Source organism: Aquiflexum lacus (assembly GCF_015476655.1).
Classification (GTDB): Bacteria; Bacteroidota; Bacteroidia; order Cytophagales; family Cyclobacteriaceae; genus Aquiflexum; species Aquiflexum lacus.
In genome coordinates this window covers 1-57,671 of the sequence record NZ_JABFHF010000034.1, presented here as the reverse complement: position 1 = coordinate 57,671, position 57,671 = coordinate 1, and the positions used below count along the sequence as shown (strand labels likewise).

The window sequence follows — 57,671 nt, the reverse complement described above, 5'->3', positions numbered from 1 at the left end:
GCGGACCATGTCTTTGACTCCCTGTTGGATGATTTTCATAGGTAATTGCATGTTTCCTACTTCAGGCATTCCGGGATAACCCCTCGGTCCTACATTTTTCATAACAAGCACCGAATCCGGAGTCACATCCAAATCAGGATCATCCAATCTTTTCTTGTAATCATCAATGTCCTCAAAGACTACCGCCTGACCTCTGTGTGTCAATAGGGAAGGGGTTGCGGCAGAAGGTTTGAGTACGGCGCCTTCCGGGCAAAGATTGCCTTTCAGTACTGCTATTCCGGATTCAGGTTTGAAAGGTTTTTCCAAGGTTCCGATCAGGTTTCTGTCCCAACATTCAGCGTTGAGGATATTTTCAGAAAGATTTTTACCGTTAGCGGTTTTGGTATCCAAATGCAAGAGAGAAGCAATCTCTTTCATCACCGCAGGAAGGCCACCGGCATAGAAAAGGTCCTCTACAAAGTTTTCTCCGGATGGCTGCACATTGGCAATCAAAGGGATATGGGTAGAATGTTTGTCAAAATCATCAATGGAAAGTTCTATGCCCATCCTTCCTGCTATGGCCAACAAATGAAGGATGAAATTGGTGGAACCACCCAAAGCGGCATTGACCATGATGGCATTTTCAAAGGATTTCCGGGTGAGGATATCGCTCATTTTCAGGTCTTCTTTGACCATTTCCACGATTCGGATTCCGGACATGTGGGCCAAAACTTTTCTTCTAGAATCAGCTGCAGGGATGGTGGCATTATCGGGAAGCGCCAGACCCAAAGATTCCACCATAGCAGCCATGGTAGAGGCAGTGCCCATGGGTGCGCAATGACCTTGTGACCTTGCCATGGCGGCTTCAGCAGCGGTAAAGTCTTCTTGGGACAATTCTCCCTTTTTGAATTCCTCAGCAAATCTCCACAAATCGGAAGTACCGATTTTTCTTCCTTTAAATCTTCCTGCGAGCATAGGACCTCCTGATACAACGATGGTGGGCAAGTTTACGCTTGCTGCACCCATCACCAAGGAAGGGGTGGTTTTGTCACAGCCGCACATGAGTACGACTCCGTCCATGGGGTTGGCACGGATACTTTCTTCCACGTCCATACTGGCCAAATTCCGGAATAGCATGGCGGTAGGTTTGATGGAACATTCTCCCAAAGACATTACCGGGAATTCCAAGGGAAAGCCTCCAGCTTCCCAAATTCCTCTTTTCAAGGCTTCTGCCAATTCCCTAAAATGGGCATTGCAGGGAGTGAGTTCTGAGTAGGTATTGCAGATGCCAATGACCGGTCTGCCTTCAAAAAGATGGTGGGGAAATCCCTGGTTTTTCATCCAGGCCCGGTAAATAAAGCCGTCTTTTCCTTTACGGCCAAACCATTCCTGGCTTCGTAGTTTCTTTTCTTCCATGGGTTAAATAGGGTTGATTGATCTTAAAATGCAGCTCATTTTATAAGAAATTGAATTTAGGAAATGTTTTGGAGGAAAGGGAAAAGATATTTGAAAATCTTACCTAAGGAGACAGATTTTTGCGCAGCATGCGGTTCTTATTCCCTATCATTTGCTTTCCTTTTATTATAATTCAGGGCATTTGAAGAGAGAAAAATTAAACCTGTGGAACAAAAAATACCTACTCTGAATTTTTGAGGATTGAAAATACCCGGTGTTGGTTATTTATATCCTTAGTAATAATCCTTAGTTTTGAGCGTTTGAAGATTAAACCCAAAACCAGGATCCGTATAATGAAAAGTTCAACCCGTTTTACGATTCTTTTGATCTTCATTGGCATTATATCTTTTTTTTCCTGTGTCCCATTTGAGACTCCACCAGAAGAAGTACCTGTATTTTGGAAACAGTCGCTAAGTTTTCAAGAAGGACTTACACATGCCAAAGAAATCAACGGAAAGCTATATGTGGCGTCGAAGACTGGATTATATCCTGACGCGACACTTTGGGGAATAAACAAATATTTTGATCTTCACCGTTTTTTACCCAACGATTTCCTCTATAGACTTCCAATCTCAGACCAACTCATGGCGACCATCAACTCCGAGGAACTTATTCTCATGCCCCTTGGAAGACCCTTCGAAGAAGATGCTCTTGTCATTAAGATGAAGGATCTTGATCCATTATTTAGTCAATTCAACCAAATCGTTTCTGGGTATGGTGACCAGATAGGTATTGATCAAAATGGCCATGTACTGGTACCTTACCAAGCACCTAAAATTTTTGGAGTATCAAAATACACCCCAAATTTCCTTTGGCTCAAGACGGCCATCAATAACGGCAAAGTGGAAATTTTGGAACAGAAACTGATCAAGGAGGAATTTTTCGATGATTGGGTAAGTATTTGGAATTTTAAGGTATTTGAGAACTTCATGAGGGTCACGATCGGAAATAAAACTTTTGATTTCGATCAAAGCGGAAATATGGAAGTCCGTTTTGACTATTATACCAAATCCGTACAGGTAGGCGATGAAATCATCACTTTTGCAAGTGAGGCAATGGAAACATTTCCCCTGATGGTTTACAAGTCAGACCTGTCGGGGAAAAACAATGAATTGATTGGTACCTACAACTCCCATCAGGTATCCAAAGATGATCGCAGGCTTCTTGGGAGAATTTATGATAACATTTCAGGTATAAATGACACCATTGTCCTAATCGAAGGGGAATCGATTTTCCGTTTGTCCTTGAATGACCAAGCTATCAAATTGTTCCCGCTTGATAATGTAGGTCTTATAGGTACTTTTATAACCTCCATCAATCTAATTGACAATTCTATAGTTTTCGTTACCACTAGCTGTGGGGGGGGTGGGAAAAACTGCGGAGGATTCTACAAACCTCTTGATAAGTTTTTTACTCAAAAATAATCCTTACTATTTTTTCAACACTGAAAATTTTCCCCATTAAGACAATTGCGGTGGATTCTACAAACCATTGCATAAATTTTTCACTCCAAAAAATCTTTAATACTGATTTAGTTTAAAGCAAGAACAGCCAATTTTTATTATAAAACAATTCCATTTTCCACCCCATATTTTGGTGGGAAATTGTCCTGATGTTCCTTCAATTGCTCCCTTAAATTGGTTTCAATGGTCACACTGAGTGAAGACATGGGTGTGTCTTCAAGCCTGTTTTCAAATGGGTCTTCAGTCCTTTCTCCTATAAGGTCCAAAGAAAGAAATACGAATGAAACTGCAAGCGCAATAGGAATGGTCTTCCATCCCAATTCACTGATAAATACCATCGGCAAAAGTGTACAATGGATAAGGACAAATACCCTTGAAAAGAAAGTATATTGACGGGGCAGAGGTGTGTTTTTGATCCTTTCACTTTTACCCTGAATGTCATTGAAGTCCACCAAAGTTTCTTCCATTTTGACAAAGCGGAAATCGCTTATCCAACCATTTCTAAATGCAAACTGAAGGTCTTCTCCTTGTCTTTGAAGTAGGTAATTGGGTGGGTTATCCTGTTTTCTAAATTCGTTGTATTCCTCTTCACATAGAAAAGGGACCGTATCAGAATAATTGTTATCTTCCTTAAAAAGCTCTTTTTGGCTTGTTTGGTTATAAAAATGCGGTCTCCTCAAAAAAACCCTTAGGGCATTAACAAAAGCAATGTGCCTATATACCAACTTCCTTTGAAATGCAAGTATTGTTTCAGTTTCTTCTTCTTTATTGGAAAAGATCAATGTAGTCACTTGCCTGGCCCAAGCCCTGCTATAGTTGACCATAAGGCCCCATATTTTCCGGGCTTCCCACCACCTGCCATACGCATGGTCATTTTTGAAACCAAGGAAAATGGCAAGGGCTGTTCCCAAAGCAGCGATGGTATAGCTTGGAATTTGGAATATAACTATTTCGAAAAAATCATGAAGGATAAAAACTGTAGTGGAAACAATGAGGTAATATAACAATGACTTCCACGTATAGTAAAATATTAATTTAAAAGTGAGGTTTCTTTTGACAATCATTATCTAAGGAAATAAAATTTAACTACTCCAACAAAGATACTGCCATTTACCCTATTGAGGGTTGTAGATATTTTGGATTAAAATAAGTATTGAATATGTGGACGGTAGGCTTGAAAATAAAAAATAGAGGGTTTTTTATGCTGATAACCCGTTGATTATTCGTAAATATCCTTTCTGTGACCTAGGGCTATCACGTCTATAATAAGGTCAGAATCAAAAATTTCATAAATTATTCTGTAGTCACCTGTTCGTATTCTGAAGCCCTCTCTTCCTTTTAATTTTTTATAACCAAAAGGCCTGGGATTTTCTTTTAAGTTAGTGATGGATAGAAGATTCTCTAACCTTAGTAACATCTTTAAAATCCACTACAATTTTCAACCTTGCCAATTTTCCAATTTTTTAATCCACCCTTACGATATCCGCCCCCAAAGCATTCAATCTCTGATCTATGTATTGATATCCCCGGTCGATCTGCTCAATATTGTCAATGACCGAAGTTCCCTCTGCCGAAAGCGCGGCGATCAACAAAGAAACCCCCGCCCTGATATCGGGAGAAGTCATGCGGATTCCCCTAAGGGAATATTTTCTGTCCAATCCAATCACTGTTGCACGATGGGGATCGCATAGAATAATCTGTGCACCCATATCTATCAACTTATCTACAAAGAACAGACGGCTTTCAAACATCTTCTGATGTACCAACACGGTACCCTTGGCCTGAGTAGCAGTCACCAATACAATACTCAAGAGGTCAGGCGTAAATCCTGGCCAAATGGCATCGGCAACGGTCAGGATCGAACCGTCTATAAAAGTTTCTATTTCATAATGCTTTTGGACAGGGATAAAGATATCATCTCCCCTGAATTCTAATTTGATGCCCATTCTTCTGAATGTATCCGGGATAATTCCAAGTCTATGAATTTGGGCATCCTTGATGGTGATTTCGGATTGAGTCATGGCGGCAAGACCAATAAACGACCCGATTTCTATCATATCAGGAAGGAGTGTATGTTCAGTACCTTTCAGGGATTTCACACCTTCAATGTTCAGAAGGTTGGAACCAATACCGGTGATTTTCGCTCCCATACGGTTAAGCATGTCACAAAGCTGCTGCAAGTAAGGTTCACAGGCAGCATTGTATATTGTGGTCTTTCCTTCTGCCATGACTGCTGCCATAACAATGTTGGCGGTGCCTGTTACAGAAGCCTCATCTAAGAGCATATAGGCTCCTTTCAGGTTTTTGCCATCTATATGGTAAATCTCTTTTTTCTTGTCGTAATGGAATTCTGCTCCCAATTTTTGAAATCCTGTAAAATGGGTATCCATTCTTCTTCGTCCGATTTTATCCCCTCCAGGTTTGGATAAACGTCCCGTCCCGAATCTTGCCAATAATGGCCCTAGGATCATCACAGACCCTCTCAAGGAAGAAGCTTTGGTCAAAAAATCATCTGTATCCAAATATTTTAGATTGACTTGATCGGCTTGAAAAGTGTAGGACTCAGGACCGATTTTATTCACTTTCACGCCCATGTCAGCCAAAAGCTCTATCAGCTTATTGACATCTCGGATATTTGGAATTTTGTGTATGGTAACTTTACCAGAGGTTAAAAGTACCGCGCATAGAATTTGTAAGGCCTCGTTTTTAGCTCCTTGAGGTGTGATTTCCCCTTTGAGCTTTAGGCCTCCTTTTACTCTGAATGAAGACATTTATCTACGTTTTTTGGAGTGGCCGCCGTTTCTTCTTCTGTCGTTTCCGCTGAATTTTCTTCTGTTGTTATTTGAAGAAGAGGACTCAGGTTCGGATGGCAATTTAAAATCTCTTCTGGTATTGGTTTCAAAAAGTCCCATTTCCCTCACCTTATCAAGGTCTATATGCAGTTTACCTTTGGAAAGTGTTTTGATGTCATCAAGGATAATCCCGTCATCAAAATTTTCTCTGTTCCAGGTGGAATGAAAACTCCTCATCAACTGACCAATATAAATGATGGCGCCTTCCTGCTCTTCATCATCTTCTATCTCTACAGCTTTTTCGATGAGTTTCTCAATATTCCTTCCATAGTGCTTGAATTTGATTTCTCCTTTAGGATAGCCTACTATTTTTGGTTTTTTGTGTAGCAGTTCTTCCTCAGGTTTTGGATAAGGTCCGTCCACGTCCAAAGCAAAGTTGGACATGATGTGCAGGTCATCCCATATTTTCTGATCATTTTCTGTTTTCATCGCTGGGTTGAGCTGTTTGACCATCTCTACCAAAAGGTAAGCACTTTGCGTGCGTTTTTCCCTGTCTTCCATTCCGGCTATGTGAATAGCTAGCCTTTGGATGTTTTTTCCGTATTCTTTCAAAATTACTGAGTGCTTATTGGTCTCTCCTGTATTCATTTGTCCTCCCATTTCTTAATTGTTAATTATAAAAAACTTTTTAATGGGGATTAATTATTCGATTATTCGAAGCTTTGCAAAGCTAAGTAATAAAGTTTTCTCTCCAAAATTATCGAATTGTATTGTTGCTTTTCTGTTAATTCCTTCTATCTCAATTTTTTGTACAGATCCGAACCCAAATTTTGGGTGCTCTACCTTCATGCCTGCTGCCAAGTTGTTGGTATTGGAAGGCTTGAAGTCCGGACTTGGGGTATGTACTTTTGCCGTAGTCATCGGTCTGACGTTGGGTTTTTTGAGTCCCACAAAACCCGACCTTCCCTCGCTTCCTTCATTCCGGAATGCTCCTGCCATAGAAGAGGATAATTTTTTATTGACCCGGATGCACATCGGATCTACTTCCTCCAAAAACCGACTTGGTTCGCAATTCAGCAATCTACCAAATCTATAACGGGTAGTGGCATAAGTTAGGTATAATTTTTCCATGGCACGGGTAGAGGCAACATAAAATAGCCTCCGTTCCTCTTCAAGGTCTTCCCTACTTTGCATCATCATCTGTGAAGGAAAAAGGTCTTCTTCCATGCCCACAACAAATACTTGTTTGAATTCCAAACCCTTAGAAGAATGTATGGTCATCAAGATAACTGCATCAGAAGTGTCTTTATCCCTGTCATTATCTGTCAATAGGGCAATTTCCTGCAAGAAAGCACCCAAGCTTTTATCCTCATTTTCAGGATTGTCCACATACTCTTTGATGGCGTTGAGGAGTTCCTGCACGTTTTCATAACGGTTTAATCCTTCAATAGTCTTGTCTTCATAGAGTTCACGGAGGAGTCCTGATTGTTTGGCAATGGAACTTGCTGCATCAAAAGCATCTTTTCTCTCCATTTCTATGGAGAAGCTTTTGATCATGGTGGTAAAATCATCCACCGAATTAGCAGCCCTACCACTTAAGAAATTGTTGGCATTGGTCAAGACTTCCCAAATCGGAATATCATGATCATAGGCCGCCACTAATATTTTTTCTACTGAAGTATCTCCGATACCCCGTTTTGGATAATTGATGATCCTTTTAAATGCTTCCTCATCGTCTCTGTTGACCGTAAAACGCATATAAGCCATCAGGTCTTTGATTTCCTTTCTTTGGTAAAATGACAGTCCGCCTACGATTTTGTAAGTGATGTTCATTTTCCTCAAAGCTTCCTCCATCGCCCTGGATTGGGAGTTGGTGCGGTACAAAACCGCAAAATCACTGTTGTTGAGCTTTTTGTTGTTTTTTTCTTCAAAAATAGTGGTGGCCACCATCCTGCCTTCCTCATTGTCCGAACTTGCCTTGATCAGTTCAATCTGATCTCCCTCATGGTTTTGGGTCCAGATGTCTTTTTTGAGTTGGGCTTTGTTTTTGGCAATGATGCTGTTGGCAGCCTGTACAATATTTTTGGTAGAACGGTAATTCTGCTCCAATTTGACCACAAATAGGTCGGGATAATCTTTTTCGAAGTTGAGGATGTTCTGTATGTCGGCTCCGCGGAAAGCGTAGATACTTTGGGCATCGTCTCCCACCACACAGATATTTTGGTGGACGGCGGCCAGTTTTTTGGTGATCAGGTATTGGGAGACATTGGTGTCCTGAAACTCATCCACCATGACGTATTTGAATCGTTGTTGGTATTTGTTCAATACATCTAAATGGTCCCTGAAAAGTACATTGGTATTGAAGAGCAGGTCATCAAAGTCCATAGCTCCTGATTTGAAAAGCCTTTTCTGGTAGATCTTATAAATTTCCCCCATCCTTGGTTTCATGGCGGCTTCATCGTCGGCTTTGATGAATGGGTCATTTAGGTAAGTTTCCCAAGAGATCAACCTGTTTTTTGCTCCGGAAATTCTGGAAAGGACCGTGTTGGGTTTATAGACTTTGTCGTCAATCTTCATTTCCTTGACAATACTCCGGATCAGGGATTTGCTGTCATCAGAATCGTAAATGGAGAAATTGGACGGATACCCGATCTTTTCCGATTCTACCCGAAGGATTTTGGCAAAAGTGGAGTGGAAAGTTCCCATCCAGGTATTTCTGGCTTCCAAACCGATCAATTTCTCGATCCGGTTTTTCATTTCGGCTGCAGCCTTGTTGGTAAAAGTAAGGGAAAGTATATTGAAGGGATCCACACCTTTGGCATGGATGAGATGGGCGATTCTGAAAGTCAAAACTCTCGTTTTGCCCGAACCTGCACCTGCGATGATCATCAGGGGTCCATCAGTATGTTCTACAGCTTCTCTTTGTGGGGGGTTAAGTCCTTTGAGGTAATCCATTGTTAATCTATCCATTCAATAATCTTCAAAGTTAATGGATTTTTTGGCTTTAATAGAACGCTGATGACACGGATTTGGCAGATAGTCACAGATAAAAAAACAGTGACAATCTGCACTTTCAGCATCATCAGCGTTCTATCATCGACTGTCCTTCCACCTCTTGTGGCTCCAAAGATAAAGTGAAGGATGCTCCCTGATGTTCTTCTCTGTAAGTGAAATATAAGCATCAGTAATACTGTGTTCTCTTTCATTTGTATAGGGGGGAGCACTTACCATTTCATAAGTAAAGGTATAATGACCTCTTTTTGGTTTGTGAACATGGGAATACATAACAGGGTGATTAAACCGCTTGGCCAATTTTTCTGCTCCTTCAAAAAAAGCTGTCTCTCTGTTCATAAAAGGGGCCCAATACCGGATTTCACCATGGGAAGGTCTTTGGTCGGCTGCTAATACAATCAGTCTCGGCTGATCTCTTTTTCTCAGATAATCCCTTTGAAAACTAGACCTCTCAATCAACCCACCTCCAAATCTTGTCCTAATGGTGAGCATCAGTTTTTCGAAAAAGGGATTGTTAACCTTTAGATATACCACATCACATTTGTTTGACACATTGGCCATCATTTGAAGAAGATGCATCTCCCAATTGAAAAAATGTCCAGTAAGTCCGATGATGACCTGATTATTTTTTATGGCATCCAATACAATTTCTTTATTTTCAATTTTGACTCTTTTGTCCAAATCTTCTTTTGAGATACTGTACATTTTGATGATTTCAGCAAATGAGTCGGTCAGGTTTCTGAAAAATTGGCGGGCGATTTTCCTACGTTCAATTTCCGTTTTTTCAGGAAATGCATGTTGCAGGTTTTCCAAAATTACCTTTTTCCTGTAGCCTAACACATAATACCCAATGAAAAACAAGAGGTCCGAAAAAATGTAGAGCACCCATTGCGGTAAGGATGATATCAATTTGAAAATAATCATTTTTTAAAATCAGGGGATTATGGAGCAAGTTAAAGCTTCCGGCTAGCTGAATTGCCAAAATAAGCCAAAAGCCTTGACTTTATTCAAAAAAATTAGCGATAAATTCACCCATTGATTACTTTTGAGACTTATGTCTGAAGTACAGCGAAAAAAATATTCCGATAAGGAAAAGAACACCATTTTCGATCAGGAGTTTATGCCCCACATAGATTCCATGTACAATTTTGGTTTTAGATTGACTTTTGATGAGGACGATGCCAAGGATCTTGTGCAGGATACCTATCTCAAAGCATACCGCTTTATCAATTCTTTTGAGCAGGGGACCAATGCGAAGGCTTGGTTGTTCAGGATTCTTAAAAACTCCTTTATCAACGATTACAGGAAGAAGAGTAAACAGCCTGCCAAAATTGATTATCAAGAGGTTGAAACTTATTACAACTCTGATGATGTTGACTTCGGTATCACCACAGACCTGAGGGTCGATGCAGTAAAGGATATGCTCGGGGACGAAATATCCAATGCGCTGAACAGTTTGGCTGTTGATTTTAGGACAGTAATCATTTTGTGTGACCTTGAAGGTTTCACCTATGAAGAAATGGCCAAGATTCTTGATATCCCAATTGGTACAGTAAGGTCAAGATTGCATAGGGCAAGGAACTTATTGAAAGAGAAGCTACGTTCCTATGCCCAGAATATGGGATATAATACCGACGAAGAGGAATAGTCATCTCTTTTTTGAATGAAAGGAACTAAATCATATAAAAAAAACATTGAAAAGTATAACAAGGAGATTAGCAATTAGATTATCATGGACAAAAATTTAGAATCAGAAGGAGAAAGGAAATTGTCTTGTTCCGACGTCAGCAAATGCTTCAAACTTTTGGAGAGTATATTGGATGGAGATAATATTCCTGATTCCCAGGAAATACTGAATCAAAAATTGGCCAAGTGCCAGCCTTGTTTTGAACACTATCATTTAGAAAAAGCCATCAAAGAGGTACTGCGTACCAAATGTACAAAGCATGTTGTCCCCAGTGATGTGGTGGACAGAATCCGTGAAAAAATTCAGGATATCAAGTAAGGTTCAATGACATCAGGCAAAGCAATCATTTTTTCAGCACCCTCAGGCTCGGGCAAAACCACCATCGTCAGACATCTTCTCGAAAAATTTCCAAATCTTGGCTTTTCCATATCCGCTTCTACGAGGGATAAAAGAGGAAGAACCGAGCAAAATGGCAAGGATTATTATTTTTTGACGCCGGAAGAATTCAAGTCCAAACTAGATCAGAATGAATTTATTGAATGGGAAGAGGTATATGAAGGTAACTTCTATGGTACGCTCAAAGAGGAAATCCAGAGACTTTGGGAAAATGGTAAGCATGTGATTTTTGATGTTGATGTCAAAGGCGGGATCAACCTTAAAAAATATTTTGGGGATCAAGCTTTGGCTATTTATGTGAAAGTCCCTTCCCTTGAAGTATTGCATGAAAGGTTGAGAGATAGAGGTACAGAATCAGAGGAAAGCCTATCGAGGAGGTTGTATAAAGCCAAATTTGAAGCCACCTTTGAAGATCAATTTGATGTGACCATTTTGAATGATGATATCAAAAATTCATTTGAGGAAGCAGAAAAACTTGTAGGTGAATTTATCTCCAAATAATCAACACTAAGTTTTGAAAATAGGATTGTTTTTCGGATCTTTTAATCCAGTTCATATTGGCCATTTGATCATAGCCAATGTGATGCAGGATAGAACAGACCTAGATGAAGTATGGTTTGTAATTAGTCCTCAAAATCCTTTAAAGAAACAAAAATCTTTGATACATGAATTTGATCGGCTTAAGATGGTAGAGCTCGCCATTGCCGATCATTTTTATTTTAGGGCCTCTGATGTTGAGTTCCACATGCCCCGACCAAGCTATACCATAGACACCCTTACTTACCTATCGGACAAATTTCCACTGCATGAATTTAAACTGATCATAGGAGGAGATAACCTGACCCATTTTCACAAATGGAAAAACCATGAGGTGATTTTGGAACAATACGGGTTGTATGTCTATCCGAGACCCGGAGAGCTCAATAAAATTGATCATCCCCATGTTCAATTTGTAGAAGCCCCGTTGATGGATATCTCGGCCACTTTTATCAGAAAGACAATCAAAAGTGGACATTCTGTGAAATATCTCTTGCCCCAAGAAGTAGAAGACTACATCAAGGATAAAAAGCTATTTTTATAAATAGCAGAGATTTTTTCAAGTCTTTTTTAAATTTGAAATAAATCTGATAGCCTTATAAGGTTACTTGGAGGATATGATACTTTGGATTTTGTTTTGGAAAACAATATCCTAAAACTTACTAACTCAAGGACAAAATTGAAAGCAATGTTTGTAGCAAATTAATGTTTGTTTTTTTCAAATATGCCTTTCCTTCCCTTGTGCTATCTCATACAATAATTCCCTGGACCGGTGCAGCTGCGCCTTGACCGTTCCGAGAGGCTTTTCCAGTTCTTGAGCGATTTCTTCATAAGACAATTCATCAAAATACCTGAGCTGTACCAGTTTGCGATATTTGGCAGGTAGCTTGTCCACAAAAATCCTGACCATTTCAATCCTTTGCGTTCTGATATATTCATCTTGGGGATTGTTGTCATCATCTTCCACATCTATGGTGACGGCATTTCCGCCATCATCACTCATGGTGGTGTTAAGACTCATGGTCTTTAACTTTTTCTTTCGGATAAAATCTATGGTATTATTGGTCGCAATTCTAAAAAGCCATGTACTGAAAGTATAATCCTTTTTGAATTTATGAAGATTTTTGAATGCTTTGGCAAAAGCCTCCATGGTCAGGTCTTCAGCATCGTCTGCGTCTCTGATCATTTTGAGAATCATAAAATAAACAGCCTTTTTATAGCGCTTCATCAACATGGCATAGGCCTGTTGATCTTTGTCAATGACTGCTTTGTCAATGAGATCAAAATCCTCTAATGCCTTACTTGAAAATCCTCTTTCGTTTATTTCCATCTAACTTTCTTTGACTGGTAACCTAATGCGCCTAAAATCCAATAGTACCCAATATATATCACATCGAAAAACCCGGACCAGATTACTTGGATCTTGCCTTCAAGTTTTTTTCTTGACGACCGGAACACCGAGGTGATCAATACAGATCTCACAACAATTATACCTATTATGAGTAAGAATTGTTCCCAAGTTTGATTTAATCCCGATAAAATCAATAAACTAATACCCGAAACCCAAAATAACAGATGTGAGAATGCATACCATCCTATCTTAAGTTTATTTCCTGCTTTATAATATTTCCCTGCATGAAAATGTCTTTTCTTCTGGGCAAAGTAAGTTTTCCATGTAGTCTTTGGTTCGGAATAGGTGATACTGTCAGGGTTTACTACTACAGCAGCGTTTTTGCCGTTGGCATATAGGTTTACAAATAGATCATCATCACCGCACTCAATCTGCCAAAGACCTTTGAATGCTTTTTTGTCCATGAAAAAACTCCTTCTGTAACAAAGGTTTCTCCCTACTCCCATAAAAGGAGATTTCCAAACTGCAAACGAAAAGTATTGGATACCAGTCCAAAGGGTTTCGAACTGTATCCACTTATTGAGAAATCCTTCACGGATATCATATTGTGAAAATCCAAGAGAGAATGTCTTGCCATCAAGCCTTACAGGTGAGGTCATTAAATCTATCCATTTTGCTGAGCTTGGCCAACAATCGGCATCTGTCAATAACAGGACGTCATTCTTGGCCACTTTGATACCAAGTGTCAAAGCATATTTTTTGGAAGTTACGTGCGAAGGCGTGTAATCCACTGTCACAGTCCTGAGTCTTGGATAAATGGCCATCAATTTTTCCAAGATTTTTTTGGTTCCATCGTATGACCTGTCATTGATGACCATCACATCAAAATTGGGGTAATCCTGTTCAAAAATCAGTGGGATGAGTTTTTTTAGGTTAGTTCTTTCATTGTGCGCCGCAATGATTACAGTTACACCTTCTTTTTCAGAAGATTCTTTATTGGGCTTTTGTTTGTAAAAAAAAGCAAACCTTCCAAATAAAATCAGGATATAAAACAACTGAACTGCCAAACCTATAAAAAAAACGATCCACAAAATTTCTATTATCATCACCTTAGTATTGCTGGGCAAATATAAAATCAATTTGAGCATTCATTTAAGAATAAGCTTATATTTTTGTGAATGAAAAATGGAGGTGACCTCCAAGCGAATTTCAGTAGTAGTGGAGAAAATAACCGGAATGAATTTTACACTTGAATCAACCGACCCGGGGAGCAAGGCAAGAGCAGGTGTTTTAAAAACTGCTCATGGGGATATCCAAACCCCTATTTTTATGCCTGTGGGTACAGCAGGATCTGTCAAAGCGGTGCATCAGCGCGAATTGGCTGAGGATATCAAAGCCCAGATTATTTTGGGAAACACCTATCATTTATACCTAAGACCAGGTTTGGATGTACTGGAAAAGGTTGGAGGATTACATAAATTCAATGGTTGGGACAAACCGATATTGACGGACTCCGGCGGTTATCAGGTGTTTTCTCTTGCCAACAACAGAAAGCTAACTGAGGAAGGAGCAATCTTCAAATCGCATATAGACGGTTCCAAACATGTCTTCAGTCCTGAAAGGGTCATGGATATTCAAAGGATCATCGGTGCTGATATCATTATGGCTTTCGACGAATGCCCTCCCTATCCTTGTGATTATGCCTATGCAAGAAAATCCATGGAACTGACCCATCGTTGGCTACAGAGATGTATAGATAGGTTTGATACTACCGAAGGCAAATATGGTTTTGATCAGACTTTGTTCCCCATTGTACAGGGCAGTGTTTTCAAAGACCTGAGAAAACAATCTGCGGAGTTTGTGGCTTCCTGTGAAAGAGATGGAAATGCTATCGGAGGGCTTTCCGTGGGCGAACCAGCTGAAATGATGTATGAAATGACCGAAATGGTCACTGACATTCTGCCCAAAGACAAACCTAGGTACCTGATGGGTGTGGGAACACCTGCCAATATCCTTGAAGCGATTGCGTTGGGTGTTGATATGTTTGATTGTGTGATGCCCACAAGAAATGCCCGAAATGGGATGTTGTTTACTTCTGAGGGAATCATCAATATCCGGAATGAAAAATGGAAAGAAGACTTCAGCCCCATAGACCCTCATATCAATTCTTACGTAAGTAAATTTTATTCCAAGGCTTATCTCAGACACTTGACCATCAGCAAAGAAATATTATCATCCCAAATTGCCAGTATCCATAACCTGAGCTTTTATCTTTGGCTTGTAGGACAGGCAAGGGAAAAAATCAAAGAAGGGGTATATGCCTCATGGAAAAACCAAATGGTGGAAAAAGTAAGCAGGAGACTGTAATTATGAAAATTCTCGACAAACTCATTATCAAAGATTTTCTCAAGACCTACTTTTTTGTAGTGTTGATGCTGATCCTGATTGTGTTGGTCTTGGATTTCACCGAAAAAAATGATGCCTTTATAAGGAACAATGTGCCAGCCAAGTATATTCTGGTGTACCTTGGTAATTATGGTCTTTATCTGAATAATTTGCTGACCCCCATCACTGTATTTATCTCAGTGATTTTCATTACTTCCAAAATGGCAGGCCGTACTGAAATCGTTGCGATTTTGAGCAGTGGGACGAGTTTTGTCAGGATGCTGTTCCCGTTTTTCATTGCAGCTTCCATGATCGGTGCTGCCAGTTTTTTGCTCAATGGTTGGGTGCTTCCAGGTGCCACAGCAGGGGTCACGGAATTTAAATCCAGGTGGTTGGAAGATAACAAGTTTTATACCCAACAGAATATCCACGTAAAAGTAGCCCCTGACCTTTATGCCTACATTTCGCGGTATTACACTTCTGGTAATACGGGGTATAACTTTACTTTGGAGCAGATCAGGGATGGGGAGTTAGTGGCAAAACTTTCCGCTGACAGGATTGTCTGGGATACTGCAATCAACTCTTGGTCTGCCAAGAACTGGAGAATGCGGGTCCTTCGTGATGATGGGGAAGAATATACTGTCGGGGAATCTTTGGATACCTTATTATCCATTACACCGAATGACTTTGATTTGCCTACCAATCACCATGAGACCTTAAAATTGCCCGATCTTTCCCGGCAAATTGAAGTTTTGGAAGATAGGGGTGCGGATAATGTCAATTATTATAAGATTGAGAAATATGTGAGGTATATGTCACCTTTTGCGGCTGTAATTCTCACTTTTATAGGTGTGATCGTTTCTTCCAAAAAGACAAGAGGTGGTTCAGGATTTCAGATTGCTTTGGGCTTTTTATTGGCCTTTGTCTATATCATCATGTTTTTGTTGTCCAGGACTTTTGCTGAGGCAGGGGCTGCATATCCCATCCTTGCGGTATGGACACCAAATATAGTTTTTGCGATTACTGGATTGTTTTTGTATAAAACTGTTCCCAGATAAATGGAAAATCAGCCTATCATCAAGGATTATCTGATGCTCCATTTTACTGTATTGATTTGGGGGTTCACTGCTATTTTGGGGCTGTTGATCAGTATTGGATCTTTGGAGTTGGTTTTTTTCAGGACGATGATAGCCACCTTGATTTTGGGACTACTATTTATTTACAAAAAAACTCCCATTCGTATTCCTCAAAAAGAGTTGATTAAAATTGTAGTAACCGGGTTTATTATTTCCCTGCACTGGATTCTCTTTTTTTGGGCGGCCAGGATCTCTACGGCATCTGTATGTCTCGCAGGGATGGCAACCACTTCTTTGTGGACGGCATTGATAGAACCTTTTGCCAATAAGAATAAGGTCAAGCCATTTGAAATATTTTTGGGTTTGATGGTTATAGGAGGGTTGTATGTGATTTTCAGATTTGAATTGGACTATTGGTTGGGTTTGGTGATGGCGATTGGTTCTGCATTCTTAAGTGCCGTCTTCACGGTTATCAATGGCAGGTTGACCAAAAGGCACAGTCCCTATATTTTGACTTTTTATGAAATGTTCGGGGCATTTGTTTTTGCGGCTTTGCTGTTACCGTTTTATGGCTATTTCTTTGCTTCGGACGGGCTTCAATTGATTCCCACTGCTATGGATTGGTTATGGCTATTGATATTAAGTGGGATTTGTACGGTCTATGCTTTTTCGGTTTCCGTAGAATTGATGCGGCGGGTCACGGCCTTTGCGGTTAACCTGACCATCAACTTGGAGCCGGTATATGGGATCATTTTGGCTGTATTGATTTTTGGCGAAAAGGAGCAAATGACAGGAGGGTTTTATTTGGGGACTTTGATTATTTTGATTTCGGTGTTGATGTATCCAGTGTATAATTATTGGAATAGGAGAAGGGTTTTGAAAAAAAATCCTTTGGGGGTTTAAAGGTTTTTTTTTGCAACTTTTTCTGGATGGACTTTTTCAAGACTACCCCTGTATCCACCTCTCAATTAGAACATCATAAACTTCATAATAGGGAGTCCCGTCTGTGGTGTACTCCTTGTAAATCATATCTTTTTCCAATAAAGCACCGATGGATTTGAAAACCGTCGCCGAACTCCCAAGTTGATATTGGGCTATAAAATCTTTTGAGGTAGGGGTGTACACCGTTCTGGATTTGGCTGTGGCAACAGGTAAATTACCTTTAGTAAATCGTAGCAGGTAAATTACTTAAAGTAAATTATTTCAATCTCAAAGTTCTAAAAACATAACTTTACGGGAATGTAATCCCTTAAAGTTATGACTTTATGGGAATTGAATTTTTTACCGAGAGTTACAAAAGCAATAACCTTTTGGTCGACAAAGGGAATTTCAGGGAGTTTGTTGGAGATTGAAATTGGAAAAAAGCCAAAAATATAATTCAATTTAGAACCTCATCAAATCATCCAAAGTCTCTAGTGCTTTTTCCAATTCATTGGTGGATATTTCACCGATTTTCCTGACCAATCGCTCTTTGGAGATTGATCGGATATGGAACATCATCAACTCTGAACTTTTGGTCAATCCGTTTAAATCATTTGGTTCTATTACTGGATTGCCTTGATAGTTTTTGATTTTGGAGGTAAGCGGAGCCGAAATTACTACAGGTAAATATTTGTTGAGCAAATTACCACTCAAAATCACGATGGGTCTGAATCCTGCCTGTTCACTTCCTTTGGTTGGATTGTGGTCTGCAAACCATATTTCACCCTGCTTCACCCTCTATTTGTTTCAAATAGTCCGCCATTCCTTCATCAGCCATCATTAAAATATCCTCATCTTGCTCTGCTGTTTTATAGGATTTGACATAGGCAGACCTCTTCAAATGTTCCAAATAAAGATTTAGCGCATTTTCGATCAATTTGTTTTTTGGCATCGCCAATTTCTTTGCTTGCTCTGCAAGTTTTGCGAGCAATTCATCGGGAAGTGAAGTTGTGAAAGTTGCCATGTGTTATTTTTAATATGTAAATATAAAACATATTTATAATTTACAATAATCCCCCAAAAGTAAAATAAGTCTCCGGCCAGGAAATTTTTTTAGGCTTTTCCCCAAACAACCCAAACACAGTCGAACCCGAGCCTGACATGGCTGCATAATAAGCCCCCATTTCATACAATTGCTTTTTGATGGCCGCCAATTCCGGGTATTTTGGAAATATACAGGCTTCAAAATCGTTGACCAATAGCGTTTTCCATAAGGATTTGTCTGCCAATATCTCCTTTAAGGATTCATTTGGTTTTTTGGGGTTGACACCTGCATAAGCTTCTTTGGTGCCTATATGTATCGGAGGTTTGACCAAAATGATGTGGTCTCCTTTCAGGTCGATGTCAACAAGTTCCAGTATTTCCCCTCTTCCTGTAGCAATCTTGGGCGTATTTTGAATGAAAAAAGCGCAATCACTTCCCAGCTGTGCCGCATAGTCCTCCAAAAACCAATCCTCCAGATGAAGTTCAAATAATTTGTTCATCAGTGTCAAACCAAATGCAGCATCAGCAGACCCACCTCCGAGGCCAGCACCCATCGGGATGTTTTTCAGTAAATTGATATGCACATTGGGAAGGTCATTAAAATCTTTTCTCAATAATTTTAAAGCCTTGAGAATTAAATTATCCTTTTCATCACCAGGAATAGCAAGACCTGAAACATCAAAAACTGTCTTTTTGTCAACAATCATTTCCAATGCATCATAGAGAGGAATAGGGACCATGCATGTTTCAATATCATGGTATCCATCCTTTCTTTTTGCTGTAATGTGCAAACCTAGATTGATTTTGGCATTTGGGAAGCAGATCATTGGGGAAATATTATTTTGTTGAATGTAAATATGGGTATAATTATGAAATCCTTGAAGTGAGTAGGCTATCCAAATTGAAAAATAACAATACATGAAGATTATGAGGAAGAAATATGATACACCTCTTTCTATAATTAATTATGATTTCCTCGAACAATGGTATTCTTTATCATATGCGCAAAACATCGGTCATCGGTCAACTGACATCCAACCTTTAAGTAATCGTTCATCGGACATTCAACAATCAATACTTTTTAGATTTGATCAAGTTTAAAACAAAGAGTTATTGAATCTTCATCTTAATAAAATTTTAATTAAAAAAAACTCAACAAAATTCATTTTAGATTGAAAAAATGAAAATTGATAGATTATTTTGAAATAAGCAATAACTTTCTAAAAATTTAAATTTATATTCTTTAAATTGATTTATATTCAATAGTTAATTTTTATAAAAATATAAATAACAGTTTTAAAAATCATTTTTCTGTTTAAAAAAAGAAACTAAATATTGTAAGTGTGGGAATTGGGGTTTAATATTGTATCAACAAATTCGAAAAGGAATCATAACCACATGTTTAACATAGTCACTCCTCTCAGCTTTATTATTCTCATTTGTAATAAATGACGGGGCACTAGACTATATTTGACAAACAATCATACAAATGTAAGTGCCTCAGATGATGAGGCATTTTTTTTTGTAGCTCTTAAACCGACCTAAAGTAACCATGAGTTTGAAAAAACACAGTTGGGAAATCAGTCAGAATGAAGAACATCCCGCAGGAAAAGCCATGCTATATGCCACGGGCATGTCTGACAAACAAATGAATCAGCCTTTTGTAGGGGTAGCTAGTTGTGGCTACGAAAGTAACCCCTGCAATATGCACCTCAATGACTTCGCCGGTCTGATCAAGGAAGCCTCTGCTACTTATGGTCTGACCGGTTTGGTTTTTAATACCATCGGTATTTCGGATGGGATTTCTATGGGTACCTCAGGAATGAGATATTCTCTGGTCTCCAGAGAAATCATAGCAGACTCCATAGAATCCTTTATCCTCGGACACTCTTTCGATGGTTGTGTAGCTGTTGCCGGTTGTGACAAGAATATGCCCGGAGCCATCATGGGAATGTTGAGGATCAACAGGCCCTCAATCATGGTGTATGGTGGTACCATTCGTTCCGGTATTTATAAAGGCGAAAAGTTGAACATTGTTTCTGCTTTTGAAGCTTATGGAAAAAGGGTAAAAGGTGAATTGGGAGATGAAGATTATGACGGCGTAATCCGAAATGCCTGTCCAGGTGCAGGTGCCTGTGGGGGCATGTACACTGCCAATACCATGTCTTCAGCGATTGAAGCCATGGGAATGTCTTTGCCTTATAGCTCATCCACGCCGGCCACAGCAGACGAAAAATTACAGGAATGCAAAGAGGTGTCCGAGTATTTGAAAATACTTTTGGAAAAGGACATCAAACCAAAAGATATCGTTACCAAGAAAAGCCTTGAAAATGCAGTTACAGTTGCTGTCGCCTTAGGTGGCAGTACCAATGCAGTTTTACATATTTTAGCCATAGCCAAGACTGCAGGAGTTGATTTTACATTGGCGGATTTTGAAAGGGTAAATCATGCGACACCTTTGTTGGGAGATTTCAAGCCATCCGGTAAGTTTTTGATGGAAGACCTCTTTGAACAAGGGGGTCTTCCTGCATTTATGAAATACCTGTTGAACAATGGGATGCTTCATGGAGATTGTATGACCGTTACCGGCAAAACCCTAGCTGAGAATCTTGCTGATATCGATCCCGTAGTACCTTCCATGGTCAATGTCATCCACCCGATAGAGCAGCCTATAAAAGAAACAGGACATTTGTGCATTCTTAAAGGTAACTTAGCTCCTGAGGGTTCTGTTGCGAAAATTTCAGGAAAAGAAGGGAAATCTTTCACCGGTCCAGCCAAAGTGTATGATTCGGAATTGGAAGCCAATGAAGCAATAAAAAACAAGCAAATAAACAAAGGTGAGGTAATTGTGATCCGATACATCGGTCCCAAAGGTGGACCCGGTATGCCGGAAATGCTTAAGCCAACCTCAATGATTATTGGTGCTGGCCTAGGATCGGACGTTGCCTTGATCACCGATGGCAGGTTCTCCGGAGGTACGCATGGATTTGTAGTAGGACACGTGACCCCTGAAGCCTATTCAGGAGGTCCAATTGGGCTGCTTAAGGATGGTGATATCATCACTATCGATGCAGATTCCCTCAGTTTAAGCTGTGAGGTAAGTGCTGCTGAAATGGAAGCAAGGAAAAAAGTTTGGAAAAATAAAGACCTGAGTGACCTGCAAGGTACCTTGAAAAAATACAATAAATTGGTGTCATCTGCCTCTGAAGGCTGTGTTACCGATCAATTTTAATAAATTCACCAACCATGATAAGAGGAGCAGATATCGTAGTAAGATCTCTGATAGCTGAAAATGCAGAATACATTTTCGGATATCCCGGAGGGGCCATCATGCCCGTTTATGATGCCCTTTATGATTATGCAGACCAAGTGAAACATGTATTGACCCGACACGAACAGGGGGCAATCCATGCTGCCCAAGGATATGCACGGGTTTCAGGAAAAGTAGGGGTGGCGCTAGCTACTTCAGGACCTGGAGCTACCAATCTGATTACCGGTTTGGCAGATGCGCTTATTGACAGCACGCCATTGGTATGTATAACCGGGCAAGTAGCTGCTCATCTTTTGGGGACAGATGCTTTTCAGGAAACTGATATGATGGGTCTGTCAATGCCGGGAACCAAATGGAACATTCAGGTAAGGTCAGTGGAGGAAATAGCCCCTGCCATTGCCAAAGGATTTCACATTGCCAGATCCGGTAGACCTGGTCCGGTATTGATTGATATTACAAAAAATGCACAGGTTGAATTTGGTGAGTTCAATTACGTCCCTTGTTTGGGAATCCGCTCTTACAGACCCTATGTTACCGTTGAACTGCCTAAAATACAGGAAGCGGCATTATTAATCAATGAAGCAGAACGACCTTTTGTCCTTTTTGGTCAGGGAGTGGTGATTGGAAAGGCTGAAGAAGAGCTGAAGGCATTTTTGGATAAAACGGGAATCCCTGCTGCCTCTACGCTATTGGGATCCGGATCTTTGCCAGAAAGTCACCCCTCTTATGTAGGTAAATTGGGGATGCATGGCAATTATTCACCCAATATGCTGACCAATAAATGTGACGTACTGATTGCTGTAGGAATGCGCTTTGATGATAGGGTGACCGGAGACTTGAAAAGATATGCCAAACAGGCCAAAGTAATTCACCTTGAACTAGATCCTGCTGAAATCAATAAAAATGTGAAGTGCACCGTACCGATTCTAGGCGATTGCAAACAAAGTTTATCCATGCTGATTGACGCAGTCAAGCCGAATAGCCATCCAGAGTGGATGCAAAGGTTCAGGGAGTTTGAAAACGAAGAAAGAGAAGCAGTAATGGGTAAGGACCTTTATGCCACACAAGGGGGATTGCATATGGGAGAAGTGATCAGGTTGATCAATCAATATAAAGAGGATGACGCTGTATTGGTTACTGATGTAGGTCAGCATCAAATGATAGCTTGGCGTTATTTTGACTACAAAAAAACAAGGACACAGGTGACTTCAGGTGGTCTGGGTACAATGGGTTTTGCACTTCCTGCAGCACTTGGTGCACAGTTGCACAATTATAACAGACAGGTAATTTGTGTAGTAGGAGATGGAGGAATTCAGATGACCATTCAGGAGTTTGGAACCATTATGCAGACCAAAGCGCCTGTAAAGGTGGTTTTGCTTAACAACAATTACTTGGGAATGGTCCGTCAGTGGCAGCAGATGTTTTTTGACAAACGATATTCCTTTACTGAACTGGAGAACCCGGATTTTATCAAAATTGCAGAGGCTTATAGAATCAAGGCGGTGAAAGTTACCGAAAGAGAAGAACTCAGTGAAGCAGTCGCTCAGATGTTTATTCATGATGGACCTTTCTTCCTTGAAGTAGTCGTAGAAAAAGAAGATAATGTATTTCCAATGATTGCCACAGGTTGTTCTGTGGAAGAAGTTAGATTAAGCTAAACCTAAAAAGTATATATGAATCGTTATACCATTTTAGTTTACACCGAAAATTTCATTGGAATCCTCAACAGGATCACCATCATTTTCACAAGAAGAGGAATCAATATCAGTGCGCTGACAGCTTCTGAAAGCCGATTGGATGGCATACATAAAATCACCATCGAAGCCACTGTCACTGAAGAACAGATTATTCAACTTGTAAATCAAATTGAAAAAATTATAGATGTCATCAAGGCCTACTACTTTAAGGACGATGAAGTGGTCTATCAGGAGATAGCACTCTACAAAATCCCATTCGACAGTCTGGATCCCCAACTCGAAAAAGTAATCAGACAATTTAATGCGCATATCATTGCGGCGGAGAAGGAGTTTGTGGTTCTGGAATTTACAGGCCATAAAGAAGATACCCAGGCATTATTGGAAATCCTTAAACCCTTTAATCTGCTAGAGTTCTCCCGTTCGGGAAGGGTGGCCATTGCCAAACCAAAGTTTTCTGTCCAAGAATATTTAAATAATCAAACCTAATATAATAACACTATGAAACTGAAATTCGGATCAGTAGAAGAAAATGTAGTAACCAGAGAGGAATTCCCTTTGGAGAAAGCTAGAGAAGTATTAAAAGATGAGGTCATCGCGGTATTGGGATATGGAGTCCAAGGACCCGGTCAGGCACTCAATCTGAAAGACAACGGCTTCAATGTCATCGTTGGCCAAAGGAAAGGTTCTAAAACTTGGGACAAAGCCGTTGCTGACGGTTGGGTCCCTGGTGAAACATTGTTTGAATTGGAGGAGGCCTGTGAAAAAGGTACGATTCTTCAGTTCCTACTTTCTGATGCAGGTCAGATCGCAGCATGGCCAATGGTCAAAAAGCACCTAACTCCAGGTAAAGCCCTTTATTTCTCCCATGGATTTGGAGTGACCTATAAAGAAAAAACCGGTATCATTCCCCCTGCAGACATAGATGTCATCTTAGTGGCACCTAAAGGATCTGGAACTTCTTTGCGAAGAATGTTTGTAGAAGGCAGAGGATTGAATTCTTCTTATGCCATCTTCCAAGATGGAACAGGTAGGGCTAAGGACAGGGTAATAGCGCTTGGAATCGGCGTTGGATCAGGCTATTTGTTTGAAACTGATTTTTACAGAGAAGTTACCTCAGATCTGACAGGTGAAAGAGGAACTTTGATGGGTGCCATTCAGGGAATTTTTGCCGCACAATACGAAGTGTTAAGAGCAAACGGTCATACGCCTTCTGAAGCTTTCAATGAAACAGTGGAAGAATTGACCCAAAGTTTAATGCCATTGGTTGCAGAGAATGGAATGGACTGGATGTATGCCAACTGTTCTACGACTGCTCAAAGAGGAGCTTTGGATTGGTGGAAACCTTTCAGAGATGCTACCAAGCCAGTTTTTGAAGAATTATACAACAGTGTCAAAACCGGAAAAGAAGCTCAAAAATCAATTGATTCTAACAGCAAGGATGATTATAGGGTAAAACTGGAAGCTGAGTTGAAAGAATTGAGAGAATCAGAGATGTGGCAGGCAGGTGCAACTGTCAGAAAGTTGAGACCAGAAAACAATTAAAAGATGAGTGAAAAGCTTTGGATATTTGATACTACTCTCCGCGACGGGGAGCAGGTTCCGGGTTGTCAGTTGAACTCCCAGGAAAAGATAGTAGTGGCTAAAGCATTGGAAGAACTCGGAGTGGATATCATTGAGGCTGGATTTCCAATATCCAGCCCCGGTGATTTCAATTCGGTGGTTGAAATCTCCAAAGCAGTTTCTAATCCTATCATCTGCGCCCTTTCAAGAGCTGTGGAGAAGGATATACAAGTAGCTGCTGAGGCACTGAAACATGCCAAGAAAGGCAGGATTCATACAGGCATAGGAGTTTCTCCATACCATATTCAATATAAATTAAGATCAACTCCTGAAAACATTATTGAAAGAGGAGTAAAGGCCGTCAAGTATGCCAAAAGTTTTGTGGAGGATGTGGAGTTTTATGCGGAGGATGCAGGAAGGGCAGAATTGCCTTTTTTGGCCAAAATCATAGAAGCAGCCATCAAAGCCGGCGCCACTGTTGTCAATATTCCCGATACTACGGGATACTGTCTTCCTGAGCAATACGGAGCTATCATCCGCTATTTAAAGGAAAATGTTTCCAATATTGACAAAGCCATCATTTCCACCCACTGCCATAATGATCTTGGTATGGCCACCGCGAATACCATAGCCGGTGTCCAACAAGGTGCAAGGCAAGCAGAGATGACCATCAATGGAATCGGAGAAAGAGCAGGCAATACTTCTTTGGAAGAAGTTGTAATGGCCATTAAGTGCCATCAAGCTATCCCGGTTTATACTAATATTCAAACAGAAAGAATTTATGGAACGAGCAGGCTGATTTCCAAGTTGATGAATATGCCTGTCCAACCAAACAAAGCCATTGTGGGGAGAAATGCTTTTGCGCACTCTTCAGGCATCCATCAGGATGGCGTGTTGAAACATCGGGAGAATTATGAAATCATTGATCCCAAAGAGGTTGGTGTCCACGAATCATCAATTGTATTAACTGCAAGAAGTGGAAGAGCGGCGCTGAAACATCATTTAGATGGTTTGGGCGTGGAGTTGGAAGGTGAAGCCTTACGGGAAGTCTATGAGGATTTTCTGATTTTGGCTGATTCCAAGAGGGATATTGGTCCAAAAGATTTATTGGCCTTGGTCGGTAAATACTTAGATGAGTCCTCCTTTATCGAATTGGGCAAAGTGAGTTATCAGTCCAACGGAGAAATCAGTGCCACTGTAGAATTGAAAGTGGGTGATAAAGCTTTTGTATCCAAGGGCTACGGAAATGGTCCGGTGGATGCGGTATTGAAAGCTATAGAAAAAATAGTAAAACCGGATATCGTATTGGAAGAATTTCTAATTCAAGCGATTACTGCCGGAAGTGATGATGTGGCTAAAGTACATATGCGCTTGATGAAAGATGATAAGCCCTACTATGGGTTTGCATCCAATTCCGATATCGTATTGGCTTCAGCCCAGGCATATGTAGATGCCTTAAATAAAATACCTGTCAAAGACAAAGTGATCCTAGCATAAAATGGAAAAGAAAACATTATTTGATAAAATATGGGATGCCCATGTGGTACGTTCTGTACCCGGTGGACCTGATGTATTCTTCATTGATAAGCATTTTATCCATGAAGTGACCAGTCCTGTGGCATTCCTCAATCTTGAAAAACGTGGAGTTGGTGTTTTATATCCGGAAAGGACTATCGCTACCCCTGACCACAATGTACCCACTGTCGATCAGGACAAAACCATTAAGGACAAACTTTCCCGTATGCAGGTTGAAAGACTTAGGGAAAATTGTGAGAAGCACAATATTGAACTGCATGACCTTGGGTCAGCGCATCATGGCATTGTCCATGTGATCGGACCCGAATTAGGAGTGACCCAACCGGGAATGACCATTGTCTGTGGGGATAGCCATACCTCGACGCACGGGGCATTTGGTGCGATTGCTTTTGGTATCGGTACTTCTGAGGTTGAAATGGTTTTTGCCACTCAGTGTATTATGCAGACCAAAGCCAAGAAAATGAGAATCACGGTGGATGGTGAATTAGGAAACGGAGTAACTTCAAAAGACATCATTCTTTACATCATAGCTAAGATTTCTGCCGCGGGCGCAACAGGGTATTTTGTGGAATATGCAGGATCGGCAATTACAAGCCTCAGCATGGAAGCCCGAATGACCATTTGTAACATGAGTATTGAAATGGGTGCAAGGGGTGGATTAATTGCTCCTGATGAAACCACTTTCAACTACTTGAAGGGCAAACAATATGCGCCGAAAGGTGAGGATTGGGATAAGGCAGTAGCACATTGGAAAACCCTCAAAACTGATGATGGGGCTGTTTTTGACAAAGAATATCATTTTGATGGTAATGATATCGAGCCAATGATCACCTATGGAACCAATCCTGGAATGGGAATCAAAGTCAGAGGTTTTATTCCCACCACAGAAGGTATGGAAGGCAGCAATAAGTCGTCTTACTTGAAGTCATTGGATTATATGGGCTTTGCCCCTGGAGAGGCAATCAAAGGAAAAAAAGTGGATTTTGTATTTGTGGGAAGCTGTACCAACGGGAGGATCGAAGATATCCGGTCTGTGGCAGCTTTTGTCAAAGGAAAGCATAAAGCCGATAACATCACAGCTTGGATCGTTCCCGGATCAAGAGAGGTAGAAAAAATGGCACATGAAGAAGGTTTGGTAAAGATACTCGAGGATGCAGGTTTTGAGTTGCGTCAGCCGGGCTGTTCTGCCTGTTTGGCTATGAATGACGATAAAATCCCTTCAGGAAAATATGCCGTCTCCACATCCAATAGGAACTTTGAAGGAAGACAGGGGCCGGGTGCGAGGACTTTATTGGCCAGCCCGCTTACGGTCGCGGCAGTGGCGGTGACAGGAGAAATAAGTGATCCTAGAGATGTATTTTAATCCAAATTAAAAAAAGAAAATGGCTTACGATAAATTTAATATACTCAAGAGTACAGTAGTGCCTTTGTCATCTGAAAATGTGGATACCGATCAGATCATTCCTGCACGTTTCTTAAAGGCAACGGAAAGAGAAGGCTTTGGAGACAACCTTTTCCGTGATTGGCGATACGATGTAGAAGGTAATCCCAAAAAGGACTTTGTACTCAATGACCCCACTTATTCAGGTAAGATCCTGTTGGCAGGTAAGAACTTTGGTTCGGGATCCAGCAGAGAACATGCGGTTTGGGCGCTTTATGATTATGGATTCAGGTGTGTGGTTTCCAGCTTCTTTGCAGATATCTTCAAAAATAACTGCCTGAATATTGGTGTACTTCCGGTTACCATCAGTCCCGAGTTTGCAGAGGTCTTGTTCAAAGCAGTTGAAGAAAACCCAAAGACCGAAGTAGAAATTGATATTGACCAACAGACCATTACCTTACTCAGTACAGGTCAACAGGAGTCTTTTGATATCAATTCCTACAAAAAAGAAAACATGAAAAACGGCTTCGATGACATCGATTATCTCCTAAACATCAAGGATGAAATCATCACTTTCACCGAGCAAAAAGTCTAATCGCTAATTCCAATATTTATCAGGACTAATTCAAACTTCTGAATTCTAATTCCGATAGCTAATGGGATTTAAATCTGAATTCTAAATTCTAAAATCTGAATTTATTTCAAATGGGTAACAATAGGAAAATAGAAATCATGGATACCACGCTGAGGGATGGAGAACAGACCTCAGGAGTTTCTTTCCTGCCTTCCGAAAAACTCCAAATAGCCAAATTGCTATTGGAGGAACTGAAGGTTGATAGGATTGAGGTGGCATCAGCCAGGGTTTCGGAAGGTGAAATGGAAGGGGTGAAAAAAATTACCCAATGGGCTTCTGCAAAAGGATATTTAGACCGAGTGGAGGTTTTGGGATTTGTTGATACTCCAGCATCCGTAGACTGGATTTTGAAATCTGGTGCAAAAGTGATGAACCTATTAACAAAAGGTTCTGAAAATCATCTTACCCATCAATTAAAAAAAACACCTGAGGTGCATTTTGAAGATATCAGGAGAAGTGTGGAATACGCACAGTCCAAAAAGGTAAGTGTCAATGTCTATTTGGAAGATTGGAGTAATGGAATGCGCAATTCCATGAATTACACCATGGACCTCATTGGACATTTGACTCAACTTCCGGTGAGAAGAATTATGTTGCCTGATACCTTGGGCCTGCTACATCCAAGGGAAGTATCCCACTTTATCAAATTGATCACTTCCGAATATGCAGACACCCATTTTGATTTTCATGCCCATAATGATTATGACCTTTCGGTAGCCAATGTGCTAGAGGCCATCTATAATGGGATATCTGGAATCCACACTACTGTAAATGGTTTGGGAGAAAGGGCCGGAAATGCACCTTTAGAATCAGTGATTGCTGTCTTGAAGGACTTCACAGATTTCAGATTGAATGTTAAAGAAAACAAGATTTTCAGGGTAAGTAAGCTGGTGGAACAATTTTCCGGACAACACATTCCTCCCAACAAACCTGTGGTTGGTGAAAATGTATTTACACAGACAGCCGGAATACATGCCGACGGGGACAATAAAAAGAACCTCTATTTTAATGACCTTCTTCCCGAACGTTTTGGGAGACAGCGGAAATATGCTTTGGGAAAAACCTCAGGGAAAGCCAATATTGTCAAGAATATCCAGGAATTGGGGATTTCCCTCGAACCCGATGAACTAACCAAAGTAACGCAGAGAATTATAGAATTGGGGGATAAAAAGGAGCGGGTTACGACGGAGGATTTACCTTACATTATTTCCGATGTGCTTCAAAACAATTCCATTTCCCATAATATCTTTATCGAAGGCTATAACCTCAGCCATTCCAAAGGACTAAAGCCAACTGTCCAACTCAAGATCAACATCAATGGCGAAAGCTATGAAGAAGGATCATCAGGTGATGGTCAATATGATGCTTTTATGAAAGCATTGAAAAAAATCTACAAATCCATCAACAAGGAATTACCAAAACTGATCAATTACCATGTGACCATTCCTCCGGGAGGTAAGACTGATGCCTTTGTGGAGACGGTCATCACTTGGGAATATGGGAAAATATTTAAAACCAAAGGCCTGGACAGTGACCAAACTGTAGCTGCATTAAAGGCCACCGAGAAAATGCTCAACATCATTGAGCAAATCAAAATCAATATACCGGGAGATAAAAACAATCCCAAGGAAACCCCAGAACAAGAAAAAACTAGCTTTTATGGAAATGAATATCGCGCTGTTGCCGGGTGATGGCATTGGACCTGAAGTAATTGCACAGGCAGTAAAAGTAGTCAATGCTGTTGCCAAAAAATTCGATCATAAAATCACCTTTGAGGAAGCACCTGTGGGTGCGACTGCCATTGACTTAAAAGGAGACCCATATCCGGATTCCACCCATCAGGTTTGCCTGAGAGCGGATGCCGTACTTTTTGGAGCCATCGGTGATCCAAAATATGACAATGACCCAAAGGCTAAAGTTAGACCCGAACAAGGCCTGTTATCCATGAGAAAGCAACTGGGTTTGTTTGCCAATGTGAGGCCGACTTTCACTTTTCCTTCATTGATCCACAAATCTCCATTGAGATTGGAAAGGGTAGAAGGAGTGGACTTTGTTTTCTTCAGGGAATTGACAGGTGGAATTTACTTTGGAGAACCCAGAGGAAGAAATGAACAAGGTACCAAAGCCTTTGATACCAATATTTATTCCAAGGAAGAAATCACCCGTCTTGCAAGGATGGGTTTTGAGGCCGCACAAAAAAGAAGAAAATTACTGACTTGTGTGGATAAGGCCAATGTGTTGGCGACTTCCAGGTTATGGAGAGAAACCGTACAGGAATTAGCCTCCGAATATCCTGAAGTCAAGGTCGAATATGAATTTGTGGATGCCGTGGCCATGCGATTGATTCAATGGCCTAAGGCATATGATGTGTTGATTACAGAAAATCTTTTTGGAGATATCCTGACAGATGAAGCTTCTGTGATTTCCGGTTCTATGGGGTTGATGCCATCAGCCTCCTTGGGAACAGAGAACAAGCTTTTTGAACCCATCCATGGTTCCTATCCACAAGCAGCAGGAAAAGACATCGCCAATCCATTGGCAACAGTGTTATCCGCGGCTATGATGTTCGATTACGCTTTCGATCTCAAAGCAGAAGCCCAAGCGATCTCGGATGTGGTAAATAAATCTTTGGCAGAAGGAATCGTGACTGAGGATATTGCTGAGGGAGGAAAAGCCTATAAGACCTCGGAAGTGGGGGATTGGTTGGCGGAGAATGTTTAGAGAAGTGAGATTTGAGACGCTAGACACAAGATGCGAGACATTTCCGTGGATTGATGGTTTGCTATTGCAATAGACTTATCCTTGTCTTTTCGATCCCGATGGCTATATCGGGAGGAGAAATCTAATCACCAAATACCCCGAATACGCACTTCAAGACGATTGAGAACTTAAATTCGTTTACCGAACAAACAAAAAAAGACGGTTGGATTCAAACCGCTTTTTGTTGAATTTATTCATTTTGGTTATATCGTTTTACTTTTAATTCTTTGTTGAACTAAACTATTTTCATTTCCAATCATGCAGTCCCGACCTTTTACTTACCTGTTTTATATTCAATACCTCGGGACAGGATATCACGGGTGGCAAAAACAGACCGGAGTCAAAACCATTCAGGGAACCTTGGAAAAAGCCTTCAGGTTTATCCTCGGGCATGGAGATTTTACCATCCTTGGCGCAAGCAGGACTGATGCTGGAGTTTCTTGTAATAGGGGGGCTTTTGAATTGTTTCTGAAACATGTAATAGCAGCTGATCTTCTTGACTCCGTCAATGCAGTATTGCCATCGGATATCAGATTATTGGAAGTTCAGTCCGTTCCTTTACATTTCAATATCATTCAGGATGTAGCTTACAAGGAATATCATTACCACTTTGCTTTCGGGGAGAAGTTCCATCCTTTTGCCGCGGCAAACTTGGCCTATTTTGCAGGATATCCGGATATTGGATTAATGAAGGCAGGGGCTAAGTTGTTTGAAGGGAAGCACAACTTTCAAAGCTATTGTTCAATTGATAAAGTGAGTGATGACTATTTCAGGGAAATTATGGTGGCGGATATTATCCAAGATATCAATGCAGGATTGGGATTGATCCCCAAGGAGGCATTTACCTTCAAAGTAAAAGGAAAGGGATTCTTGCGTTATCAAATCCGAAAGATGATTACGGCACTGATAGAATTGGGATTGGGAAATTTAAGTTTGAAAGAAATTGAGCAATCATTGAAAAAACCCGAACTCCGAAACATACCCATTCATGCCCCTGCGAATGGATTGGTGTTGAACAATATCCAGTTTTTGAGTTTAGATAAGGAATAGAATTTATGGAATCCAAATATTTGCCAAAATTTGACTTTGATGATATCTATTTTAATTTCATTTTAAAAAATATTTAATAAAAATGAAAGCCAAACCAAAAGACCCGATGTATTTAATCGGGTCTTGATTTGTTGAATTTAATCATTTTTATTCTTTGGTTTCGATTGGCAAGCTCACTTTGATTTGATCCCAAGATAAATTGAGATTTCCAGATCGGTTAGATGTTTCGTCTATGCTATAAGTGAGACGGTGAACGGTTTCATCAAGGGCTTTGGGCGTGACAGTTACCCGTGCTACATCATCCCTTTCATCATATTCATCAGCCAAATGTTGGTCATAGTTTTTATTCAGGATCAATATCCACTCTTCCCTGCCCGGAATGGTGAAAAATCCATACATACCGGCAGAAACATCCTTACCGTCAATCATAACATCATCGAAAAATGTCACCGCAGTAGCCCAATGCGAACCGCTGACCCAAACTTGATCATAAGAAACGAGCCCGTTCCAAATCACCCTTCCCCTTTTTCCCGGAGAGCCATAATTTACTGTAATTTGGGCACTTCCGACTTTGCCTTTGGTTTCCCGCCTCGCACTGCCTTTGAAAGTGTCCTCCATCAAACCCATATTGACACTGTCCGCATAGGCTTCTTTTTCCAAGAGGTGTTCTTTTTCGAGGTTGGACATCTCTGAAAGCTCTGATTTGCCATCTTCATTTTTATTTGATTCACCGCATGACCAAGTGAATAGTGTAAGTGCAATTAGGATTAGGGTGTTTCTGTATTTCATATAAGTATTAGTTGCGAAGTGTTTACGATTCTGTAGGAAGTTCTAGAAAGGTTGGAGTTATCAAGAAGGATAATTTTTTTGACCCTTAGCGTTACTTCTGACACTGATGATTATGATTTTATCTTGATCGACCTTGTAAAAAAGGCTGGATTGCTTATTAATCACTGCCTTTCTCAACCCTTTGGTTTTCGAAACGGGGAAAAGATATGGATATACTTTTATCAGCTCAATTAATTTTTCAATTCTGTCTAAAAAGTTGAAGATTTGCTTTTGATACCACTCTTTTTCTAAATGTAGGATTATTTCACCAAGAGTAGTGTCTGCTTCTTTAGTCCAAATGACTTCAAAATTCATTTAGTAAATCTGGATTTATATTTTTCCATAATTGATTCATGGCTTTCTGTTTTCCCCAACTCAAAGTCCTTCAAACCTCTTTCGATTGATTTCTTCGAATCAGCATCAAGGTTATCCCAAAAATCACCATTTTCTCCGGTTAAAAGAGACTTGATCTGATCGAGAATAACGATGTCGTTTGTGGCGATTATTTCTTCAATTAATCGATATTTTAAAATCTCTTCCATAATTTAAATTTAGGGATTTTTTCCCACAAAAAAAGAGGGTTAAACCCTCTCTAATTCCAATTTTCAATTTTGCAATCTTCCAATCCGCCCCGGCGGACAAGTTCTTTTAATTCAATACTTTTCCAACCTGCCATAGAGGTCAAACTCCTCCCTACAAATCCCTAAACTGCTCCATCAATTCCTCCGAAATACCGGTAGTGGAGTATCCACCATCATGGAAAAGGTTCTGCATGGTGACATATCGGGTCAGGTCTGAAAACATGGTGATGATATAATCTGCACAGGCTTCTGCTGAAGCATTCCCAAGCGGGGACATGGATTCTGCAAAATTATAGAAGGCATCGAAACCACCTATTCCTGTTCCTGCGGTGGTTTTGGTAGGTGATTGGGAAATGGTATTTACCCTTACCTTTTTTAGTTTACCATACCTGTAGCCATATCCTCTTGCGATACTTTCCAATAATGCTTTGGCGTCAGCCATATCTGTATAGAAAGGATAAACCCTTTGGGCAGCAATGTATGACAAGCCGAGAATAGACCCCCATTCATTCATGATGTCCATTTTTTCAGCGATGTGCATCATTTTGTGAAAAGAAACAGCAGATACATCATAGGATTTATTTACCCAATCGTAATTGAGGTCCCCATAAGAACGGCCTTTCCGGATGTTGGGTGACATACCGATGGAATGCAGCAAAAAGTCAAAGTTACCCCCCAAATATTCTTTTGATTCGGCATATAATTTTTCGATATCTTCCAGGGAAGTAGCATCGGCAGGAATGATGATGGTATTGCAATGTTCGGCCAATTCTTTGATTGCCCCCATTCTCATGGCAATCGGCGCATTGGTCAATACAAATTTGGCACCTTGTTCGTGTGCTTTCAAAGCAGCTTTCCATGCGATGGAGTTTTCATCCAATGCTCCTGTGATGATTCCTAGCTTTCCTTTCAACAAATTCTCAGACATAATATATCTTTTTGGTTGGTTTTAAATCAATGGGTAAAAATAAGGAAAAAATTAAGACTTAGGAGGGGGGAGGGGAGATTTGAGAGATATGAACCAAGTACAAAGTATCATGTACCAAGTATGGGGGCAACCTAGTTAACTAATAGCAGATGTTGTGGGTATTAGATTTCTCTCTTCGTTCGAAATGACAAAGAGAAGTCTTTGACATATTTGAACTAAAAAAGTGTTCAAGAGAATCAAATAGCGTATCCTTGTCACCTCGACGACAGGAGAGGTCCGGATACCTAAAGGCAGAATAGATTTCTCCTGCCGTCGAAACAAGGAGAGGTTGGAATGTCAGTAACGATCCATCAAAATAAGGACAGCTATTATAAAAAGATTTTGCCTTGTCACCTCGATCCCGATAACAGTACGGAAGAGAGGTCTAATATACCTAAGGGCAGAATAGATTTCTCTCTTCGTTCGATATGAACAAGGAGAAGCCTTTGACACATTTGATCAGAAAAAAGTATTCAGCCATTTCAAATAAGGTGGTTTGGATAATTTGTCACCTCCCTACCTCTCCAACAACTCTCTGGCGTTTTCAAATGCAGTATTGGATGGATTTTCTCCGGCTATCATTTTGGCTATTTCCAGGATTCTTTCTTCTCCTTGGAGCAATTTGATCTTGCTGATGGTTTTTTCGGAACTATTGTCCTTGTAGACAAAATAATGCTGATTGCCTTTGGCGGCTACTTGAGGGAGGTGACTGATACAGATTACTTGATGTTTTTTGGCAATATCCTGCATCATGCGTACCATTTGCAGTGCCACTTCACCTGAGACTCCTGTATCTATTTCATCAAAAATGAGCGTAGGGAGCGCCATTTTATCGGCCATGATGTATTTGATGGCAAAAATCAACCGGGAAAATTCACCGCCTGAAGCCACCTGTTTGAGGACCTGAGGTTTGACGCCTTTGTTGGCGGAAAAAAGGATATCAATTTTGTCAAGCCCGTTTTTGGTAGGCTGGATTTTTTCTTGGGAAAACTCAATTTGGGCGTTCTCCATACCCAATTGTTGCAACAGTGAAGAAAGTTCCTTCGCAAAGGGCTGAAATGCAGAGACCCGCCTTTTTGACAGAACCTCACCTTTTTCCAGTAAATCCTTTTCCGCCAGATCTTTTTCTACTTGAAGCTTTTCCAATGCCTCATCCAGATTTTCTACCTGAAAGACCTTGTCGGCCAATTCTCTTTCCAACTTCATCAATTCTTCTACAGAATCAACACCATGTTTTTGTTGAAGGTGATAGATTTTACTTAACCTTTCTCTGACAGTTTCCAGTTTTTCAAAATCCACTTCAATAAGCGCGTCTTCTTCCTCCAAACTTGCAGCAACGTCTTTCAGCTCGATCAACACACTTTTGAATCTTTCGCCATAAGGTTCAAATTTATGGGCAAATCTCATCAATTGCTGAACACCTTGATTTGCCAATGCCAAAGTCTTTAATCCTCCAAATTCTTCATTTTCCAGCTGAGAGAGTATTTCTTGGATTTTAGATTTGATATCCTCTGCATTTTCAAGAATCTCCTGTTCATTTTCCAATTCTTCCTGTTCACCTTCCGTCAATCTCAAAGCAGAAAGTTCTTCTAATTGGAATTTATTGAAATCAGCTTCTTTTTTGAGTTCAAAAGCTTCATTGGATAATTTTTCTAAGTCTTTCTTTTTTTCTTGGTAAATTTTGAAAGACAGGCCATAGGATGATTTTTCTTTTTTGCTTGCAGAAAATGCATCTACAAGGCCAAGCTGATATTCTCCTTCACCTATCTGTAGATTATCATGTTGGGAATGAATATCCATTAAAAATTTACCCAATTCTTTAAGGGTTTCTAGCCTTACCGGTGTATCATTGATAAATGCCCGGGATTTTCCTGAAGGGCTAATTTCCCTACGGATGATTGATTCACGCTCAAAGTCCAGGTCTTCATTTTTAAAAAAATCTTCCAACCCATAATCTTGAATCGAAAAATTACCCTCTACCACACACTTTTTGTCAATGTCAAGCAAGGCTTTGGTATCTGCCCTGTTTCCCAATAAAAGGCCTACTGCTCCCAACATGATAGACTTGCCTGCACCCGTTTCTCCGGTGATCATATTCAATGATTTATTCGGTTCCATTTCCAGACTTTGGATCAAAGCATAATTGGTAATGGAGAGGGATTTGAGCATGGTTTTGTTAGAATGATAGGTGTTACAAATCTAATAAAAATTGATCTCAACCTTTAAGGAGATCATTGTATCTTCTTGCATTGTTTGGGTCTACTTTTAAAAGCAGTTCAACAGCCTCAGTACGGATTTCTTTTGGTGCATTTCTTAGAATCTTGCTGATTTCATCTCCTTTGGCATCAATAAAAGCAATGGTGAAGATACTGTTGGGTTGTGCTTCGTTGGCCTGTACCACCAAGCGTATCGCTTCTACTATATTGGTGTAGGCTTCTTGGGGGTTGGAAATGATGACATCAAGACCCTTTCTGTGGTATAGATATACAGCTTCCCTAATTGGTGCAAAAACAGAGGAAGTATAAATGTCATTGATCAGCCAATATCGGTTTCTCCTATCACTGGGATTGGAACCCCATCCTGGTCTTTGGGTTTGTTGGGCATTATTGACAATGGTATTGGCGATTTCAAAAAATTGATCTCCACCTCTCAAAGCAAAACTGTCGTAGTCAAATCCTAATGAGATATAAGCATAGTAGGCAAGTAAAGAACTGATATTATTGAGAAAAGAAAATCTGTTGAATTCCAATGGCTGTGAAAGAATAAATTCAAAGGACCAGTTTCGGTCAATAAAATTCATAACCAATGATTCATAGTTGGTTCCAAAAACAGGTCGGACAGTTTGGACCTGAACTGTGGCATTGTAAAATCCTACTTGTGGCATGTCGCTGATGGTGATCAGCATGTTTCCTTTGATTCTTTCTGCGGGTTGGAATTGGTCTCCAGTCCAAGACCTGCCATTGAGAAATTGTTCAAAATTAACTTTCATATCTTCAAAAATACCAGATTCCTGAGTCCTTGCCCTGTCACTGTTGATGATGACTGTGAAATTCAATTCTTGACTGTAACCTTGGACAAGGATGAGATAGAAAAAAAAGGGTAATAAGTATTTCCTCATAATGAATTTTATCTTTAAAGATAACGATAATTCAGTACTCAGATTTTAATTGGAAGATTTTTTATCCCATCCAAAATCATTTCAGCAATTTGTTTTTTTGGAAGTACTTCTGAAACCACAGACCTTCCGTCGGCAAAAAATAGACTTACTTTATTGGTATCCAACTGAAAGCCCGCACCGGTATCTTTCATGGAATTCAGAACAATCAGGTCAAAATTCTTTTTTTCAAGTTTTGATTTGGCATGGAATTCCTCATTTTCAGTTTCAAGAGCAAAACCGACGTGGATTTGATGCGGAAGTTTTTCTTTACCTAAAGAAAGTGCGATATCAACATTTTTGACTAAATCCAACGTCATTCCTTCACCTTCTTTTTTGATTTTTTCAACAGCAGCATTTCTAGGAGCATAATCTGCAACAGCGGCAGCAAATACACTAATATCCATTTTGGGATGAATTTCAGCAGCCGCTTGATGCATGTCCTTTGCACTTCGGACTGGATATATCCTAATATTTGGATTTTTTGGTTTTTTTGCGCCCAGTCCGAGGACTAAATATACTTCAGCACCTTCTTCTGCAAACGCATCTGCCAAAGCAGCTCCCATTTTTCCTGAGGAATGATTACTGATAAACCTGACAGGGTCTAATGCTTCTTGTGTAGGTCCAGAAGTCAACAAAACTTTTTTTCCTTTGAATGCTTGGCTTTTTGAGAAGTGAGAAATAACATGTTCCAGAATATTTTCCGGTTCCATCATTCTACCTTGACCCGAAAGTCCGCTTGCAAGCTCTCCTTCTTCAGCATCGAGAATAAGGTTGCCGAATGAAAGGATGGTTTCAAGATTTTTTCTGACAGATGGATGTTGGTACATGTCCAAGTCCATGGCCGGAGCGACCATCACAGGACACCGTGCTGAGAGGTAAGTGGCCGCCATGAGATTATCGCAGATGCCATTTGCCAATTTGGCCAAAGTATTTGCTGAAATAGGGGCAATTAAAAACAAATCAGCCCAAAGACCCAAATCGACATGATTGGTCCACACTCCTGATTTGGGATCATAAAACTCATGATGTACCGGATGCTTGGAAAGGGTAGCCATAGTCAGGGGCGTTATAAAATCAAGAGCGGAAGTACTCATGATTACCTGTACTTCCGCACCTTCTTTGAATAATAACCGCGTAAGGCTTGCAGATTTATAGGCTGCAATACTGCCCGTTATTCCCAATAAAATCCGTTTGCCCCTAAGTTGCATTACTCTCCTTCTGAAGATGTATCAGGATGTCTATAATATAATTTCCCATCCATAAACTCCTCCATGGCCAAGTTTGTAGGTTTAGGCATTCTTTCATAGAATTTGGAGATTTCAATCTGCTCTTTATTTTCAAAAACTTCTTCAAGGTTATCTACCGTGGAAGCAAATTCCGAAAGTTTGTTATTCAACTCTTCCTTCATGGTTGAAGATATCTGTTTTGCTCTTTGAGAGACAATATGGATTGATTCGTAAAGGTTGCCAGTTGGTTCGGAAACTTTATCCAAATCTCTAGTGATAATTGATGGATTAACGGCCATATGATTAGTTATTTTTAATTTCTGTTGATAATTCTTTAGTAGCTTCAGGCTGATTCATTTTGGCTGCTTCAGCTTCTAATTTTGCTTTTGCCAATTGCTCTTCATACTCCTTTTTTACTTTGAGATGGGCGACAAGCTCAGTTTGAGATTCTTTAATCAAAGTCTCAATACTTCCTAAGTATTTGCTTTCCGGATACCTTCTTTTAAATTGATCTCCATATTTGGATACATCCTTAAGTCTTTCTTCTTTTTTGTCAAATACACTTCGTTCACCATATGCTAAGGATACTTCTACCAATTTAAATCCCAATTCTTCATTATGTTTGCTATCAGGATATGCCTTTGCAAAGTTTTGGAAATTAATGATACAAGCCCTATAAAATTCGCCGGGATATAAACCTTCGGTCAACCTCAAATAGAGCATGGATTCCTGATAAGCCTTTTCCTCAAATCTCACCTGAAGATCATCAATCATAGCGGTGGCCCTTTCATAGGAATCTGATTCGGGAAACCTACTAATAAATAGCTGTATCGCGTTTACCGCATCATGACTGCTTTTTTGATCAAGATTATAATCAGGCGCATCAAGATATAAAGAATAAGCATTCATAAACAATGCTTCTTCTGCAAGAGGGCTTCTGTTGTAAGTTTGATAAAATGTATTGAAGTATCCTGCAGACTCAATATATCTTTTCATTCTAAAATGACTGTAAGCATAATTGAAATCAGCAAGTTCTGCTTTTTCGCTCCCTCTGATGACAGGTAGAACTTTGTCGTACAAAATAATTGCTTTGCTATATTCTCCTGCATTGTAATAGGTATTGGCGGACTCGTACAGTTCTTCCCAATTGGTGCTTTTTTCTAATTTATAGAAATCGCCACAAGAAGAAGTTGCCAATAAGAACAAAAGAAGGATGAATGGACTAAGGTTTTTCATTATTTTTTGGAGGCGCAAATATAAGGGAATAATCATACTAATCCAATTGTTCAAAATCCTTGGAATTTGCTTACTTCTTAACAACGAGTTTTTTGGTCACTATATTTTTGTTGTCAACAAATAAGGTATAAAAATAAACTCCTGGATTGAGGTCAGCCACATTGATGACTAGACTTTTTTGGGCCGGTTCTAGCAGGTATTCGGCTACAGGATTCCCTATGAAGCTATTGATTGTAATTTTTGCTGTCGTATTTGGATTTTTGAATTCATAATCTATTTGGGCAATCCTATTACTCGGATTGGGATAGACACTACCTATTGAAATATCTTTGTGATTGGTTTCTTCAATACTTGGATTGAAAACATCATATATAGCTTCAATGACGAAAACATCCCTTATATTTTCCGTATTGGTGAAATGAAGGTCGAAATTACCTTTTGTTTCCGTGATACCTAAATCAAACTCTAAGTATAAATCAGTAAATATTTCCCCTGGTGCAAGTATTAAATGGATTTTAGCCATATCCCTTTTTGGATCGAAGCATTTATCGGCAATACAAAGTTTAATGTTTTGAGAAGAGCCGATATTACCACGTAAAAACTTAAGGCTATATTCTACAGGTTGATTACTTTGGTTCTGAATGATTAAGGATTTGCGCTGTGCTGTGCCTATTTTTCCATTGAATTCAATATTTTCGGACAACACACGCACCTGTGCGTCCGAGTAAGTCGGAAGCAGCATAAGTATGAGCGCAAAAAGTACGAAAATCTTTTTCATGTAAATTTTTTATCAATAGGCTGGCAACTGTTTTGAAGCAATTCATTTTTAACTACGTATAAAAATACCAAATAGGTTTGAACTATTAACCATTTCGGGGTTAAAATTTGTTAACCTTAATGAAATTTTTTTTTAATGTCTCCGTTAATGAAAATTTAAATTTTACAGTTTCAGCAAAAGCCCAAAGCTTACTCCCCTGATTTAAGTTTTTCCTTAATTAATTTTTGTATTTCCTCCTCTTCAGGATAAGGTATAACAGCATCTGGCTCGTTGAAAAAATTAAATTGATTTTCTTCTCTTTTTCTTGGGGTTCTCCATGAGAAAATGTCCTCCATACTCGGTTTTTCATTTTCTCTCCATTTAAAACCCTCCAATTCACGCTCGTCATCTTCCAACAAATGAGGCGGTTTGAAGGATCCTTCAGGCTTGACCAGCCAGTTTGTTTTGACCAATCTACCGTCATCAAAAAACATAATGATATTGGCGCAGAGCATTTTATTCATACCTCGAAGTGTTGAGTCACCTATGAGGTCGTAGTAAATCGATTCACCGTTACCTTGGATATGAAGCTTACTCATTTTTTGTTCTTTGAAATAGCCTGTCATCTTTCGGCCTTTCATTTGATTGAAATTACCAATGGTGTCCCTTGTTATGGTAAAGGCTTTTTGATTGAGATAAACCATATCTATTTCCTCATTTGCTATCAAAAACCTAATGCTATCTGCCGATATTTGACTTTTATTGTCCCATAAGATCGGGTCTTGATAGAGATGTATGGTGGAATCAGCGTAGATATATGCCAGAGAATCTGATCTTCCATATAAGCTGGATTTAATTAAACGTATATTGTTGAAGGCCAGTAAATGCCGTTCTTCTGCATTTTCACTGTCTTGAGAAATCAAAGTGTCAGCAATCATATACATGGTGTCTGCTTCAAAATATTTCTGGACCAATGCATTGCCATAAACCAAACTGTATTTATTTTCTTCCCAGTATTTGCCTTCTTCACCGAAAATCTCTATTTCACGTTCTTTGTTCAGGACACTGACGTTGACTTTTCCTTCATAATACTTCTGGTTTTCATCATAGAAGAGTGTTTCAGCATATACTTTACTGGTTTCTGTTTCGGCATCTCCGTCATAAAATCTAAAAATCTTATTCTCAGTATCGTAAAAACTACCCTTTTGAGCATTTAACTTATTTCCTTCTTTTGAAATAATATTGGTAACTCCTATCGTTTCTGAAGTTTTGGGGACTGTCCGATAGATCAAAAAGTTTGTTCTCAAAGTATAATCAGGGTTGACAAGAATCACATCTTCGGTAAAAGTGATTTTCTCAATTGCTGTCTCGTAAACACCATTTTCACTGGTAAGTACGTTGGTACTATCAACTACTTTCCCGTCATTGAAATATTTGGCTATCCCCGTAGTTCTGTCATAATCCAGGAATTCGGTGTACAAAGTTGTCGATTCATTTTGGAATACCACATTATTTCTGAGTTTGGCGATTTTGGTGTTGCCGTCATATTCTGCATATCTACTATTGGTGGTAATCGGATCTACTTGATCAACAATCCTCACATTTCCATAGAGTATAGCTTTATTTTCACTTCTGTAAAAATGAGCAGAATCACAATAAATCAGGGAGTTTTGGTGCTTCATCCTTACATTTTGAAGGAGCCTCTCAAAGCCTCCCGCACCTTGGAGTAGGTCAGCTTGTTGGATCTCCAGCATGTTCTGAGCTGTGGAGGCCTGTACAATTATCAGAAAAATAAGGGTGATTAGAAAATATGTGTTTTTGATCATTTGATTTGAAATCGATCCCAAAATTAACCAAAAATGGTATTTTTGATTTATGAAAGACCTTTTTAAAATTCATATACGTTCGAAAAATCTTTTAGATTTAGAGAAATCATACCTTTTGGCAATAAGCGGTGGGATTGACAGTGTTTGCTTAGGGCACTTATTGCATGGTTTAGGTGTCAAATTTTCGCTAGGACATGTCAATTTTCAATTGCGGGGAAAGGAAAGTGAAGAAGATGAGGCATTCGTAAAAGCGTTAGCTGCAAAATGGGAAGTGCCTTTATTTCTTACCAAGACCAAAAAAGAAATGTTTAAGACTATTGGAAAATCCACTCAGATGGCAGCAAGGGATTTCAGGTATGATTGGTTTGAGGGATTGGTCAAAGATAATGGTTTCGATGGTGTTTTAGTAGCACACCAATTTGAGGATCAAATTGAAACCATTTTTCTTAACCTATTGAGGGGAACAGGGATAGAGGGACTTTATGGGATGGCAGAAAAAAGAGGAAACATCCTAAGACCTTTGCTACCGTTTTCAAGGTCGCTTATAAGATCTTATATGGAGGAAAATGGACTTACATGGAGAAATGACAGCAGCAACGACACAAATGATTACAAAAGAAATCTATTGCGAAACAGGGTTTTACCCACCTTAAGCGAGGATTTTCCGGATGGCCTTCAGGTATTGGATATGAGTTTCAAAAGATTGAAGGATACTGGAAAGGCTTTTTTTGACCTATTTGGATTATGGCGTGACCAATATGTCCGGTGGGAAAATGGGTATCAGTATCTTGAAATTGCCAGCATAAAGAAATTGTCAGGAAAGCAATCCATGTTGTATTATTGGTTGCGGGATTTTGGTTTTTCATATTTTGATGTACAGGATGTTATTAAGTCAATAGACATTGGTGAACCAGGCAAAACATTCTATGCAGGGGAATATATGTTGAATTTGGATAGAGACATATTGATCCTAGGCAAAAATGATTTTGAATGGGAGGACGTAGAGTTGGATTCCTACGACATTGAATTGAATCTTAGGTCGCACAAGTATGATATCCTTCGATTTGATCACGATTTTGAAATTGAACGTTCCTCTGAAAATGCCATGTTAGACTTGAAAAAACTTAAATTTCCCCTTCGGGTCAGAAGATGGGAACAAGGAGATAGGATTATACCCTTGGGAATGAACAAAGAAAAAAAAATCAGTGATTTATTAGTAGATTTGAAAGTGCCCTTGATCAAAAAGAAGCAAGTATTGGTGCTTCTTTCAGGGGATGAGATTGCTTGGTTGGTAGGATATCGTATCAGTGATCACTTCAAATGCACGGAATCCACAAAACAGGTTTTGTATTTTAAAAAAGTAATATGATGATCAATCCTTTTTCAAAAACTTTTAGTGCCTCAGAATTAGAAACTTTCCAGTTTCTGGCTCAAATCAGATTTTTTGAAAAATTGAAGAACTCTGAAATGGCCCGTTTTCTTTCAGCTATTCATTACAGAAAATATGCTAAGGATGAGGTGATATTTTTCAGGGGCGATCCTAGTCATGCTTTCTATGTGGTTAAATCAGGGCTTGTCAATCTTACTCTTGATATCAAAGATGATTTTGAGGTAATTAAAGAAGTCAGAAAAATGGAAGGCTTTGGGGAAAATTGCTTGCTGGAAAATACAAAAAGGATTTATACTGCTGTGGTATTTTCAGAGCAGGCAGAGCTGCTGGTGATACCTCATTTTTCTATTCATGAGATTTTTGATAATAATCCGAAAATCAAAGCCAAAATGATGACTTCATTAGCTGAATTTTATAATGAGAATAATCATCGTCTGTTTAAATCCTACAAAAGCTCTTTTGGCTTCTTCAATTTGGGTGAGATGTTTGATACTTCTTCTAGGTAACCTTTTTGACAAAATTATTTTTTTATCTATATCGATTAGCAAAACACTAAGAGTATACAGTGAAGTTATCACAGTATTACTTTATTAAATAGGCTTTGTTTAATAACTTAGCGCCACTTTTAAACCAAAGTTAAAAACTTAAAATAATCATATAATCATGACAAAAGTAACAGTAGTAGGTGCCGGAAATGTAGGTGCTACATGCGCAGACGTATTGGCTTACAGAGAGATTGCCGAGGAAATAGTATTGATTGATATCAAAGAAGGAATTGCAGAAGGCAAAGCTCTGGATATCTGGCAAAAAGCCCCGATCAATCAGTATGACAGCAGAACTGTTGGAAGTACGAATGATTACAGTAAAACTGCCAATTCAGATGTAGTAGTGATTACTTCGGGTTTGCCAAGGAAGCCGGGCATGACCCGTGACGACCTGATCGAGACCAATGCAGGTATCGTGAAGTCAGTCACCGAAAGTGTGGTGAAATATTCACCAAATGCTATCATCATAGTTGTCTCAAACCCACTTGATGTGATGACTTATCAGGCACATATCACCTCCAATCTGCCGCGAACGAAAGTGATCGGTATGGCAGGTATCCTTGATACAGCTAGATACAGGGCGTTTATTGCAGAAGAACTTAATATATCTCCAAAGGAAATCCAAGCTATTCTTATGGGCGGCCATGGTGATACAATGGTTCCCTTACCAAGATATACGACTGTGGCCGGGATTCCTGTAACAGAAATGATAGATGCTGATAAACTCGATGCAATCATCGAAAGAACGAAGTTCGGTGGTGGGGAATTGGTGAAGTTAATGGGTACTTCTGCGTGGTATGCACCGGGCTCGGCTGCCGCGCAAATGGTAGAATCGATTTTGAAAAACCAAAGGAGAGTATTCCCAGTGTGTATCAAATTGGACGGTGAATATGGTATTGATGATTGTTACCTTGGAGTGCCTGTGATTTTGGGTAAAAACGGAGTTGAAAAGGTAATCGAATTGGATCTCAATGAAGAGGAAAAAACGCTATTGGAAGTTTCAAGAGGCCATGTCAAAGAAGTCATGAGTGTATTGGATAAAATCTCCAGTAAATAAGCTCTTGAACGATTTAATTCAAAATCCCGGTTTTATATCGGGATTTTTTGTTTTTTTGTCTTTTGAGTTTTGAAGCCACCCAGCCAATATCCCACCTGAAAGTGAAAAAAATAATATTTGCCCTTTTGATTTTGCTTGTCTTCGGTATTGGGGGTTTTTTTGCCTACAAAAATATTTTTAGGGAAAAACCCAGAAATGCCTTAGAGTTGGTTTCTACAGATGCGGTCTTGGTTTTTGAAACCTATCAAGCCGTTATGGCCTGGAATCAATTGGTCACTCAGCCTGTTTGGGGAAGATTGTCAGGTATTCCGGCACTCCAACAGGCAGAACAAAGTTTGCTGTTTTTGGACAGTCTCGTCGGAAGATCCGGGAATCTTGAAAGGTATCTCAAGGGAAATCAGCTTTCAATATCTTTGCACCCTGTTGGTAAAGAGGAATTTGATTTTTTGTTTATTCTCGCGATGCCACAGAATTCAGATTTTGGATTGGTCACTCAACTGGAAAATAAATTGGGGAATTCGGTGTCTATTTCCTCCAGAAACTACAGCAATGTCAAAGTAAAAGAATTTAGAAGCAAAGAAAATGATAAGGAATTGACCTACGCAAGGGTTGGAAATCTTCAAATTTTAAGTTTCACATCATTTTTGGTAGAGGATGCAATCAGACATTCGCAAAATAATGCTTTGGGAGGATTCAAAGAGAAACATGAAGATTTACTGGAAGCTCTTCCCATTCCTACTGGCCTTGGTGTCATCAGACTTGGGAGTGATGGTCTGAGCAATTTTGTAAAAGTGGTCACCATGGAACCCAACCATTTAGGATTGGATGATTTTTTCAAAAATAAGATCTCAGCTAATCTTGAACTGAAATTTGGTGAAAGTCGGATTTTGCTTGAGGGATTGGCCTTAATTGGAGAGCAGACCAATATGGGATTCTCAGCCAATTCGCAAGATGCAATTACCTTTTTCGAGGATTTTATTTCCAATAGAACGGCAGCATATTATCAATATCAGTTGGGAAGAATTCAGCAAATATTTGATTTACTGGATACGGAATTCACGCTAAAAAGCACCGTGTTGGGTGAAATTGATAATGGACTTATCCAACAGGGTTTTTTCAATGACTTTACTGGACATATTGGCTTGGTTTATTTAGAGAAATTGAACCAGGAAGCACAAGATAAATTGCTTTTTCTAGGCACAAAAGATGCCCAAAGGCAATTGGATTTACTAGAGAAATTCACTATTGGTTATGAAATAGAAGTTGACAGTTCGCGATTTAAGGATAGTTACCGGGGGAAGGAGATTCTGATCATCGCTACCGAGGAATTTCCGGCCCATTTGTTCAATGGTAATTTTTTAGGTTTTGACAACACCTACGTGACCATGTTTGGTAATGTACTTGTTTTTGGCAACAGCATCAAAGCTTTGAAAATATTCATCGATGATGTTGCCAATGACAATGTCTGGAGTAAAACGCTGAAACATAAAAAAATCTTAGAAGATCTTTCATCTGATTCCGTATATGATTTTGTGCTTGATATTTCCCGTTTTTGGCCAAATATCCTTGATGCAAGTTCTCCCAACTGGAAATCATTTTTTCAAAAATATGCCCCACAATTTCAAGCAATTGATAAGACATTTGTGAAGCTGTACAAGGATGGTAATCAACTCAACGTCAGATTGGAATTGTCCTACAATCCTTCAGAACCAAAGTTGGGGCAACAAGTAGTCTTGGTGGAAAGCTCCTCGGTCACATTTAATGATAAACTGATTTTTGGGCCAAAAAGTATTCAGAACTTCAATGACAAAAGTGTTGACTTCATAATTCAGGATGAGAAAAACAATATTCATCTCATCACAAATGAAGGAGAGTTTGTGTTTTCTTATGAGCTTGATGGTCCTGTGATATCCGAAATATTTCAGTTTGATTATTATAAAAACAACAAACTTCAGCTGCTTTTTGCCACGAAGAATTTTATATATGCCATAGATAGGTTTGGGAATTTACTTCCTGATTTCCCAATCAGATTTTCTCAGGGAATTATTTCCCATATCAATTTATTGGATTATGATAATAACCGTGATTATAGATTTTTTGTAAGTACTATGGAAGGAGATTTGTATTTGACAGATCAGTCGGGAAAAATCTTAGAGGGTTGGAATCCTAAAAAAATCAACTCGCCAATTTCAATTAAACCTGCCCACCACAGAATTGCTGGTATAGGAGACAGAATGTTGGCCTTGGCAAATTCTGGTGAATTGTATTTGTACAATAGAAGAGGAGATGCCGAATTGGGAAGTCCTATAAGATTAGGGGAAAGTCTAGGAACTGATTACATTTTGTTGGAAAGAGGTAGTGCAAAAGAAACCCGATTGGTGACTGTTACACAAACCGGTGAAATTGTAATGGTAAATTTCTTAGGAGAAATTACCTATAGAAATCAGCTGATGAGACCCGATAGAGAATCCGAGTTCCATTTGATCAAGGACCAAAAAGATGACAGGTATCTTTTTGCCGTCCATCAATACAACAAAGTTTCAATCCTTGATTCGGATAGTCAGGTACTTTTCTCAAAGGATATTTTTTCTGATGACCTGCAATTCCAATATTTTTCTTTTGCAGCAGATAAAAATATTTTTGTGGTGCTTGACAGGAATCAGGGATTCATATTTCTATATGACCTTAAAGGGAATTTATTGACAACAAGGCCGATAGATGGTAGTCAGAAACTGGAAATGAAATTTTCAGCTGCACAAAATGAATATATCATTTATGTGGTCAGCAACAATAAATTCTCTGAATACCGACTTCCTGTGTAACATCAACTTTCTGGAATTTACTCGTTTCCGGTTTAGAAAACCAGCAATTTCCATTTTGGTTTTCCATTGGAAAGGATATTATTAACTTTGCGGCCAAATTGAATCAAAGACATGTATAAAAAGAAATATTTAATTCCACTGATTTTTTCATTGTTGATTTATTCAGGTCAGGGTTTTGGACAGATTGTTCTTGATGAAAATCAAATTCCGATTCCTCTGGAAGATTTTCAAAGTCTGAATACCCCATATACTGCTACACTTAGTTTTTTTTATAATCTCAGGGAAGATAATTATGATCCTAAAATCGCTGCTGAGGCCTTGAAGCTTTCTCCCGATAATAAATCAGAGGCTGAAAAGCTGGCAATTAAGTTAAAGCAGATTTTTGATGGAAATGGGGTTTATGTAAGAATATCAGAAATCCCAAATGATCCTGATTACATCGATAGTCTCTATAGCAATCAGGCAAAATTCTTCTTTGATGCCAAAAAACTTCCCTTGGTATATTTAGAAAAGACAGGAAGAGAGTGGAAATTCAGTGCTTTTACGGTTTCTCAAATTGAAGAAATGCATAGGGAAACCTATCCTTATGGTACTGACCGGCTACTTAATTTCCTGCCCAAATTGGGAAATCAGGTTTATCTTGGATTACACTTTTGGCAATTAGCTGGCTTGTTTATTCTGATTTTGCTGCTATTTCTTTCTCATAAGATTATTACAGTATTGTTGGATAAAGTATTCCTGTATGTCGTGGTCAAGCTAGGATATGCTTATGTTGGGAAGAAATATCTGCTTCCTGTAGCAAGAGTGACCAGTATTTACCTGATTGTAGTGATTTCATCACTTTTCATCAGACTTTTGCAGCTTCCGATAGAGGTAGTGGCCTTTGTGTTAAAGATTTTGAATGCGGCAAAACCATTGATCATTACCATTGTTTTTTACAAAATCGTGGATATCGTAGCCATGTATTTTGCCAAATTGGCTGATAAGACCGAATCTACCCTCGATGACCAATTGGTCCCCTTGTTGCGAAAGACCCTCAAAGCATTTGTGGTCATTGTGGGTACCTTGTTTGTGCTTAAAGAGGGTTTGGAGGTAGATATTGTGCCTTTCCTTACAGGACTTTCTATTGGTGGTCTTGCTTTTGCTTTGGCAGCGCAGGATACGATCAAGAATTTTTTTGGATCAATCATGATTTTTATAGACAAACCTTTTCAGGTGGGTGATTGGATTACCTCAGGAGATGTAGATGGTACTGTAGAAGAGGTCGGGTTTAGGTCAACGAGAGTACGGACTTTCCGAAATTCAGTGATGTATATTCCGAATGGAAAAATAGCAGATTCTACCATTGATAATCATGGGTTAAGGCATTTCAGGAGATTTTATACCACATTGACAATTACCTATGACACACCGCCTCAGTTGATTGAGGTTTTTGTAGAAGGTTTGAGGAAAATTGTTGATAACCACCCCAATACGAGAAAAAATGTTTATCATATTTATTTCAATAACCTGTCAGCCTACTCTCAGGATATCATGTTTTACATCTTTTTCGAAGTGCCTAATTGGGCCGAAGAATTGAAATGTAGACATGAAATTTTGGTGTCAATTGTCAGTTTGGCAAACGGTTTGGGTGTTCGGTTTGCCTTTCCAACTCAGACTTTACACATGGAAAGTTTTCCTGAAAAAAACACACTTGTGCCTAGTTACAATTCAGAAGCAGCAATTTACCAAGGAAAATTGCAGGAATTTTTGACAAATGAATTGACCAAGAAAGACTCTCCAAAGTAAATATTTGAGCAAATTGTCTAATAGGGACTGGTCTAATCTTCAACTTGGAGGATGTTTGTGAAGTATTTCATATTCCCGTTTGCTTCCACTATACTGATGAGGATTTCATAATCTCCTTTGATTTCTGAGGAGTATATTTTCAAATTTTCAGTTGGATAGGAGTTGTATCTCCAAAGCAAAGAAGTTCTGAAATCAGGGAAGTTGGGATCCTTAAGATCAATATTCAAATGTTGGGATTGAAGTGTTTTTGGCTTTTGGATTTCAGGATAGTTGAGATAGAGTGCTTTTTCAGGCAATTCAAATCCCCCAAAATCATTGTCAAAAGAAGTTAGGCTGATAACGCCCGAAAACTTATCCTTATTGAATGAAAACTCTCTGGTAATTACTTCAAGTTTCTGGATCTTGGTAGGGTTAAATTTTGCCAAGGCATCTGCATCAAAAATGGGCATTGCGTCTAATAAGATCAGAGGATTTTCTCTAAAGACATCATTTAACGGTGCATTGGAAACTTTGAATAGCGTTTTTTTGGATTGCTTCCTTACCCAAACCTCCGGTATATATTCCCTTAAGGTAGTTTCCACATCATCAAATCTTGTATAGTCATCGAGCATATAAGTATTGTCGGGCAGAAAACCCGTGACAACTGGCAAGTCTTCGGCATTTTCCAAAGGGTAAAAGTATGTAGCTACTTGAGATGAAAGAATCAGGTCCATCAAAAATTCCTTGTCATGAGACTTCAAATTTAAATTAGGAAAAACAAAGTCCTCTTTGAATTTGAATGGTAAAAAAGGTGAAACTGGGCTGAAATTGAGTTGATTTTCTATGTCTGAAGATTGAGCGATCAAGAATGCATAATCGCTGAAAGCACCCAATTCAAAATAAAGGTCTCCGGTCAAATTTGGTTTGGAGGAAACGACTATGGACTGAATACCATGTGCAGATACAAAGAATGTTTCGGTTGTGTCAATTTTTGGATTCAGGTTTTTTGCTGCAATGATATGTCCATAGGGTTCGGGGACAAGAGATTGGTCTATGGGAAATTCCATGTAAATCCTGCCATCAATATGACCATGGAGCAATTCAGGTAAAAAAGGATTAAGGATAGAAACTGAAACAGTGGTAGATTTAGTTTTGAAATTTTCAGGGATTTCAAAAATAAGTTCTTGTTTTGTTTTAGTGATTATTTTTTCATCAAGGTGGGCTTTTAAATTTGTAAAAACATACTTTATGGATTGGTCTGAAGTAGGAAAAGTTCTTGGAGATTTCTTTGGATTGATAATGGTTATAAATTGGTTAAAAACCCCTTCTTCGCTTAGTAAAGGACTGACTCTAGTATAGAATCTTAATAAATAGTGGTCAGATTCGAGTTCATTTGGTATAATAAGATATCCTTCGCTACTATGGGATTCTAAAGCATGCATGGATTGAAGGACAGGTAGGCCATCTCTATTAATTAGTTCCGCATATAAGATTTTCGAATTTCGATTCTGGTTTTCAGTTATCTTTATATTTACAGAAAACCAGATAGTTTCTCCTGCAACAGCTATATTCTTTGAAACATGTGCACTGATAGTCTCGGCAAAATCATTTTGACTTTGAACCAAAATTGGATGAAGCATCAAAAGAAATGACAACCAAATTAAAGGACCTATTTTTTTCATTTTAATGCTCATCAATCTTCCCAGAATTCAGGTCTTACATTGCTTCCTCTCAAGGTACAGTCTGCGCATCTTGCTTCAGCCCCCCTGTAGCCTAATACTGCCCCCATAGAATTTACTACTTGAACAACAGGGATAAAATTGGGTCCCGAAAACTCTATATAAGAGGAAGTTGGAGGAATAGTGTCCAACTCTAATTGGCACTCTAGGTAATCAGGGATAAATACAGGCCATGGCCTGACTTCCTGAACATTAATATACAGCCTTTCGCTTCTTGATTTTCCCATACTCACATATCCTATTGCAACTTTGTTTGTGGAATTTACAGGATTGATATTCCCCCTTATCAATGAAGGAAGTGGGCTGAAAATTCCACCTATATCCTCTGTATTTTTTCTCATAATTTCCCAAAAATCAAAAGCGTCTTTATCTAAAGCCCTTTGCCTCAAAGAAAAACTGTAGCGAGTCATCAGTTTTTCGGAAAGATTGGGAATAAAGACCATATCTTTTTGAATACTGTAATTGGCAAACCTTCCTGCATTTTCCAATAAAACACGGTTGACTTTGTTGTCCAACCAACACAATGCTATCTGCTGTTCAGGTTTCCTTAGGTCGATCCCATTTGTTGTAGGATTAAAAATAAAAGGTGATGGAAACGGAGGTCTAAAGAGCCATGTTTCTTCATAATCCCAAAGGAAATACACTGCATCTTCATTTCCTTGGGTACTGACATGGATGCTAACACCATCTTCATTTCTTGTAAAACCAACATTTTGAATTGGCGGACTGATCTTAGGGATCATCGGATCGGATTCATATTCTTGATTGTTGCTGAGTAATATATTGATTTTGTAGGTTAGATTGGGATCAAAGGTTCCGGTAAGCCTGTAAGTTCCCGGTTCTTTTTCCACAAATTCCCAAGATTCATTATTTTCAGAAATCAGTGTGATACTGGCTCCTGATTCTTCCCGAAGTCGGGTTTCGGCCCTCAATGGGATAGACCTGCTGAGTTTCAATATGGACTCTTGAGCATCTATCTCAATAAAACCTTCCACCACAAGGTAATTCAAATCTGTAGTGGTCACATCGGGTTCAAAAGGGTCCCGGCATCCAATTATTGCCATGAAAGGAAGAAGGAATAAAGTAAATATATAAAGAAGTCTTTTCCCCATTAGATTCTGAAATTATAGGTAATAAATGGAATTGGCTGAGCAAATATTGAAAGCTGATATCCCTGTAAAATCCCGTTGACAGGCGTGAAATAAACAGAGTATGGGTTTCTTCTCCCTAGAAGATTGTAGACACCTATCGACCAAGAAGAATGTGCCAGTTTTCGAATTTTGTGATTGCCTTCAATATTGACTGAGAAATCAAGTCTGAAGTAATCGGGTATCCGGAATTCATTCCGATCTGAAAAAAAGACTCTTTCAGAACCGCCATAGTTGAATTTGGCAATGGGAAGGGTGATAGGCCTTCCGGTACTGTAATTGGCATTGATAGACGTGCTTAAGCGTTTACTCCATTCATAATTACCAACCAAGACTGCATTATGTGGCTGATCAAAATTATTAGGGTACCAATTACCGTCATTGATTTTTTCGGCGGTTTCTTCCTCAGCAGTCCTGAGGAGAGACCTTGAATAGGTGTAACTGACCCATCCGTTCAATTTCCCAATATTTTTTCTTAATAATACCTCTACGCCATAAGCCCTGCCGTCAGTTCTTAGGATATCCTGCTCAATGGTATTGTTTAACAACAAGGTAGAACCTGATCTGAAATCAATCAGGTTTCTCATATTCCGATGATAGGTTTCGAGGGAAAACTCATATGCGTCAATCTTGAGGTTTCGGTAATATCCTATAGAAATCTGATCACCCCATTGAGGTCTTATATTTGGGTCGCTGAGTTTCCAAACATCTGTTGGAGCAATGGCCGCATTGTTGGTCAAAAGATGGATAAACTGTCTGTTTGTATTGTAACCGGCCTTTACTGAAGAAACATTATTCAAAATATACCTACCAGAAACTCTGAACTCAGGTCCATGATAAACATTGATGGTCTCACCTGATCCAAAACTTCGTTCACCTATCAATGTTGATGAAGATATGGGTTGGCCTTGTTCATATATTCTTTCAGTATTCGGACCCAAATATTGATACACCACATACCTGCCCCCATAATTCACAGATAACCTGTCATTGATTTCAAAATCATCCCCCAGATAAAATGCTGTTTCCATTGCCCTTTCGTGATTGACTTCCTCCGAGACTACTATGGATTCCTCACCCAATGGGGTAATAAAACCAGGTTGCAACCTGTAACTAATAGTACTTGCGCCAAAATTAAGCTTGTGTCTTTCATTGAGGGCATAAGTGAAGTTGGCCTTAAGGAAATATTGTTTGATATCAAAACCTAAATCAAATGAACTGGCGGGGTTATCTCTGCCCTCAATACCAAAATTGTAATGATCTCTTCCTACTACAGTTTCCAATTCCAATCTTTCATTGAAATAGTGCACCCAGGATAAATTGAAGTTTTGGTTTTGGTATTGGAATAAGGTGTCTTTGTCAAATCTGAAATTGTCACTGCTGAGATATGAATTGAGCCTGATAATGTTTTTGGGATTGATCTTGTGAGAAACATTGAAATTGAAATCATAGAAAGAAGCTCTGGCATTATTTAGGTCTGTATTTTCCTCGAGGACATTCAACAGCCAATCAGAATAGGTGGACCTGCCTCCTACGATAAATGTTGTATTTTCCCCAATGGGCCCTTCTACAGTCAGTCGGCCTGTAAGTAAGCCTATTCCTCCTTTAACCCTGATTTTTTCAGAGTCACCGTATTTGGCATTGACGTCAAGTACTGAAGAAAGCCGTCCGCCATATTTGGTAGGAATCCCTGCTTTATACAAGTCCACTGATTCGACCATGTCAGGATTAAATGCAGAAAACAATCCAAAAAGATGGGATGGATTATAGATGGTCGCATGGTTGAAAAGGATAAGATTCTGATCAGCAGCGCCTCCTCTGACATTGAATCCTACACTTGCCTCACCGACAGTCTGCACACCCGGCAACGTCAGAATACTTCTGATCACATCCACTTCCCCCAAAATTGCCGGGATTCTCTTCATGGCTTGTATGTTCAGTTTTTGAACCCCCATCTCCGGTCTTGAAATGTTTGTCATTTTTTCTGAACTGACCACCACTTCGGAGAGACTGATGACATTTTCTTCAATGGCGATGTCTAAAATCCCATCCCCTTGCAGGCTGATCTGCCTTTGTTCTACAAAACCACCTAGATTTTGGATAAACAAAGTGTGTCTTCCAAGAGGTAGTCTGATTTGGAATTCACCATTCTCATTGGCTATGGCTCTTATGAAATTTATTTTCTCAAAAACTATCGCTCCAAAAACAGGATTTCCGGTTTCTATACCGGTGACCCTACTTTGAAGAACAGCCTCCTGACCTGTGGAGCGAGTGCCGATTACATAAAGCTTGTTTCTGGAAAAGGTCCTTTCGATATCTGAAAGCCTTGCGAGGCTGTCCTGTTTAGTGATATCAGTCTTTGGTAAAAAAAATCCTCCGTTAATCCGAGATCCAATTTTTTTCCTTTGGTGATAAAGACCCTGTTTTTTTCATCAATAGTGAAGACAAAATCTGTATTATCAAAAATCCCGGAGAGAACCTGATCGAGTGTGTTGTCTATGGCACTGATATTAACAGTTAGATCTTGTAATTCCTCCTCAGAAAAGTAGAATTTGAAATTCTTTGAAGCTTCGATCTGCTGTATAAACCTTTTAAAAGGAATTCCGGCAAAAAGACCATTGATAGTCTCATCCCCTGTTTTGGGATTTACCTGGCCTTCTGAAATACCAACACCTAAAATAAAGCCTATTAATAGGAATATAAGGCTTTTTTTCATGGTACTTGTTGGTTATGGTATGCTGTCAAAAATCCAAGAAAAGCCCTTGGATTCCCACGAAAGTAGATCCCATTTTTTTTCAGTTCTTTCAAAAGTTCTTTTTTCTCCAATCCCAAAAATTCAAAAGCCTGTTTCCTTTTTTTAACCACTATGACCTGTTTATTTTTTTTCAATAAATAATCCGAGTCCTCAGTAAAATAGCCACTGTATTTGCCAACCTCTTTTTTGGCACTTGTTGTTTTGTAATGTTTACACAATAATTGGGCATCTCCATCTTTTACCAATTCATAAAATCCGCTATTATGATGAGGATAGGTATCATTGTTTTCAATCTGGACAAAAACGGATTTCTCGGGAGTAAACAATATAAAAGCATTGATTTTTTCACTGTTGAGAAGAATTTTTTGACTGTGTACTGGATGGAATGTGATTATTTGATCTTTTTGGATATTGTACAAAAGTGGAACAGATTCATAAGTCAGTCCATTGATGGTAATCGTACCGTTTTCAAAACTTTTTGATTTGAAATATGGATTGCCCTCTATATTTGGTGGAGGATCTACATAATATCCTCCACTGATTACTTCCTGATGGAAGGGAATGTTGGTTAGATAGGTTCTTTCCAGTTCAGATTGAGCCTGTGCAATGGTAATAACATTTAGAAATAGGCTTCCCAAAATGGAAAAAAATATGCTTTTCATAGGTTTATGAGGGTACTGTAAATTAGTGGTTTGAATATATCAAAAAATATTAGGTCAATTTTATTCTATCCTTTCGATTTACATGGATGGTAGAAAAAAAGCTTCTGGATTTATTAATATTAAATTTCAACAATCTTATTATATTCAAATGATCACAAGACGCAATGCCATCAAATCAATAAGCCTAGGTGCCGGACTTTTTTTGACAAGCAGTGCTGCGAAAGGCCAAGTATCAAAAAAAGAGAGTCAATTTAGTTTTTGCCTCAACACAAGTACCATTATGGGGCAAAATCCCGGGCTGCTTGGTTATTTGGAAATTGCCGCAAAAGCAGGTTATGATGGTGTTGAACTTTGGATAAGGGATATTCAGGCATTTTTAGAAGCGGGTAATTCGATGGCTTCTCTAAGAAAACATCTGAATGATTCCGGATTGAAATTTGAAAATGCCATTGGATTTGCCCCTTGGATGGTGGATGATGATCAAAAAAGGAAGGCCGGTTTTGAGCAAATGGAGAAGGAAATGGACATGCTGGCAGAATTGGGCTGTAAGAGAGTTGCCGCCCCCGCTGCGGGGGTTACAGGTCACTTGGATTTGTTCAAAGCGGGGGAGAGATACAGGGAACTTTTGAATCTTGGAAGGAAAACCGGGGTCATGCCACAGTTGGAATTCTGGGGAGCATTTCCATATTTTAATCATTTAGGTCAAGTTCTGATGGTGGCAGCAGTAGCCAATGATCCGGAGGCAAGGGTTTTACCTGATGTGTACCACCTTTATAGAGGTGGTTCAGGCTATGATGGGCTGAAGATGCTCAATGGAAATCTGATAGAGGTTTTTCATATGAATGATTTTATCGATACCATACCAAGAGAAAAGCAAGAGGACAAAGACAGGGTGTATCCGGGCGATGGTGCAGCACCTATAAAACAAATCCTGACAGATCTCAAGGATATGGGAGGGGAAAAGGTGCTGTCCTTGGAACTATTCAACCAAGATTATTGGAAACAGGATGCCCTTCAAGTTGCCCGCTTGGGATTGACTAAAATGAAAAAATTGGTAGCGGAGATTTGAACGAAAGTTAATATTTGAGTTTCATTTGCTAAATGAAATAATAAGGCCTTCTTGGAAAATTCCTTCGGAATTGAGAAGTAGGGTTAAAACTAAACTCTACTTTCTTTTTCTCTTTGGTTTCCGGATGATTTTGAAGTCAATTTTGGTACGGG

The 57,671-nt window shown here is 39.4% G+C and carries 53 protein-coding genes (1 of these 53 running past the window's edge); 24 read left to right on the top strand and 29 right to left on the bottom strand.

The window, feature by feature from the left end; translation table 11 throughout:
* Positions 1 to 1,395, bottom strand: the 5' portion of a protein-coding gene (locus tag HMJ38_RS22055) for an IlvD/Edd family dehydratase (RefSeq protein ID WP_194976610.1). The gene continues 321 nt to the left of window position 1, outside the view; 1,395 of the gene's 1,716 nt are visible here — the first part of the coding sequence; the start codon lies at positions 1,393 to 1,395; its stop codon lies beyond the left edge, outside the window.
* Between the two features lie 332 nt (positions 1,396 to 1,727).
* Between HMJ38_RS22055 and HMJ38_RS22050 the strand changes: the two genes are divergently transcribed.
* Entirely contained in the window at positions 1,728 to 2,858 is a 1,131-nt protein-coding gene (locus HMJ38_RS22050; RefSeq protein WP_194976609.1) for a hypothetical protein, read from the top strand.
* Between the two features lie 137 nt (positions 2,859 to 2,995).
* On the opposite strand, the gene HMJ38_RS22045 is transcribed toward HMJ38_RS22050, so the two are convergent.
* The 6 genes from HMJ38_RS22045 to HMJ38_RS22020 form a co-directional block, all read right to left on the bottom strand.
* On the bottom strand, positions 2,996 to 3,961 hold the full coding sequence (locus HMJ38_RS22045) for a bestrophin family protein (protein WP_194976608.1): 966 nt from the start codon (positions 3,959 to 3,961) through the stop codon (positions 2,996 to 2,998).
* A 155-nt stretch (positions 3,962 to 4,116) separates the two neighbouring features.
* On the bottom strand, positions 4,117 to 4,314 hold the full coding sequence (locus HMJ38_RS22040; RefSeq protein WP_194976607.1) for a type II toxin-antitoxin system RelE family toxin: 198 nt from the start codon (positions 4,312 to 4,314) through the stop codon (positions 4,117 to 4,119).
* Positions 4,315 to 4,360: 46 nt separating this feature from the next.
* The gene (gene murA, locus HMJ38_RS22035) at positions 4,361 to 5,668 is read right to left on the bottom strand and encodes a UDP-N-acetylglucosamine 1-carboxyvinyltransferase (protein ID WP_194976606.1); all 1,308 of its coding nucleotides are present in this window, start codon (positions 5,666 to 5,668) and stop codon (positions 4,361 to 4,363) included.
* Entirely contained in the window at positions 5,669 to 6,337 is a 669-nt protein-coding gene (locus HMJ38_RS22030; RefSeq protein WP_194976625.1) for a DUF4290 domain-containing protein, read from the bottom strand. It lies immediately after the preceding gene.
* Between the two features lie 54 nt (positions 6,338 to 6,391).
* A complete protein-coding gene (locus tag HMJ38_RS22025) occupies positions 6,392 to 8,644 on the bottom strand; it encodes an ATP-dependent helicase (RefSeq protein ID WP_194976624.1) in 2,253 nt (750 codons plus the stop codon).
* 138 nt (positions 8,645 to 8,782) lie between these two features.
* Positions 8,783 to 9,625, bottom strand: coding sequence for a lysophospholipid acyltransferase family protein (locus HMJ38_RS22020; RefSeq protein WP_194976605.1), 843 nt, complete (start codon positions 9,623 to 9,625; stop codon positions 8,783 to 8,785).
* A 130-nt stretch (positions 9,626 to 9,755) separates the two neighbouring features.
* Between HMJ38_RS22020 and HMJ38_RS22015 the strand changes: the two genes are divergently transcribed.
* From HMJ38_RS22015 to nadD, 4 genes are all read left to right on the top strand, one after another.
* A complete protein-coding gene (locus HMJ38_RS22015; RefSeq protein WP_194976604.1) occupies positions 9,756 to 10,349 on the top strand; it encodes a sigma-70 family RNA polymerase sigma factor in 594 nt (197 codons plus the stop codon).
* 84 nt (positions 10,350 to 10,433) lie between these two features.
* Entirely contained in the window at positions 10,434 to 10,706 is a 273-nt protein-coding gene (locus tag HMJ38_RS22010; RefSeq protein WP_194976603.1) for an anti-sigma factor, read from the top strand.
* 6 nt (positions 10,707 to 10,712) lie between these two features.
* Positions 10,713 to 11,285, top strand: coding sequence for a guanylate kinase (gene gmk, locus HMJ38_RS22005; RefSeq protein WP_194976602.1), 573 nt, complete (start codon positions 10,713 to 10,715; stop codon positions 11,283 to 11,285).
* A gap of 13 nt (positions 11,286 to 11,298) precedes the next feature.
* Positions 11,299 to 11,865 carry a nicotinate (nicotinamide) nucleotide adenylyltransferase gene (gene nadD / locus HMJ38_RS22000; protein ID WP_194976601.1) on the top strand — a complete coding sequence of 189 codons (567 nt, stop codon included), beginning with the start codon at positions 11,299 to 11,301 and terminating at the stop codon, positions 11,863 to 11,865.
* A 174-nt stretch (positions 11,866 to 12,039) separates the two neighbouring features.
* Here the strand turns inward: nadD and HMJ38_RS21995 are convergent, their stop codons facing one another.
* Both HMJ38_RS21995 and HMJ38_RS21990 read right to left on the bottom strand, forming a co-directional pair.
* Positions 12,040 to 12,651 carry an RNA polymerase sigma factor gene (locus tag HMJ38_RS21995; RefSeq protein ID WP_194976600.1) on the bottom strand — a complete coding sequence of 204 codons (612 nt, stop codon included), beginning with the start codon at positions 12,649 to 12,651 and terminating at the stop codon, positions 12,040 to 12,042.
* Complete coding sequence (locus HMJ38_RS21990) at positions 12,642 to 13,778, bottom strand: glycosyltransferase (protein WP_194976599.1); 1,137 nt, start codon at positions 13,776 to 13,778, stop codon at positions 12,642 to 12,644. Before HMJ38_RS21990 ends, HMJ38_RS21995 begins: the two co-directional genes overlap by 10 nt.
* Before the next feature lie 130 nt (positions 13,779 to 13,908).
* Here HMJ38_RS21990 and tgt point away from each other — a divergent pair, with 130 nt between their 5' ends.
* The 3 genes from tgt to HMJ38_RS21975 are packed head-to-tail and all read left to right on the top strand — an operon-like array spanning position 13,909 to position 17,036.
* Positions 13,909 to 15,039, top strand: coding sequence for a tRNA guanosine(34) transglycosylase Tgt (tgt, locus tag HMJ38_RS21985; RefSeq protein WP_194976623.1), 1,131 nt, complete (start codon positions 13,909 to 13,911; stop codon positions 15,037 to 15,039).
* A gap of 2 nt (positions 15,040 to 15,041) precedes the next feature.
* A complete protein-coding gene (locus HMJ38_RS21980; protein WP_194976598.1) occupies positions 15,042 to 16,115 on the top strand; it encodes an LptF/LptG family permease in 1,074 nt (357 codons plus the stop codon).
* The gene (locus HMJ38_RS21975) at positions 16,116 to 17,036 is read left to right on the top strand and encodes a DMT family transporter (protein ID WP_194976597.1); all 921 of its coding nucleotides are present in this window, start codon (positions 16,116 to 16,118) and stop codon (positions 17,034 to 17,036) included.
* Between the two features lie 42 nt (positions 17,037 to 17,078).
* On the opposite strand, the gene HMJ38_RS21970 is transcribed toward HMJ38_RS21975, so the two are convergent.
* From HMJ38_RS21970 to ispE, 4 genes are all read right to left on the bottom strand, one after another.
* Positions 17,079 to 17,258 (bottom strand): hypothetical protein, encoded by a 180-nt coding sequence (locus HMJ38_RS21970; protein ID WP_194976596.1) that lies wholly within the window; start codon positions 17,256 to 17,258, stop codon positions 17,079 to 17,081.
* Between the two features lie 258 nt (positions 17,259 to 17,516).
* Positions 17,517 to 17,849: a type II toxin-antitoxin system PemK/MazF family toxin gene (locus HMJ38_RS21965; RefSeq protein ID WP_194976595.1), complete on the bottom strand. Its 333-nt coding sequence runs from the start codon at positions 17,847 to 17,849 to the stop codon at positions 17,517 to 17,519.
* Complete coding sequence (locus tag HMJ38_RS21960; RefSeq protein ID WP_194976594.1) at positions 17,836 to 18,078, bottom strand: ribbon-helix-helix domain-containing protein; 243 nt, start codon at positions 18,076 to 18,078, stop codon at positions 17,836 to 17,838. Before HMJ38_RS21960 ends, HMJ38_RS21965 begins: the two co-directional genes overlap by 14 nt.
* A gap of 40 nt (positions 18,079 to 18,118) precedes the next feature.
* Positions 18,119 to 18,925 (bottom strand): 4-(cytidine 5'-diphospho)-2-C-methyl-D-erythritol kinase, encoded by an 807-nt coding sequence (gene ispE, locus HMJ38_RS21955; protein WP_194976593.1) that lies wholly within the window; start codon positions 18,923 to 18,925, stop codon positions 18,119 to 18,121.
* A 725-nt stretch (positions 18,926 to 19,650) separates the two neighbouring features.
* Here ispE and ilvD point away from each other — a divergent pair.
* From ilvD to truA, 10 genes are all read left to right on the top strand, one after another.
* Positions 19,651 to 21,330 carry a dihydroxy-acid dehydratase gene (gene ilvD / locus HMJ38_RS21950; RefSeq protein ID WP_194976592.1) on the top strand — a complete coding sequence of 560 codons (1,680 nt, stop codon included), beginning with the start codon at positions 19,651 to 19,653 and terminating at the stop codon, positions 21,328 to 21,330.
* Between the two features lie 14 nt (positions 21,331 to 21,344).
* Positions 21,345 to 23,027 carry a biosynthetic-type acetolactate synthase large subunit gene (gene ilvB / locus HMJ38_RS21945; protein WP_194976591.1) on the top strand — a complete coding sequence of 561 codons (1,683 nt, stop codon included), beginning with the start codon at positions 21,345 to 21,347 and terminating at the stop codon, positions 23,025 to 23,027.
* A 15-nt stretch (positions 23,028 to 23,042) separates the two neighbouring features.
* A complete protein-coding gene (ilvN, locus tag HMJ38_RS21940) occupies positions 23,043 to 23,552 on the top strand; it encodes an acetolactate synthase small subunit (protein WP_194976590.1) in 510 nt (169 codons plus the stop codon).
* 12 nt (positions 23,553 to 23,564) lie between these two features.
* Entirely contained in the window at positions 23,565 to 24,608 is a 1,044-nt protein-coding gene (gene ilvC, locus HMJ38_RS21935; RefSeq protein ID WP_194976589.1) for a ketol-acid reductoisomerase, read from the top strand.
* Between the two features lie 3 nt (positions 24,609 to 24,611).
* On the top strand, positions 24,612 to 26,123 hold the full coding sequence (locus HMJ38_RS21930) for a 2-isopropylmalate synthase (RefSeq protein WP_194976588.1): 1,512 nt from the start codon (positions 24,612 to 24,614) through the stop codon (positions 26,121 to 26,123).
* Between the two features lies 1 nt (position 26,124).
* On the top strand, positions 26,125 to 27,525 hold the full coding sequence (leuC, locus tag HMJ38_RS21925; protein ID WP_194976587.1) for a 3-isopropylmalate dehydratase large subunit: 1,401 nt from the start codon (positions 26,125 to 26,127) through the stop codon (positions 27,523 to 27,525).
* 19 nt (positions 27,526 to 27,544) lie between these two features.
* The gene (leuD, locus tag HMJ38_RS21920) at positions 27,545 to 28,138 is read left to right on the top strand and encodes a 3-isopropylmalate dehydratase small subunit (RefSeq protein ID WP_194976586.1); all 594 of its coding nucleotides are present in this window, start codon (positions 27,545 to 27,547) and stop codon (positions 28,136 to 28,138) included.
* Positions 28,139 to 28,248: 110 nt separating this feature from the next.
* On the top strand, positions 28,249 to 29,868 hold the full coding sequence (locus HMJ38_RS21915; protein WP_194976585.1) for an alpha-isopropylmalate synthase regulatory domain-containing protein: 1,620 nt from the start codon (positions 28,249 to 28,251) through the stop codon (positions 29,866 to 29,868).
* A complete protein-coding gene (leuB, locus tag HMJ38_RS21910) occupies positions 29,837 to 30,898 on the top strand; it encodes a 3-isopropylmalate dehydrogenase (protein ID WP_194976584.1) in 1,062 nt (353 codons plus the stop codon). The genes HMJ38_RS21915 and leuB overlap by 32 nt, the downstream gene beginning before the upstream one ends.
* 297 nt (positions 30,899 to 31,195) lie before the next feature.
* Positions 31,196 to 31,987, top strand: a complete 792-nt coding sequence (gene truA / locus HMJ38_RS21905; protein ID WP_194976583.1) for a tRNA pseudouridine(38-40) synthase TruA — start codon at positions 31,196 to 31,198, stop codon at positions 31,985 to 31,987.
* 147 nt (positions 31,988 to 32,134) lie between these two features.
* Here truA and HMJ38_RS21900 read toward each other — a convergent pair whose 3' ends face one another.
* The 11 genes from HMJ38_RS21900 to HMJ38_RS21850 all read right to left on the bottom strand — a co-directional run bounded on the left by HMJ38_RS21900 (position 32,135) and on the right by HMJ38_RS21850 (position 42,565).
* Positions 32,135 to 32,776, bottom strand: a complete 642-nt coding sequence (locus HMJ38_RS21900) for a DUF2911 domain-containing protein (RefSeq protein WP_194976582.1) — start codon at positions 32,774 to 32,776, stop codon at positions 32,135 to 32,137.
* 60 nt (positions 32,777 to 32,836) lie between these two features.
* Positions 32,837 to 33,130 (bottom strand): type II toxin-antitoxin system RelE/ParE family toxin, encoded by a 294-nt coding sequence (locus tag HMJ38_RS21895; protein WP_194976581.1) that lies wholly within the window; start codon positions 33,128 to 33,130, stop codon positions 32,837 to 32,839.
* Positions 33,127 to 33,357, bottom strand: a complete 231-nt coding sequence (locus tag HMJ38_RS21890; RefSeq protein ID WP_194976580.1) for a hypothetical protein — start codon at positions 33,355 to 33,357, stop codon at positions 33,127 to 33,129. The genes HMJ38_RS21895 and HMJ38_RS21890 overlap by 4 nt, the downstream gene beginning before the upstream one ends.
* A 151-nt stretch (positions 33,358 to 33,508) precedes the next feature.
* A complete protein-coding gene (locus tag HMJ38_RS21885; protein WP_194976579.1) occupies positions 33,509 to 34,324 on the bottom strand; it encodes an enoyl-ACP reductase FabI in 816 nt (271 codons plus the stop codon).
* 555 nt (positions 34,325 to 34,879) lie between these two features.
* On the bottom strand, positions 34,880 to 36,532 hold the full coding sequence (gene recN, locus HMJ38_RS21880) for a DNA repair protein RecN (protein WP_194976578.1): 1,653 nt from the start codon (positions 36,530 to 36,532) through the stop codon (positions 34,880 to 34,882).
* Between the two features lie 46 nt (positions 36,533 to 36,578).
* Positions 36,579 to 37,481, bottom strand: a complete 903-nt coding sequence (gene porD, locus HMJ38_RS21875; RefSeq protein WP_194976577.1) for a type IX secretion system protein PorD — start codon at positions 37,479 to 37,481, stop codon at positions 36,579 to 36,581.
* A 38-nt stretch (positions 37,482 to 37,519) separates the two neighbouring features.
* Complete coding sequence (gene coaBC / locus HMJ38_RS21870) at positions 37,520 to 38,728, bottom strand: bifunctional phosphopantothenoylcysteine decarboxylase/phosphopantothenate--cysteine ligase CoaBC (protein WP_194976576.1); 1,209 nt, start codon at positions 38,726 to 38,728, stop codon at positions 37,520 to 37,522.
* On the bottom strand, positions 38,728 to 39,045 hold the full coding sequence (locus HMJ38_RS21865) for a DNA-directed RNA polymerase subunit omega (RefSeq protein ID WP_194976575.1): 318 nt from the start codon (positions 39,043 to 39,045) through the stop codon (positions 38,728 to 38,730). The genes coaBC and HMJ38_RS21865 overlap by 1 nt, the downstream gene beginning before the upstream one ends.
* 4 nt (positions 39,046 to 39,049) lie before the next feature.
* Complete coding sequence (locus HMJ38_RS21860) at positions 39,050 to 39,982, bottom strand: outer membrane protein assembly factor BamD (RefSeq protein ID WP_194976574.1); 933 nt, start codon at positions 39,980 to 39,982, stop codon at positions 39,050 to 39,052.
* Between the two features lie 70 nt (positions 39,983 to 40,052).
* Positions 40,053 to 40,760, bottom strand: coding sequence for a T9SS type A sorting domain-containing protein (locus HMJ38_RS21855; RefSeq protein WP_194976573.1), 708 nt, complete (start codon positions 40,758 to 40,760; stop codon positions 40,053 to 40,055).
* A gap of 188 nt (positions 40,761 to 40,948) precedes the next feature.
* Positions 40,949 to 42,565: an OstA-like protein gene (locus HMJ38_RS21850; RefSeq protein WP_194976572.1), complete on the bottom strand. Its 1,617-nt coding sequence runs from the start codon at positions 42,563 to 42,565 to the stop codon at positions 40,949 to 40,951.
* A 49-nt stretch (positions 42,566 to 42,614) separates the two neighbouring features.
* Here HMJ38_RS21850 and tilS point away from each other — a divergent pair, with 49 nt between their 5' ends.
* The 5 genes from tilS (at position 42,615) to HMJ38_RS21825 (ending at position 50,167) form a co-directional block, all read left to right on the top strand.
* Positions 42,615 to 43,934: a tRNA lysidine(34) synthetase TilS gene (gene tilS, locus HMJ38_RS21845; RefSeq protein WP_194976571.1), complete on the top strand. Its 1,320-nt coding sequence runs from the start codon at positions 42,615 to 42,617 to the stop codon at positions 43,932 to 43,934.
* Positions 43,934 to 44,461 (top strand): Crp/Fnr family transcriptional regulator, encoded by a 528-nt coding sequence (locus HMJ38_RS21840; protein ID WP_194976622.1) that lies wholly within the window; start codon positions 43,934 to 43,936, stop codon positions 44,459 to 44,461. The genes tilS and HMJ38_RS21840 overlap by 1 nt, the downstream gene beginning before the upstream one ends.
* A 157-nt stretch (positions 44,462 to 44,618) precedes the next feature.
* Positions 44,619 to 45,557, top strand: a complete 939-nt coding sequence (gene mdh, locus HMJ38_RS21835) for a malate dehydrogenase (RefSeq protein ID WP_194976570.1) — start codon at positions 44,619 to 44,621, stop codon at positions 45,555 to 45,557.
* Between the two features lie 101 nt (positions 45,558 to 45,658).
* Positions 45,659 to 48,379: a hypothetical protein gene (locus HMJ38_RS21830; RefSeq protein ID WP_317174584.1), complete on the top strand. Its 2,721-nt coding sequence runs from the start codon at positions 45,659 to 45,661 to the stop codon at positions 48,377 to 48,379.
* 111 nt (positions 48,380 to 48,490) lie between these two features.
* Entirely contained in the window at positions 48,491 to 50,167 is a 1,677-nt protein-coding gene (locus HMJ38_RS21825) for a mechanosensitive ion channel family protein (protein WP_194976569.1), read from the top strand.
* Between the two features lie 32 nt (positions 50,168 to 50,199).
* On the opposite strand, the gene HMJ38_RS21820 is transcribed toward HMJ38_RS21825, so the two are convergent.
* From HMJ38_RS21820 to HMJ38_RS21805, 5 genes are all read right to left on the bottom strand, one after another.
* Positions 50,200 to 51,828 carry a hypothetical protein gene (locus HMJ38_RS21820; RefSeq protein ID WP_228780206.1) on the bottom strand — a complete coding sequence of 543 codons (1,629 nt, stop codon included), beginning with the start codon at positions 51,826 to 51,828 and terminating at the stop codon, positions 50,200 to 50,202.
* A gap of 11 nt (positions 51,829 to 51,839) precedes the next feature.
* Positions 51,840 to 52,997, bottom strand: coding sequence for a DUF4249 domain-containing protein (locus tag HMJ38_RS21815; protein ID WP_194976568.1), 1,158 nt, complete (start codon positions 52,995 to 52,997; stop codon positions 51,840 to 51,842).
* Positions 52,997 to 55,141 (bottom strand): TonB-dependent receptor plug domain-containing protein, encoded by a 2,145-nt coding sequence (locus HMJ38_RS21810; RefSeq protein WP_228780205.1) that lies wholly within the window; start codon positions 55,139 to 55,141, stop codon positions 52,997 to 52,999. The genes HMJ38_RS21815 and HMJ38_RS21810 overlap by 1 nt, the downstream gene beginning before the upstream one ends.
* A gap of 170 nt (positions 55,142 to 55,311) precedes the next feature.
* The gene (locus tag HMJ38_RS25410; protein WP_228780204.1) at positions 55,312 to 55,749 is read right to left on the bottom strand and encodes a hypothetical protein; all 438 of its coding nucleotides are present in this window, start codon (positions 55,747 to 55,749) and stop codon (positions 55,312 to 55,314) included.
* A complete protein-coding gene (locus HMJ38_RS21805; protein ID WP_194976567.1) occupies positions 55,746 to 56,450 on the bottom strand; it encodes a hypothetical protein in 705 nt (234 codons plus the stop codon). Before HMJ38_RS21805 ends, HMJ38_RS25410 begins: the two co-directional genes overlap by 4 nt.
* A gap of 148 nt (positions 56,451 to 56,598) precedes the next feature.
* Between HMJ38_RS21805 and HMJ38_RS21800 the strand changes: the two genes are divergently transcribed.
* Positions 56,599 to 57,519 (top strand): sugar phosphate isomerase/epimerase family protein, encoded by a 921-nt coding sequence (locus HMJ38_RS21800; RefSeq protein ID WP_194976566.1) that lies wholly within the window; start codon positions 56,599 to 56,601, stop codon positions 57,517 to 57,519.
* The last annotated feature ends 152 nt before the right edge of the window (positions 57,520 to 57,671 follow it).

Excerpts from the sequence above, each read along its gene's own strand:
- HMJ38_RS22050 (WP_194976609.1), top strand. The coding sequence starts at position 1,728 with ATGAAAAGTTCAACCCGTTTTACGATTCTTTTGATCTTCATTGGCATT.
- HMJ38_RS22045 (WP_194976608.1), bottom strand. The coding sequence starts at position 3,961 with ATGATTGTCAAAAGAAACCTCACTTTTAAATTAATATTTTACTATACG.
- HMJ38_RS22040 (WP_194976607.1), bottom strand. The coding sequence starts at position 4,314 with ATGTTACTAAGGTTAGAGAATCTTCTATCCATCACTAACTTAAAAGAA.
- murA (WP_194976606.1), bottom strand. The coding sequence starts at position 5,668 with ATGTCTTCATTCAGAGTAAAAGGAGGCCTAAAGCTCAAAGGGGAAATC.
- HMJ38_RS22030 (WP_194976625.1), bottom strand. The coding sequence starts at position 6,337 with ATGAATACAGGAGAGACCAATAAGCACTCAGTAATTTTGAAAGAATAC.
- HMJ38_RS22025 (WP_194976624.1), bottom strand. The coding sequence starts at position 8,644 with ATGGATTACCTCAAAGGACTTAACCCCCCACAAAGAGAAGCTGTAGAA.
- HMJ38_RS22020 (WP_194976605.1), bottom strand. The coding sequence starts at position 9,625 with ATGATTATTTTCAAATTGATATCATCCTTACCGCAATGGGTGCTCTAC.
- HMJ38_RS22015 (WP_194976604.1), top strand. The coding sequence starts at position 9,756 with ATGTCTGAAGTACAGCGAAAAAAATATTCCGATAAGGAAAAGAACACC.
- HMJ38_RS22010 (WP_194976603.1), top strand. The coding sequence starts at position 10,434 with ATGGACAAAAATTTAGAATCAGAAGGAGAAAGGAAATTGTCTTGTTCC.
- gmk (WP_194976602.1), top strand. The coding sequence starts at position 10,713 with ATGACATCAGGCAAAGCAATCATTTTTTCAGCACCCTCAGGCTCGGGC.
- HMJ38_RS21995 (WP_194976600.1), bottom strand. The coding sequence starts at position 12,651 with ATGGAAATAAACGAAAGAGGATTTTCAAGTAAGGCATTAGAGGATTTT.
- HMJ38_RS21990 (WP_194976599.1), bottom strand. The coding sequence starts at position 13,778 with ATGATAATAGAAATTTTGTGGATCGTTTTTTTTATAGGTTTGGCAGTT.
- tgt (WP_194976623.1), top strand. The coding sequence starts at position 13,909 with ATGAATTTTACACTTGAATCAACCGACCCGGGGAGCAAGGCAAGAGCA.
- HMJ38_RS21980 (WP_194976598.1), top strand. The coding sequence starts at position 15,042 with ATGAAAATTCTCGACAAACTCATTATCAAAGATTTTCTCAAGACCTAC.
- HMJ38_RS21975 (WP_194976597.1), top strand. The coding sequence starts at position 16,116 with ATGGAAAATCAGCCTATCATCAAGGATTATCTGATGCTCCATTTTACT.
- HMJ38_RS21960 (WP_194976594.1), bottom strand. The coding sequence starts at position 18,078 with ATGGCAACTTTCACAACTTCACTTCCCGATGAATTGCTCGCAAAACTT.
- ispE (WP_194976593.1), bottom strand. The coding sequence starts at position 18,925 with ATGATCTGCTTCCCAAATGCCAAAATCAATCTAGGTTTGCACATTACA.
- ilvD (WP_194976592.1), top strand. The coding sequence starts at position 19,651 with ATGAGTTTGAAAAAACACAGTTGGGAAATCAGTCAGAATGAAGAACAT.
- ilvB (WP_194976591.1), top strand. The coding sequence starts at position 21,345 with ATGATAAGAGGAGCAGATATCGTAGTAAGATCTCTGATAGCTGAAAAT.
- ilvN (WP_194976590.1), top strand. The coding sequence starts at position 23,043 with ATGAATCGTTATACCATTTTAGTTTACACCGAAAATTTCATTGGAATC.
- ilvC (WP_194976589.1), top strand. The coding sequence starts at position 23,565 with ATGAAACTGAAATTCGGATCAGTAGAAGAAAATGTAGTAACCAGAGAG.
- HMJ38_RS21930 (WP_194976588.1), top strand. The coding sequence starts at position 24,612 with ATGAGTGAAAAGCTTTGGATATTTGATACTACTCTCCGCGACGGGGAG.
- leuC (WP_194976587.1), top strand. The coding sequence starts at position 26,125 with ATGGAAAAGAAAACATTATTTGATAAAATATGGGATGCCCATGTGGTA.
- leuD (WP_194976586.1), top strand. The coding sequence starts at position 27,545 with ATGGCTTACGATAAATTTAATATACTCAAGAGTACAGTAGTGCCTTTG.
- HMJ38_RS21915 (WP_194976585.1), top strand. The coding sequence starts at position 28,249 with ATGGGTAACAATAGGAAAATAGAAATCATGGATACCACGCTGAGGGAT.
- leuB (WP_194976584.1), top strand. The coding sequence starts at position 29,837 with ATGGAAATGAATATCGCGCTGTTGCCGGGTGATGGCATTGGACCTGAA.
- truA (WP_194976583.1), top strand. The coding sequence starts at position 31,196 with ATGCAGTCCCGACCTTTTACTTACCTGTTTTATATTCAATACCTCGGG.
- HMJ38_RS21900 (WP_194976582.1), bottom strand. The coding sequence starts at position 32,776 with ATGAAATACAGAAACACCCTAATCCTAATTGCACTTACACTATTCACT.
- HMJ38_RS21895 (WP_194976581.1), bottom strand. The coding sequence starts at position 33,130 with ATGAATTTTGAAGTCATTTGGACTAAAGAAGCAGACACTACTCTTGGT.
- HMJ38_RS21890 (WP_194976580.1), bottom strand. The coding sequence starts at position 33,357 with ATGGAAGAGATTTTAAAATATCGATTAATTGAAGAAATAATCGCCACA.
- HMJ38_RS21885 (WP_194976579.1), bottom strand. The coding sequence starts at position 34,324 with ATGTCTGAGAATTTGTTGAAAGGAAAGCTAGGAATCATCACAGGAGCA.
- recN (WP_194976578.1), bottom strand. The coding sequence starts at position 36,532 with ATGCTCAAATCCCTCTCCATTACCAATTATGCTTTGATCCAAAGTCTG.
- porD (WP_194976577.1), bottom strand. The coding sequence starts at position 37,481 with ATGAGGAAATACTTATTACCCTTTTTTTTCTATCTCATCCTTGTCCAA.
- coaBC (WP_194976576.1), bottom strand. The coding sequence starts at position 38,728 with ATGCAACTTAGGGGCAAACGGATTTTATTGGGAATAACGGGCAGTATT.
- HMJ38_RS21865 (WP_194976575.1), bottom strand. The coding sequence starts at position 39,045 with ATGGCCGTTAATCCATCAATTATCACTAGAGATTTGGATAAAGTTTCC.
- HMJ38_RS21860 (WP_194976574.1), bottom strand. The coding sequence starts at position 39,982 with ATGAAAAACCTTAGTCCATTCATCCTTCTTTTGTTCTTATTGGCAACT.
- HMJ38_RS21855 (WP_194976573.1), bottom strand. The coding sequence starts at position 40,760 with ATGAAAAAGATTTTCGTACTTTTTGCGCTCATACTTATGCTGCTTCCG.
- HMJ38_RS21850 (WP_194976572.1), bottom strand. The coding sequence starts at position 42,565 with ATGATCAAAAACACATATTTTCTAATCACCCTTATTTTTCTGATAATT.
- tilS (WP_194976571.1), top strand. The coding sequence starts at position 42,615 with ATGAAAGACCTTTTTAAAATTCATATACGTTCGAAAAATCTTTTAGAT.
- HMJ38_RS21840 (WP_194976622.1), top strand. The coding sequence starts at position 43,934 with ATGATCAATCCTTTTTCAAAAACTTTTAGTGCCTCAGAATTAGAAACT.
- mdh (WP_194976570.1), top strand. The coding sequence starts at position 44,619 with ATGACAAAAGTAACAGTAGTAGGTGCCGGAAATGTAGGTGCTACATGC.
- HMJ38_RS21825 (WP_194976569.1), top strand. The coding sequence starts at position 48,491 with ATGTATAAAAAGAAATATTTAATTCCACTGATTTTTTCATTGTTGATT.
- HMJ38_RS21820 (WP_228780206.1), bottom strand. The coding sequence starts at position 51,828 with ATGAAAAAAATAGGTCCTTTAATTTGGTTGTCATTTCTTTTGATGCTT.
- HMJ38_RS21815 (WP_194976568.1), bottom strand. The coding sequence starts at position 52,997 with ATGGGGAAAAGACTTCTTTATATATTTACTTTATTCCTTCTTCCTTTC.
- HMJ38_RS25410 (WP_228780204.1), bottom strand. The coding sequence starts at position 55,749 with ATGAAAAAAAGCCTTATATTCCTATTAATAGGCTTTATTTTAGGTGTT.
- HMJ38_RS21805 (WP_194976567.1), bottom strand. The coding sequence starts at position 56,450 with ATGAAAAGCATATTTTTTTCCATTTTGGGAAGCCTATTTCTAAATGTT.
- HMJ38_RS21800 (WP_194976566.1), top strand. The coding sequence starts at position 56,599 with ATGATCACAAGACGCAATGCCATCAAATCAATAAGCCTAGGTGCCGGA.